A 57,671-nucleotide genomic window follows, 5' to 3' on the forward strand; every position below is an offset into this window, starting at 1 on the left:
CGATTTTCCCAGATAGTAGTGAAAGATACTTAAGTAAAAACATATATAGCGAGGGATAAATAATGAAGAAAAAGACGGCGTTAATACACGGGGGAATTAGTAGAGATGAAACAACTGGTGCAGTTAGTGTTCCAATTTATCAAACTAGTACGTATAAACAAGATGCTGTTGGCAAGCATAGAGGCTTTGAATATTCCAGAACAGGCAATCCGACACGACATGCTCTTGAAGAGTTAATGAAAGACATCGAGCACGGAGTTGCAGGATTTGCTTTCGCCTCAGGTATGGCGGCAATTCATACTGTTTTTAGTCTATTCAAAACGGGTGATCATATTGTAGTTGGCGATGATGTATATGGTGGTACTTACCGTTTACTGACTAGAGTATTATCAAATTTAGGCGTAACAGCTACATTTGTTGATACAAGTAATATCGCTTTAGTTGAAAATGTTATATCACCAAATACAAAAGCGATTTTTATTGAGTCACCTAGTAATCCATTATTAAAAATTACTGATATTAAAGCAATTGCTAAACTTGCGAATGAATATGAATTGATAACGATTGTAGATAATACGTTTGCTACTCCATACTGGCAACAACCACTTACATTAGGTGCTGATATTGTTGTTCATAGTGGTACTAAGTACCTTGGAGGACATAGTGACGTAGTAGCGGGTCTTGCTGTAACGAATAGAGAAGACCTTGCAGAAGAATTAGCATTTTACCAAAATTCAATTGGTGGAGTTTTAGGTCCAAACGATAGTTGGATCCTACAACGTGGTATTAAAACACTTGGAATCAGAATGGAAGAGCATGAAAGAAATACTGAAGTAATTGTCAATTTCTTAACGAATCATCCAAATGTAAATAAAGTTTTCTATCCTGGATTATCGACTCACCCAAATCATGAATTAGCAAAACAACAAAGCAGTGGTTTTGGTGGCATGTTATCTTTTGAATTAAAAGAAGGTCTAGATCCAGAAGAATTTGTAGGCAAGTTAAAGTGGTTCACTTTAGCAGAAAGTTTAGGAGCAGTTGAGAGTCTTGTAGGAATTCCTTCAAAAATGACGCATGCATCGATTCCAAGGGAAAAACGAATTGCTTCAGGAATTTCTGATGAATTAATTCGATTATCAATCGGTTTAGAAGATATTGAAGATTTAATTGAAGACCTAGAACAAGCATTAATATTTCAAACATCAAAGGTGAGATAAATGGGTAGAGAGTTTTTAGATGTTTTTACTGGTTGGGCAGATAGTTACGATTCTTTTGTTCAAGGCCATGACCCAGAATATAAAGAAGCATTTCGACGTTATGATGAAATACTAGGTGAAATTGTTAAAAGAAGTGGAAATAGTATTCTTGAATTTGGAATAGGAACAGGCAATTTAACAAAATTACTTTTTGATGCAGGAAAAACTGTATTTCCAATCGAACCATCTCCTGAAATGAGAATTATCGCTTCAAAAAAATTAGGAGAAACTATTACAATTCACGATGGAGATTTAATTGATTTTCCAAAACCACAAGTACAAATTGATACAATTGTTAGTTCATATGTATTTCATCATCTAACTGATCTTGAAAAATATGAAGCTATTAAAATATATAGCTCATTATTGAATTCGGGTGGGAAAATTGTATTTGCAGATACAATGTTTTTAACTGAAAACGAATATAAAAACGAAATTACAAAAGCAGAACAGGCAAATTTTATCAATTTAAGAGACGATTTAAAAAGAGAATACTATCCATTAATTCCAGTTGTTCGTTCTCATTTTGAAAAAAATGGGTTTGATGTGAAATTCGAACAATATAATGATTTTGTATGGATCGTTGAAGCTACAAAAAAATAGAGAGAAGAAATTTAGGAGGAAATAGATTATGCCATCAGTAGAAAGCTTTGAATTAGATCACACAAAAGTAGTAGCACCTTATATTAGACATTGTGGGACACATGCAGTTGGAACAGACGGAGTTGTAACAAAATATGATATTCGTTTTTGCCAACCGAATAAGCAAGCTCTGCAACCTGCTACAATCCACACTTTAGAGCACTTATTAGCATTAAACGTCCGAGAAGCAGTACCTGCTGGAGACCCTTTTAAAATTATCGATTTATCTCCTATGGGATGCCAAACTGGATTTTACTTAATTATTGCTGGTACACCAACAATTTCAGAAGTAATCACATTATTACGTAAAACAGCTGAACTAGGATTACAAGTCGAAGAAGTACCAGCTGCAAACGAACTTCAATGCGGCCAAGCGAAACTTCACGACCTTGAAGGCGCAAAAAAATGGTTGAAATATTGGAGCGAGCAATCTGACGAAACATTAGAGAGTGTATTTGCTTAATATGAAAAACGTCATCTAAATTGATGACGTTTTTTTACGTTTGATAAAAGATTGTTATGCCAACAGCCGAACTGTGGATAAAAATGGAAGAACTGCAAATAAAAAAGCCGAGCTGCAAATAAAAATGGTAGAAATGCAAATAAAATGACGGAAACTGCAAATAAAAAAGCCAAATCTGCAAATATATTTTGATAAACTGCAAATAAGCCAATGAATCATTAATAAATGCGAGCTAAACTTACAATAATGAAATGAAATGACAGTGAAATCGATTGAAAATTGATCATAAAGCTTAAATCTATTAAAAATCATTAAAATGCTTTTGATTTTGGATTAAAAGTCCAATCATTTTGTCGGTATAGTTCACTTTACCCCGCAGGTGCGCTAAAGAAAGAGGTAATTAACCTCATAGAGCTTCATTTATCTTTAGAAACATCGCTGATTAATGTTCTTTTTTCAACAGCGAAAAAACGTCACCTAAATCGATAACGTTTCTTTTTTACTAATCTTTCGTTCTTATTGGATCTTGTTAGTTAATTAATCACAAGAAGTAATTTTTCTTTAGGGACAGTAAACTTGATTGATCCGATGTTTTCTTCAATATCTTCAATTGTTGGAATGTCATCAAAGCTTTGGATTGAGATTGCATCATCGAGGCAAAGTAATATGTATGGATAATTCGTTTCTGTAGAGTCATAGATTAATTTGTATGCTTTTGCAGGTTTATCTGATGTGAAAAAAACATCGCCTAATTTAAACGAACCGACTGAATTATATTTTATGGCAGGATTAAAGGAATAATTCATATAGTAAGCTCCTTTTTCATTTTTACTTATTATATTATTGACGGAATTTTAATAGATTAAACAGCAAACTAGTAATTTGCTTGAATTGTAATAGAAAGTTTATTTTTTTGTGTAACTAACGTTATTTCACCAATCCAATCTTCTATATCACCTAATGTTGGCATAATGTCATAATTTTGGACTAGTTTAGCATCTGATAGTGAAATAAGCACATATGGGAAGTCATCTTCATTTTCTTCAAAAACAAGCATGTAGATTGTTTCATGTTTTTTAGTAATCAGTACACTACCTGGCGTTATTATTTTTGAGCGATCAAATGCGGAAGGGTGTTTTAAAGTTAAATTCATTTCTATTACCTCATTTCTGCAAATCTAGTAAATTATATGATAGATTTTTGAAAATATGAGTAGAAGGTCAGTGGAATCGACTCAGATAAAATGCAGTAAAGTATTAGATTTTTGTTTTATTTTTTTGTTCGTTTCCTTTTAAAAGCTAATTCCTTTTCTTTTCTACTTGTTTTCAATTGTATAAATCTGTATGATGGTTGAAGAGGTGAAATGATCGAATGGAAAGATTACAGAAAGTTATTGCTAGGGCAGGAATTGCTTCTCGTCGTAAAGCAGAAGAGTTAATTAAAGAAGGTAAAGTAAAAGTAAATGGTCAGGTTGTTACTGAGTTAGGTGTAAAAGTGAGCGGTAATGATCGTGTTGAAGTGGAAGAGATTCCTATTGATAAAGAAGAGCCAGTTTACTTCCTTTTATATAAACCATCAGGCGTAATATCAAGTGTGTCAGATGATAAAGGTAGAAAAGTTGTAACAGACTTTTTTCCAATGATTAAGCAACGTATTTATCCAATTGGTAGATTGGATTTTGATACATCAGGTATTATTTTACTAACAAATGATGGAGAATTTTCAAATTTACTTCAACATCCAAAATATGAAATAGATAAAGAATATATTGCAAAAGTAAAGGGGATCCCTACTAAGGAGGGATTGCGTAAGTTAGAAAGAGGAATTATGCTTGAGGATGGGAAAACTGCTCCTGCTCAAGTTAAGATGATTTCGCTTGATAAAGGCAAAAATACTGCAATTATAAGACTAATCATTCATGAAGGCAGAAACCGTCAAGTTAAGAGAATGCTTGAAGCGATTGGATCACCAGTTATGAAATTAAAACGTGAGCGATATGCATTTTTAGATTTAACTGGATTAACTCCTGGTGATGCAAGAGAACTTTCACCTCATGAAGTAAAAAAAATAAGAGCAATGGCTTCAGCTAAGCCTCGCTAATGCCGAGTCAGACTGTTGATAACGCGTTCCTTTTCGAATGGCATCCCTTTTACAAGCTAACTGCTTATATGGCTGGCATTTTGACAAGACTGTGTTTATATCAGTCTGATATCATATATTTGGACTTATGTCTTCACACTGACTCGGTAAATACCGAGTTTTTTCTTTTCTTTAAAAATGATTAATATAGTATAAAAAATTGAAAATTTAGTCTTTTTTGAAACATATCAAAATTCTATTCAAGAATAGGAAATAATGATATTCTATCATATGGGGGGAACTGTATATATGAAGAAAAATAGGACGTTAATACGAACAATTATCTTATTAGTTTTGCTTTGTGCAATTGGGTATACTTTTTACATAAATTTCTTTAAGGATGATGAAGTAATTACAAAAGGAAGTAAAGCACCAAACTTTGCAATGACGGAGCTAAATACTGGAAAACAATATACTCTTTCAGGTGAAAAAGGAAAAGGTGTAATCGTTAATTTTTGGGGAACATGGTGCGAACCATGTAAGCGTGAAATGCCTTTTATGAACGAAATCTACTCAAAATACAAGGACAAAGGTATTGAATTACTTGCTATGAACGCAGATGAATCGAAATTTTCTGTAGAAAGATTTGTAAGCGATTATAAACTTAAGTTTCCAGTTGGAATTGATAAAGATCAAGAGGTTTTAAATATATATGGTGTGAATCCTTTACCAACATCATTTTTTGTAAGTCCTGATGGGACCATTAAACGAATCGTAACTGGACAAATGACGCCGAGTTCTTTTGAAAGTTATATTAAAGAAATATTGCCAAAATGATGAGTGAGCATTAGTTAGGGGAAATAATATGGAGACTTTTAAATGTGAATGTGGTCATCTTAATCATGTAGGTACTGTAATATGTGAATCGTGTGGTAAACCTCAAGATGAAGGTGCAACAGAATTACTTGATATGCGCTATGAAGGTACTGCTAGAAGGTCAATCGTTAATAATCAAACAATTATCGATAAAGTTTGGACTTTTTTCTCATCCGTAAAGGTAGCAGTCATCATAATAATTATAACTCTAGTAGCAGCAGCACTAGGTACTATTTTTCCACAACGAGATTTACTACCGCCAACTGCGAATCCAACAACGTTTTATCAAGACGAATATGGTATTTTTGGTAAGATTTACGATGCAATTGGATTAGATAATACTTTTAGCTCTTGGTGGTTTATGCTATTAGTCGCATCGATTGGGATCTCACTTGTAATTTGTAGTTTAGATCGAATTTTACCACTCTATAAAGCGCTCAACAAACAAACGGTTACTAGACACCCAAACTTTTTACAAAGACAAAAAATGTTTGGAATTAGTAGAGTTGATAATATTCCAGAAGAAATTGAAAAAGCTAAAGTTAAGTTGCAAAAAAGAGGATATAAAATCCGAGAAGAAAATGGCAATATTTTAGCTGAAAAAGGTCGCTTCTCTCGTTGGGGTCCATATGTAAACCACATTGGTTTAATTATCTTTTTGATAGCAGTTATGTTGAGATATGTTCCAGGAATGTACATGGACAAGGCTTTATGGGTTCAAGAAGGTGAATTAAAACCTGTAGTTGGTACAAATCAAAACTATTATATTAAATTAAAAGATTTTCATATGGAAACTTACGATAAAAATAAAGAAAGTAAAATCTATAAAAAAGCTATTGAGCGTTATGGAAATGACAAAATTCCAAAAAACTATCAGGCTGATGTTACGCTATATAAAAGACAAGGTAATTTAATACCTGGGGAAGACCCAAAACTTAAAAAAGTAAAAGATTATAGTATTAAAGTAAATGAGCCTCTAAAGTTTCAAAACTTTGCTCTATATCAAGTAGACTATCGAATTGGAGAGTTTAGTGCATTTTTATTTACATTACAAAATAAACAAACAGGAGAAAAATTAGGTCCAATTAAAGTGGATTTACAAAATCCAAAACAATTTTATGATTTGAAAAATGGATATAAAGTAGAACTTAAAAATTATTTTCCTGATTTTTATTTTAACTCTGATGGTCAACCTGATACGAAAACAAGAAAGCCAGACAACCCAGCATTTGTATTTAAAATGACAACACCAAAAACGCCAAAAGGTGAAGTAGCATTCGTTGCAATTAAGCAAAATATTGAACCAAATGGGGAAAATAAGTTTAAGATGTCATTTGCTGGTATTGAAACAAAAGATTCAACTGGATTAACTGTTCGAAAAGATTTAACACTATGGTTACTAGCACTTGGTGGAGCAATCTTTATGATTGGTGTTATACAAGGTATGTATTGGTACCATCGTCGTATTTGGATCCAAAATCAAGATGGGGAAATTTGGATAGCGGCATTTACGAATAAAAACTATTATGGATTAAAGCAAGAGTTGAAGAAAGTGTTGGGAGACACAAAGATTGAAGTTCCTATTGATCAACAAGCTGAGAAAAGCGTTTAATTAGGGGGAAAATATGTACGAGCTAAGTAGTAATTTTTTATTTACCGCGTTTATTTGTTATATTGTAGCTACTTTCTTTTTTGGCGGCTCGATGAAAACAAATGATAATGGTCCTAATAAATGGGGTACTATTGGTATTTCTGTAACGATTATTGGATTTTTATCACAACTTACTTATTTTGTTACTAGATGGATTGCAGCAGGACACGCACCTGTTAGTAATCTATTTGAATTTATTACATTCTTTGGGATGATGTTGATTTTTGCGTTTATTATGATTTATTTCATGTATCGCTTAAATATAATCGGACTTTTCGCATTACCATTGTCGATTATTATCATTGCTTATGCAACAGTATTTCCACACGAAGTTAAGCCATTAGTTCCTTCTTTAAAAAGTTATTGGTTATACATTCATGTAACGACTGCGGCATTAGGAGAAGCTATTTTAGCTATTAGTTTTATTACAGGTCTAATTTATTTAATTAAAAATATCAATCAAAAAGTTTCAAATAAGAAAACATTTTGGTTAGAAGCTGTTTTGTACTTCTTAGTAACAGTTGTTGGTTTTATCGTTATTTCAACGGCATTTACTGCATCAGGCTACGAAGCAAAGTATACTTGGATCAATAAAGATAAAGTTCAAGAAGATATGGTTTATAATCTTCCTTCACTAGTAGGACCTCATAAAGGTGAATTAAAAACAGAAGGTAAATTTGAAGCTCTTGCAGAAATGCCAGCTATGGTGAATGCTAAAAAATTGAACACAGTAATTTGGTCAATTTTTGCAGGTGCAGCATTATATGCAATTATTCGTTTAATCCTTAGAAAACGAATTGGAGCATTTTTACAGCCTTTTGTTCAGAAGGTAGATAGTGAATTATTAGATGAAATCGGATACCGTGCTGTTGCGATAGGTTTTCCAGTATTCACTCTTGGTGGACTAATCTTCGCCATGATTTGGGCTCAAATTGCTTGGACGAAATTATGGAGTTGGGATCCAAAGGAAGACTGGGCATTAATAACTTGGTTATTCTATGCAGTTTTCCTACATCTTCGTTTCAAACGAAACTGGCAAGGTGAAAAATCTGCATGGCTAGCTGTTATCGGATTTGCGATTATTATGTTTAATTTGATTGCAGTTAACTTAATCATTGCAGGTTTACACTCATACGCATAATTAAAAAGATGTACTAAAAACCCCCGTAAAGGAAATGAATTTTCCGTGTCGGGGGTTTTTCTACGTTAAGAAAAGAAAGATTTATAAACAATTTCCTAAGTTCTTCGCTGCTCGATTCTGGATTTTTTCACTAATTTATGGAAATAATAAATTCAAAGAATTATGTAAAAATGTTCACAAATTGTACTAGAATATACGATTTTTATTATGTAAAATTATGAAGAGGGGGTTATAAGCATGGAACAAAATATAAAAATATTAATAGCAGATGATGAAGATCGTATTAGACGATTATTAAAAATGTATTTGGAACGTGATGGATATAGTATTGATGAAGCTGATAATGGTGAAGATGCTTTAAATTTAGCATTAAAGAATGAATATTCATTGATTGTACTAGATTTAATGATGCCAAAAATTGATGGAGTTGAAGTTTGTAGGGAATTACGAAAAACTAAAACAACGCCAGTCATCATGCTAACGGCTAAAGGTGAAGAAACAAATCGTGTTCAAGGTTTTGAAGTTGGTACGGATGACTATATCGTTAAACCTTTTAGTCCACGTGAAGTAGTACTTCGAGTAAAGGCTCTATTAAGACGTGCTTCTCCAGTACCGGTATTTACTTCTGATAATACTTCTGCAAAAGACATAGTAGTGTTTCCGCATTTAACGATCGATAATGATGCTCATAAAGTAATTGTAGCTGGTGAAGATATAAGCTTAACGCCAAAAGAATATGAGTTATTATTATTTTTAGCGAAGTCACCTGAGAAAGTTTTTGATCGAGAAACATTGTTAAAATCTGTATGGCAGTACGATTTTTTTGGGGATTTACGAACAGTTGATACACATGTCAAACGACTTCGAGAAAAATTAAGTAAGAGCTCTGAAGATGCTGCAAAAATGATTGTCACAGTATGGGGCGTGGGTTACAAATTTGAAGTAGGTCAGGAGTAATGATTCTAAGAAGTTTAGTTGGAAAGCTTTGGCTTACAATTATATTATTAGTATCTCTTGTGTTATCCTTTCTGACATTTGTCTTAATAGGTTTTTTTGAAAAATTTTATATTGACCTTCAAGTACAAAATATGAAGGATGACGCTTCAAAAATTGCACAATTAATTGAAAATGGCCAACCAATTTCAAATATTGAATATTTATCAAATAATATTGTGAGTAGGTATTCAAGAGTAATTATTTCGATTGATGGTCAAAAACCGTGGTATTCAAACAATACATATGGAATACAAGATTTACCTTTTAAAGAAATACAAAATGATGATGTATTAGACCAAACACTAACTAAAGATAAAGAGGTTAGTAAAAGACTAGTCTACGGTGAAAATAGTGAAAGGGAAAAATTAGTTGTTGGTGTGCCGTTAAATGCTAATGCAAAAAATGGAGCTGTATTTGTTTACCAAACATTGCAACCTGTTAAAGTAATGATTCACCAAACAACTAATTTTGTTTTGCTCGCTGCATCAATTGGAATCGTATTAACAACATTTTTCTCTTTTTTCCTTTCATCAAAAATTACAGCACCGTTAAGAAAGATGAAAGAAGTTGTGGGTAGTATGACTTCGGGTAATTTTAATGTGAAAGTGCCAATTCATTCTAGTGATGAAATTGGAGAGCTAGCCTATTCATTTAATAAAATGAGTAAACAATTAAATTTTAATATGAATGCATTAAAGCAAGAGAAAGAAAAGGTTTCTAATATAATTACAAGTATGGTAGATGGCGTTATTTCAATCGATAATGAAGGACGAATTATAACAACAAATCCACCGGCAGAACGCTTTTTAAAAATGCTTAATGATGATTATTTTGAAGAAGAAACCTCGTCACTCGTTTTAACGAAGGAATTACTAGATTTATTTGAATTAGTTGTTGTAAGTGAGAAAAAGCAATTTATTGAATTAAATTTTGATCAAGGTAATTGGCAAGTTTTAATGTCACCACTTTATAATCAGACAAATATAAGAGGCGTTGTAGCTGTAATCCGAGACGTGACAGAACAAAGGCGTTTGGAGAAGATGAGAAAGGATTTTATAGCTCATGTCTCTCATGAGTTACGTACTCCTATTTCTTTACTACAGGGCTATAGCGAAGCGATTGTAGATGGTGTAGCAGAATCTAAAGAAGAAATGCAAGAGTTGTCACAAATTATTTATGATGAGTCACTTCGAATGGGTAGATTAGTAAATGATTTGTTAGATTTAGCAAGAATGGAAAATGGTTTTACTGAATTGAATCGAGATCATGTCCCATTGATTCAATTTGTAGATCGAATTTTACGTAAGTTCAAAGGGCTAGCAAAAGAAAAAAATATTAAGCTATTTGGTGAAATCGATAATGTTCCACATGTAGATGTATATATCGATGAAGATCGAATGGAGCAAGTTTTTACTAATTTAATTGATAATGCTATTAGACATACAAATGAAAATGGCAGAATAATTGTATCTGTAAGTCAAAATGAAACATCGACAATATTTAGTTTCATTGATTCGGGTGCAGGGATTTCAAGTGAAGATTTACCATTTGTGTTTGAACGTTTTTATAAGGCCGATAAAGCTCGTACTAGAGGTAGGAGCGGTACTGGGTTAGGGTTAGCAATTGTTAAAAATATTGTCAATGCTCATGGTGGATCAATCAAGGTTTCAAGTGAGATTGGACATGGAACGACATTTAAAGTGAAAATCCCTCATGATTTACGAATGAACGAAAAAGATGTAGAGTAATCTTGTTTCATATAAAACATTTTCCTGAGATTTTAGTTTCTAAACTTCAAGTTAAATAAAGTTATGTTTGGACTGTTCTCACCTGGATAAATAATTGAAATATAGTATTTTACACAACAAAATCTAAATAAAATAATTGAATTCTTACTCAATATATCTTACGATTGAATTAATGAAATATTGATGAGTTTAGTGCAAGTATTGCTTAAAAGGGAATCTGGTTACAATCCAGAACTGTCCCCGCAACTGTAATGTGGACGAAACGGCTATCCACTGTTCGAAAGAATGGGAAGGACGGAGTAGGTTGAAGCAAAGTCAGTAGACCTGCTAAAGTCATCCTTGTTCAATTCTTCGGGGAGTAAGAGTTTGAAGCAGCAGTTGCAAGACTTCTTGTATATGTATGTTGTTTCAGCCCCGTTCAAAATGAATGGGGTTTTTTTATGCTTTCCAAAATTTTAGGAGGATTCAAATGAAGAAGTTTTTAGCTAGTTTTATCATGATTTTATTGTGTTTAGGTTTATTTGGTTGTACTAATGATACGACACAAAAAAAATCGAATGTAGGTACAAATGAACAAGCAACTTTTCCAATGACTGTTAAAGATGCTACGAAAAAAGAAGTTACGTTAAAAGAAGCACCTAAAAGAATCGTTTCACTAATTCCAAGTAACACAGAAATCCTTTACTCTATTGGAGAAGGGAAAGAGGTCGTTGGAGTAACAGATTTTGATAATTATCCAAAGGAAGTAAAAAACATTGATAAAGTTGGCGGAAACAATGCTGACATGACTTACAATGTTGAAAAAATTATTTCTCTAAAACCTGATTTAGTATTAGCTCATGAATCAAGTTTAGGAATTTCTGCAGATGGCTTAGAGCAATTAAAACAAGCAGGAATCAATGTGTTTGTCGTTAAAAATGCTGCAACTATTAATGATGTATATGATACAATTTTACAAGTTGGAGAAATCACAGGTAAAACTAAGCAATCTAAAAAAGTAGTAAGTGGAATGAAAACAAAATTAGATGAAATTAGCAAAAAAACAGCTAAAGCAGGTAAAAATCCAAAGGTTTGGCTTGAAATATCAGGTCCACCAGAAATATATACAGCAGGCAAAGGTACTTTTCTAGATGAAATGATTTCGATGATTCATGCTAAAAATATAGCTGAAAATCAAAAAGGTTGGGTACAGTACAGTGAGGAATCAGCAATAAAAGCAAACCCTGACGTAATTTTGACTACTTATGGTGATTTTACTCCAAACCTAGAAAAAACGATTATAGCTAGAAAGAACTGGCAAACAGTAAGCGCAATCAAAAATAAACAAGTATATGATATTAATGCAGATACAACATCTAGACCAGGTCCAAGACTTGCAGAGGGAGTCGAAGCAATTGCAAAGGCGGTTTACCCAGAGCTTTTTAAATAATACATATTTAATCTTTATCTTTCCAATTATTTTATTAATTTTTCTATTTATTTTAGGGGTTTCGATTGGTTCTACATCGATTCCCTTTTCTTCTATCATTTCTAGCTTTTCTGATGCTATATTTAAAACTAATTATGTTCCAGCAGATATTCAAACAATTGTTATGAATATCCGTGTGCCAAGGGTTTTGTTGGCTGGATTAGTAGGAGCGTGTCTTTCATTAGCTGGAGTCGCGTTTCAAGGTATACTTAAAAATCCATTAGCCGATCCTTTTACATTAGGTGTTTCTTCGGGCGCATCTGTAGGGGCAGTGTTTGTTTTATTTTTTCAAATAAGTTTACCGATTGTTACTTACTTTACTTTACCAGTAGTTAGTATTTTATTTGGTTTTGGTACACTTTTAATCTTATTATTATTTGTAAGAAAATTAGATCGCTCTTTAAATGTCGAAACAATCATATTAGGTGGAATCATAATCAGTTCATTTTGTTCTGCATTGTTATCATTATTTATCACATTTTCGAATAATGAATTACGTGCAGTAATCGGCTGGTTAATGGGGAATATTGGAAGTAGAGGTATTCAGTATTCTTTAAGTTTACTACCATTTTTAATTGTTTCATTTTTGATTTTATTTAGTCAAAATAGACATCTAGATGCGATGACATTTGGTAGTACAAATGCAAAGCATATAGGTATTGATGTGAAAAAATCTACTTATCTAATTTTGCTAACAGGAAGTATTTTATCTGGTGCAGCTGTAGCGGTATCTGGAACAATTGGGTTTGTAGGGTTAGTTGTTCCGCATTTTACTAGACAGCTAGTTGGTCCACTACATAAAAAATTACTGCCATTATCAATGATAAATGGAGCCATATTTTTAATAGGTTCCGATATTTTATCGAGAGTAGTACTCGCGCCTCGAGAATTACCAATTGGAGTAATTACTTCCTTAATAGGTGCTCCAATGTTTGCGTTTATATTACTATCACTGAAAAGAAATAGAGGAAAAGTATGATTAAAAGTCAAGATATCTCATATTCATATGATGGAATTCATACAGATTTGGATGGACTCACCTATTCGATCAATCAAGGAGAATGGCTAGGGATTATTGGACCTAACGGAAGTGGGAAGTCTACATTTTTAAATATTCTATGTGGACTTTTTAAACCTTCTAAAGGAAATGTTAAGTTAGATGGAGAATTAGTTTCTAGTATGTCTAATAAACAAATAGCTAAAAAGATTGCTGTGTTGTCTCAACAAAATTCCTATACATTTTCATATGAGGTAAAAGAAACCGTGAAATTAGGGCGACTAGCCCACTCTTCTTCTTTTTTTCCTAGTTGGACAGATCATGACGAAACAGCCGTTAGAAGCGCAATGTCAATGACAGGTACTAATAAGATGGAGAAGAGCTTAATCAATGAAATTAGCGGTGGTGAAAGGCAAAGAGTATTTCTTGCCCAATGCTTTGCACAAGATACCCCATACATTTTTTTAGATGAACCAAGTAACCATTTAGACTTGATGCATACAATTAAAATCTTGGACATGTTAAAGGAATTACAAAAAAATGAGAATAAAACTGTTGTAACTGTCTTCCATGATTTAAATTTAGCAAGTCTTTATTGTGATCGACTATTAGGTTTAAAAGACGGCAAAATTTATATTGAGGGAAAAACAAACTCAGTTTTAACTGAAGACATATTAAAAGGCCTATATGATACTTCTTTTCAAATTTTAGATAACCCTGAAACAAATAAAAAAGTCATTATATATAAGAGTAATGTAATTTAACTTAAATTTATATTGAAAAAAGGAGAGGTTTTTCATGAAAATTTATACAAAAACTGGGGATAAAGGTCAAACGAGTTTAGTAGGTAAACGAGTTGATAAAGATGATTTAAGAGTTGAGTCTTACGGTACAATTGACGAAGTAAATACAATCGTTGGGTACGCAATGACTTATTTAGATCATGAAGATACAATAGATTTATACAATGCACTACAAAAAATACAACATGAATTATTTGATTGTGGTGGTGACTTAGCAGTCGTTAAGGACAGTATACCGTTTAAAACGACTGAGAAAATGGTTGAAGAACTTGAAACTTTAATCGATGAGTATATGGAAGCAACACCACCATTACAACGATTTATTTTACCTGGTGGATCAAAACCTGCTGCGATCATCCATCAAGCAAGAGCAGTTACTAGACGTGCAGAACGAACAGTCGTTACATTGATGAAACAAGAAAACATACACTTACCAGTATTTTTATATTTGAATCGACTATCTGACTACTTCTTTGCACTAGCTAGGTTAATAAATACACGTTTAACGATTAAGGATGTAGAATACGAACGTGGAGCAATTGTATTTCGAACAGATAAAAAATAAATAAAAAAGTAGCGATTGTTTAGTAGAATTTTTCAAAACAATCGCTACTTTTTTGTATAAATCGATTATTTCAATCATAGAATGATTTAGTGTATCTTTTAGCATTTCAATTTGCTAGTAATCTGAGTTTCTTATACATATAGAAGAGTTAAAGGGTATGAATGAAAGTTCATTTTAAATGTCAAAAAAAGAGGAACAGGCTATCCTAACACAAAATTTTCTTTATAAAGTTAAAAAAACTTTCTTGGTAATCGTCTACTAATGCACAGGGCTCGTCAGAAAACCAAATTTCATGGGTAGGAGGAAATAATACAATGGTTGATTTTCTTAGAAGGTGTTTTTTGATAGTTGTGTTTGTATTAACGATTGGTCTATTGTTTATTGGAGGAAATCGAGAGAAATTAAAGGAAGTAGTTTTAGATAAAAACTTTCACGAATTAAAAATGGTTTCAAATCCTTAAAGTTTAATAAGTTATTGATTGTTTTTAGAACTTCAAATATAAATGTAATTTGCTATTAAATTTGGTAAAGTACATTTATAATGTGAAGTTCTATTTTTATTGTTAAGGAGAAAGAAATGTCTAACATATGGGATCCGGCAATTGTAATGAATGAAGGATTAGTGAAAGAAATAGTAAAAGAGCAATTCCCTGGAATTACTATAAAAGAAATTAAAAAAATTGGAGAAGGATTTGATAATACTGTTTTTAGCTTAAACAATGAAATTTTACTTAGATTTCCACGTAGAAAAATTGCAGTAAAGATCTTAAACGTAGAAAAAAATCTACTACCGGTAATACATAATCAATTTGAAATGAATACAACCGTGCCAGTACTTGATGGTAAGCCTTCAAAACTATTTCCTTGGCCATTTTTAGGTTATAGCTATATTTTAGGAAAGCCTCCAATTCGATTGAATAGAGAAGAAAGAATAGCATTGATTGAACCACTCGCAATCTTCTTAAAACAGCTACACTCAATTGATCTAATTGAATTGGCGAAAATTAAACTACCGTACGATGAGCTGAGGAGATTAGATATTAACTTTCGAAAGCCGCAACTAGAAAAATATGTTCAACAAGCTATACGGAATAAATTAATTGTAGATGAACAGAAAATTAACCATTATATTGAAAATTTAGTTGAAATTCAGAGTGAGACATCATTGATACTAGTTCACGGGGACTTACATTTTAAAAATATTATCGTAAATGAACAAAACAAACTGAAAGGAATAATTGATTGGGGGGACGCTCATATCGGAAAATGTGAATTAGATTTATCAATTGTATATAGTCTAATTCCGTTTGATCAGAGAGAGTCTTTTTATGCAATTTATGGTAAAGTGTCTGAAGCTTCAAAGAAACTTGCGCAGTTTAAAGCGATTTTTACAACAATTGTACTTTTGGTATATGCACACGATCAAAACGATTACACATTGGTAAATTTTTGCCAAGAAAACCTACGAAATGCTCTAATTGAGTAGGTAGATTTTTTTATTTACAAACTGTATTTAATTTAGTAACATTAAAAATGTAAATTAATATACGATCTATCTTCGGGGCGGGGTGAGATTCCCCACCGGCGGTAATTAAGCATTGCTTATAAGCCCGCGAGCCTGATTTTTGGGCAGGATCTAGTGCGATTCTAGAGCCGACAGTATAGTCTGGATGGGAGAAGATGGAGGTTCGCAAGTTCAAAAAATTTATCTTTTTGAACGCTTATTTGGCGTGCTGAAAATTCTCCCCTATTTCTAAAAATAGGGGATTTTATTTTATTTGCATAATTTTAAATTAGTTTTCTTATTTTGATTTGAACTTATAAAGCTATTTGCAAATAGTACGCTACTTAAGCGAACCTTTCATTTTTCTTGATATGATCGGGAAAAAGGAGAGAGGTAAATGCAACAACGTAACAAAGTAAATATAATGGTGATCGTAGCAATGCTTAGTAGTATTTCATATCTACTAATGTTGATCGAATTCCCAATTCCGATTTTTCCAGATTGGCTTAAACTAGATTTTAGCGAGCTTCCCGCATTAATTGGAGCAATCGTTTTTGGTCCATTTGCTGGAATTGCTGTAGTTTTAATAAAAAACATCCTTCATATTGCAATTAAAGGTACTACGACAGTCGGACTTGGAGAGTTAGCTAACTTTATTGCAGGGGTAGTATATATTTTACCTGCTTCGTATTTCTTTCGTAAATATCGCACTATAAAGGGATTAACGATAGGATTAATTGTAGGCACGATCGCAATGACTGTAGTTTTAAGTATTTTGAATTATTTTGTGCTATTACCTGCATATGCACATTTCATGCATTATCCACTACCAAATAAAGTAATTGTTGTGTCAATTATGCCATTTAACTTGTTAAAAGGAATTTTAATTATGGTGATAACCTTAGTATTATACCCTAAATTAAAAGTTTGGTTAACTCAAAGAATGAACGTTCATAACGTATAAATATATTAAAGTGTCTACTAAATTTAGTAGACACTTTTTGTTTTTTAAACTTTATTCGGGCTAATATCTTGCTCGCGTCTTTCATTAAAGCATACAGTCCGAAGTCTTTGGATTTATACTTTATCATTAAATTGTTAAATAAAAAAAGCGACGAAATTAATTCGTCGCAGTTTTTACTATTCGAATTTTAAAGCGTCGCCATCGAAAGATTCGTCAGCAACTTTGATTGAATCTGTTGGGCAACCTTCGAATGCATCCATCATGTCATCAACTAAAACGTCTGGAATTTCAACGATTCCTTGGTTATCATCTAGAGTAACGTATGCGATCCCTTCATCATCATAGTCATAGATATCAGGTGCAGCTGCGCCACAAGCGCCACATGCGATACAAGTGTCTTTATCAACGATTGTATATTTTGCCATTGTATTGACCTCCCAAATTATTCCCTGTTTTTGTTACAGATACTTTTTTTTGTAATGTACCTGTAAACATTTTAAAACGGTTTCCAAAACTTTTCAATATAATTGTACAAGGTTTTGAAAAAAACGAGAAATGATGAAATCTCAAATAAAATAAATAATGATTTTTATACGTAAAAAATGGTTCGGTTGTTGATACATATGATAAGCTAGAATAAATAATAACTATTTAAAAAAAATGCACAAATATTTTTGTACTACTATTTATTATTTGAAAAAATATTCAAATATATTATTGTTAATAATTATATCCGTGAGGTATACAATGTCTAAACGATCAATATTGGAAGAAATCATACTTTTTTTAATTCATCGATATAATGGCGAGCGAACTGTACAAGGTATTTTGTATTTATTAAAAGGTAAACAAAGTGCTCAAATTATTCAAGATTCTCATTTTTACAATGTAACATCATTTTTCGGCCTATTCCCATTCCTTACTCAACAGACTATGCAAAACATAATAAATGGTTTAGAAAATATAGGGTATATAAAAGCATCTGAACATAAAAATACATATTTATTAAATAAAAATGGGCTAGCTTATATAGAAAATCAAAATTTACAGTTCAAAGAATTCATATTTATAAATGGACTAAGGTTTTCTAGTATTCAAAAAATTTTTTGGAAAAGATTTTCGTTGTTCTTTCAAACAATTTCAAACTTAAATATGAATCAAAAGTATTTTAGAGCTGTTAATCAAGATTATGATATCCAAGAATGGGTAAAAAATGTGATTCTAAATTTTGGTGGTAAAAAAACTGAATTAGTTAATTGTTTTTATGAAGACTTGCATAAGGTTTTAATGAATTTAAGTGATGATGATGCATTGCTATTTGTAAAGCGTTTATCTGGAGCTAATGCTTATGGAATGACACTAGAACAAATAGCATCTGAAAATAATGAAAGTGTCGAGACGATCTATATTAAATCAATCAACATATTACACCAAATTCTCACTAATTTAATTGAAAATAAACTTGATTACCCTTTTCTAAGTAAATTTGTTCAAGGTGAAAAAAGTACAAATATAACAAATACTTCGATTGAGACAAAGCGTCTATTTGCAGAAGGGAAAACAATTCAAGAAATAGCATCTATTCGTAATTTAAAGCTTAGTACAATTGAAGATCATATCGTAGAGTGTGTATTAAGTGACGAGTTATTTCCAATTGAACAATTTATTACGCCAATTCAATATAGTCTCATAAAAAATAAAATTATTGAGCTCAATACAAGGAAAATGAAAATGGTTAAAGAAGATTTATTAAATGAAGTATCCTATTTTCAAATTCGTATTACACTTGCAAGAATGGGTGATTTACATGGACCTAAATAAAGTTTTATTCGAAAAATTTGGTTATCAGTCCTTTAGGAATAATCAAAAAGAAATCGTAAAAGACTTATTAAACTCAAATGATGTATTAGCGATGCTTCCAACAGGTGGTGGAAAGTCATTGTTATATCAATTAACTGGGCTACTTTTACCTGGAATTGTTGTGGTCGTTTCACCATTACTTTCACTAATGGAAGACCAAGTCGAACAATTAAAGGCCTTTGGAGATAAGCGAGTCATTGCATTAAATAGTTTTAGAAGTTTTGAGCAAAAAAAATATTTATTAAATAATATAAGTAGCTATAAATTTATTTTTGTTTCTCCTGAAATGCTACAAAATCAATTTTTAATTCAAAAGCTCTCAGCACATAAAATATCATTATTTGTTATTGATGAGGCACATTGTATTTCTCAATGGGGGCACGATTTTAGACCGGAATATAAAACTTTAGGGGAAATAAAGAAGAAATTAAACAATCCGACAGTTTTAGCATTAACCGCAACTGCTAGTGAAAACGTCCGGGAAGAAATAATCGAAACATTAGATTTAAAACATGTACACAAGTATATTAACTCAGTTAATAGAGAAAATATTGCAATTCAAGTTGATCATGTAGACTCAGAAATTCAAAAAATCGATAAATTAACGGATTATCTTTCTAAATTAAAAGGTCCAGGGATTGTTTATTGCGGAACAAGATCTACATGCGAAAAAATTTCACATACCATAAGAGAAAAATTGAATTGTAAAGTTGCATATTACCATGGTGGGATGGAGCATGAACAAAGAATCTTAATCCAACAACAATTTATTCAAAATCAAATTGATATAATTGTATGTACAAGTGCTTTTGGAATGGGGATAAATAAACCGAATGTAAGATTCGTGATACATTATCAATATCCGACGAATATTGAAAATTATCTCCAAGAAATAGGGCGTGCTGGTCGTGATGGTGAGGCAAGTATAGCAATTTTACTTGTAGCTGAAGAAGACCACGAATTACCATTAAGACTAATTGATGACGAAATACTTTCAGTAAATCAAGTTGAGTCATTTATATCGTATTTAAGAAAATTAGAAGATAATCCGATAAAATTGAATGAGAATTTATTATTAAATTGGAAAACAGTTTTTCAATTTAGTGAAATTCAGTGGACAGTGTTCTATGCTGAAATGGTCAAAAATAATGTAATTGTAGACGAAAACTTGTATAAAGAACAATTAAATTATGAGTTTTATGAATCAATTCAAGAATTAATTAAAGAGAGGAAAAAAGTAAAATATTTCAAGCTGAAATCGATGATTGATTTTCTTTCTTCCACTACTTGTTATCGAGAAAAATATCTTTCTTTTTTTGATGAAATTTTAAATAATAAACCAGCTAACTGCTGTAATATTTGTGGTTTATCATTTGAAGATTATTGTTTAACTGATCGTGAGCAAATTGAAAATACAGGAGTACTTTCATGGGAACAGGAGTTAAGAAATAAATTGGGGCTGTGAGGAAACGATATGGAACGTGAATTAAATAATCAAGAAATTCCCGTTAACTATTTAAAGAAAAGTGTTTATAGTACGCAACTTGTCATTTTAGCAATATCGATAATTTGTATAGCGATTTTCATAGGTACTGGTAAATTTATTAATGATTTACATTTTTATAAAAATTATCAAACTTATTTATATGGCTTTGGAGCTGGGGTTGGACTAGTAATATTTAATATTTTACTAAATTTTGTGATTCCAGAACGTTTGCTAGATGATGGCGGCTTTAATAAAAGATTCTTTTCGTCGCTTTCGATTCCTGAAATGACAGTGCTTTGTATACTAATTGCATTATCAGAAGAATTACTTTTCAGAGGATTTATACAAGCTAAATTCGGTTTAATTATTGCTTCGGTTGTTTTCGCTTTAGTTCATTTTCGTTATGTAAAAAAGCCAATTTTACTAACTGTTGTATTGATCGAAAGCTTTTTCCTCGGATACTTATATTTGAGAACAAATAATATCATTATTGTATTTCTCGCTCATTTTATATTGGATTATGTATTAGGAATGTATATGAAACTAAGTTTGGAAAGTGAAGAAAAGGAATGAATAAAGAGCTTCAAAGTAATAGTATAGCTGACTTAAGTCGAAAGAATAAAAATAAGAAATTAAAAAATCAAAAAAGTAAAGATCCAGCCAAGTCAAGTGATCTATTAAATCTCCCACCTAGAAGTGAGACGATGAAAAGAAAAGAAGATGAACGAAGACCATGGTGGAAAATAAAATATCCATTGATTACAGCTTTAGTAATCATTTTTATTTTCCTACCGTTTGGCGTAGTTAAGTTCGTTCATAGTAAATATGATAAAATTTTTACTCCAAAAGGAAGTTTAATCGTTCCTTCAAATAAATTTGAAAAAGTTAGACTAGCTGCTACTGAAAAATTTAAAAGCCATAAAAATAAAAAGGAAAGCACTAAAAATGCTTCTATAAAAAGTGATGTAACAAATGAAGTAAAACCTCAACCTTCATCTAGTGAAACTGATTCAAATGGATCGGTTGGCGTAAAAGAAATAAATCATGAAGTAAAAAGAGGGGAAACATTATTTACTATATCGATGAAATATTATGGTAATCGAGATGGTGAAGAAATTATTCAAGATGCAAATAATCTACAAAGTATTGAAGTGAAACCTGGTCAAAGTTTAAAAATCCCATTAAATGTCGATGTGGATAAATAAGATTTGAGAAGTTCAAAATCTAGACAAATCCGTTTAAATTGAATGCTTCCTTTCTATGTTATAAATAGAGTGAAGGGAGTGTTATAGAATGTTAGCAAAACATCGAATGCTTCAAAATCATCAAGTCATTACGGTTCAATCAAACGATCCTGTAGATCGTGCAATGAATCTTTTATTAGAAAAACAGATTGATAGCGTACCTGTATTATCAGGAAATAAGTATGTTGGCATGATTTCACAAGCTGAGATTTTTAGAAGTTGCTTCTATAGTGAATTGTCAAAAGAAGAATACATTAGAAACATAAAAATAGGTGAAATAGCAACACATCAAACAATTTGTGTAAAAGCGGAAGAGCCATTTGAAGATACAATGCACTCATTAAAAAAGTATCCATCTATTGCGGTAGTTGATGATGAAAGAAATTTCGTTGGACTTGTTATAAGATATGACGTTATCGAGATTTTTCAAGAAGTACTTGGAAAGGATTGTCCAGGAATCAGGATTTCAATGACAAGTATGGAGCAAGAAGGTCAACTAGCGAGATTACTTGACTATCTTCATCATTTTAAGATCAACGTCATTTCACTTGTAACGTTTGATTCAAAAGATCAATTATTAAGAAGAATTGTCTTAAAAATAGAAGCTAATAAAAATATAGATAAAATTTTAAGTAAATTTGAAGAACTCGGCCTTAGAATAGTATCTGTTACGAATGAGTAATGTACTGTTTTTTTGTCTAATTTAAAACTTATGCACATTCAATACGAATGGACATAAGTTTTTTTTGCAGTTTAAAATTTTTCAATTTCTACTAGTTTTTGTATAATAAACAAAAGTGCTATGAACTGTACGTATAGAAATAAATTAAATTGCTTTTATATGAATGGCGTAAAAACAAGAGGAGCAACATGGTATTTACTTAAGGGGGAAATTAAAATAAAATTTTTAGTATTAATTGGATTAATAGTAGTACTGGCGATTATTCTGCTATTAAATCGAAAAAGTAAGTTAGAAATTATCAATAAAAAAATTAAAATTGAGCATTTAGATGATTCATTACAGTCCATTCAATTTATTTGGATACCAGATATAGGTGATATTCGTTCTAAGTTGAGTGAGATTGAAAGTATTTGCAATGAAAATACAATCATTCTCTTAAGTGGATATTCAAAAAGGCAAACAAAAAAATATAATGATGTAAACATACAATATTTATCTACTATGGCTCCTGTTTACTTTTTATGGAATGATCAGGACTATCGTGGCAATTATAGAGATTTAAATGCATTATTACTAGATTGTAAAGTTACAATTTTAGAAAATACAAGTGCTTCATTTGAGACTGAAAATGGTACGAAATTTACAATTATAGGTTTAGATGATGTGAAAACAAATAGAGATCAACTTTCGTTTGCACTTGAAGAGCTTTATGAAGACAGTTTGTGTATTTTATCAAGCTATACTGAAGTAATGGATAGTAATATTAGTAATTTTAAAAGTATTCAAGTTTATCTGTTTGAAAGAAGTCAATCAAATGTAAAACGAAATCAGAAAACGGTATATTTGGAGCTACATAACAATAAAGGAATTCGAAAACAAAACACACTAACTGTCATAAATTTTGAGGTTATGAAATAAGGGTTTTGTTTACATGCAGGAGGAAAGAAAATTGGCCCAAATAGGAAAATACAATATTAAAGCAATTTCTAACATTGTAGGGATATTACCAGGCACTTTAAGAGCTTGGGAAAGAAGATATAATATTATAAGTCCTGTACGAAATGATGCTGGCCATCGACTTTATACAGAAGAACATGTATACATCTTAAAATGGCTTGTTCAAAAAGTTAATGAAGGATTTACAATTGGACAAGCGATTAATTTATATGAAGCAAAAGAGCATAAATCATCTAATGATCAATCACTTTCCGAAAATCTACAATCTGATGCTTTAGTAAATCGTATTGTATCATCACTATTAACTTTTGAAGAAAATGAAGCACATAATTATGTGAATGAGGCATTTAGTCTTTTTTCAGTTGATAAAGTGTTATTTAAAATCATTTCTAAAGTTTTCATTTTAATAGGTGATAAATGTCGTAACGGAGAAATTACAAGTGCACATGAACACTTTGCGACCTCTTTCTTAAGAACAAGATTAGGGATGGTTTATCAAAACTTACCAAACAATAAACATTTGCCAAAGTTAGTTGCAGTTTGTGGTCCAGATGAAAAGCATGAATTAGGTTTATTAATATTTACTATTTATTTACGAAGAATTGGTTTTCAGGTAATTTATTTAGGAGCATCTATTGACTCTAATGACGTTGAACAAGTTATAAGCGAAGTGAATCCAGCTGGATTTATTATGTCATGTACTTCTAAAGATAATTTAAAGAAAACAATTGATCTAGCCATTACAATCAAAAAAATTAAGTCTGATATCATTATTGGAATTGGTGGTCACGCAGTTTCAACTTGTGACAGCCCTATAATGGATTCAATCCAGGAATTTTATATAGGGAATGGACAATCAAACTGGGATGAGTGGTTAAAGCAGAATTTTAATTATAAATGAATTTTGACTTTAGAATCACCAAAAGTATTTAAAAACATAAACTGTACTATGGTAAATGCAGCAAGGAGGCTAGTTCATGAGGTTGGAACGGTTGAACTACAATAAAATAAAAGTTTTTCTTACATCTGATGATTTATCTGAACGTGGTCTGACAAAAGAAGACTTATGGTATAATGCGCCAAAAGTTCAACAGCTTTTTCAAGATATGATGCATGAAGCTAGCGTAGAACTAGGTTTCGAAGTAGATGGTAAAGTATCCGTTGAAGTTTTCTCTCTTCAAGCTCAAGGGATGGTAGTAATCGTCACAAAATCCGATGATATTGAAGAAGAGGAAGATGAATTTCAAGATGATTTTATATCAATGGAAGTAATCCTTGATGAAAGTGAACATATATTGTACGAGTTTTCTACTTTGGATGATCTAATCCTACTTTCTGAAAAATTAGTTTCATGTGATGCTATTGGTGGAAGATTGTTCTCTTTTGAAAATACGTTTTATTTAAAGTTTGAGGAGAATGAAATAGGAAGACTAGATCGTGAAACATTTTATGCGATATTAGCTGAATATGGTAATCCTTCCACAAGAACAATTTATCGTATTATTGAGTACGGTAAAGAGCTTATTTCAGAAAATGCTATTGAACAACTGCATTTTTATTTCGTTAAAAATAAAAATAAAGCCTCTCAGTAATTTATTACGAGAGGTTTTACTTTCACATTTGAAAGTATAAATTTGCACCGGTGAAGTCAAATCGACGTAGTTTCCAATTCAAGATCTAACGTGCAGTGCAACTACGTCTCTGTCTTCGGCTAAAGGCTCGCCAATCGGCGAGTTTTCTTTATGTAAATTTTTTATGAATATATTGTATTTCTTCATATTCTTTCCTTTTCAAACTTTGTAAATAGGAGTATAATGACCTTAGAAAACGCTTACATTAAACAAATATTATATTTTGTTTTCTATGTGTTTATAACTTTCAAAATGGGATGGAAAGTTGTATACTAATTTCAGAATGAATGAAACTTTTCATAGTTCAAATTTCTAGGGGGTTTACAATGGTTGCCGAGAAATCTACAGAGAAAAATAGCAACACTGAAGAACAATTAGATGTACTAGCGCCTACACAAGTAGTAATCAAAGAAGCGTTAGAAAAATTAGGATATTCAAATGAAATGTATGAACTTTTAAAAGAACCAGTTCGTATGATGACTGTAAAAATTCCAGTTCGCATGGATGATGGACAAGTGAAAATTTTCACTGGTTACAGAGCACAACATAATGATGCAGTAGGACCAACTAAAGGTGGTATCCGTTTCCATCCGAATGTAACAGAAAATGAAGTGAAAGCACTTTCAATCTGGATGAGCTTGAAATGTGGAATTGTAGATTTACCATATGGCGGAGGTAAAGGTGGAATCGTTTGTGATCCACGTGATATGTCTTTTCGTGAGTTAGAAAGACTTAGCCGCGGTTATGTTCGTGCAATTAGCCAAATCGTAGGACCAACTAAAGATATTCCAGCTCCAGACGTATTTACGAACTCTCAAATTATGGCTTGGATGATGGATGAATATTCTAGAATAGATGAATTTAACTCTCCTGGTTTTATTACTGGTAAGCCATTAGTATTAGGTGGCTCTCACGGTCGTGAAACTGCTACTGCTAAAGGTGTTACAATTGTAATTCGTGAAGCAGCTAAGCGTAAAGGTATTAACTTAGAAGGTGCACGAGTTGTTATCCAAGGATTTGGTAATGCAGGTAGCTTCTTAGCTAAATTTATGCATGATGCTGGTGCAAAAGTTATTGGTATTTCTGATGCTTATGGTGCTCTTCATGATCCAAATGGCTTAGATATTGATTATTTATTAGATCGTAGAGATAGCTTTGGTACAATTACTAAACTATTTAATAATACAATTTCAAATAAAGAATTATTAGAATTAGATTGTGATATTTTAGTTCCTGCAGCGATTGAAAATCAAATTACAAAAGAAAATGCTCATAACATTAAAGCATCGATTGTAGTTGAAGCTGCTAATGGACCTACAACACTTGAAGCGACAAAAATTTTAACTGAACGTGGAATTCTACTAGTTCCAGACGTATTAGCTAGTGCTGGTGGCGTAACTGTTTCTTACTTTGAATGGGTACAAAATAACCAAGGTTATTACTGGACTGAAGAAGAAGTAGAAACAAGATTAGAAAAAGTTATGGTACGCTCATTTGATAATATTTATGAAACAAGTGTAAATAGAAAAGTAAATATGCGTCTTGCAGCTTACATGGTAGGAGCGCGTAAAATGGCTGAAGCTAGCCGATTCAGAGGTTGGGTATAAGCTTATATATGATAAAAAACAAGATGGGAATTTTTCCATCTTGTTTTTTTGTTTACCTATTATTAGACAAAATAAATTTTTTACGTAAAATAGATATAGTAAATATAACTAAGAATTAAGTTTAATGGAGATGTTTCAAATGGAAAAAGTTGAAGTTCTGATCATAGGTGGAGGACCTTGTGGTATTGCGGCTTATCTAGCTCTGAAAAATAAGGGGATATCTGCATTAATAATTGAAAAAGGAAATATAGTTCATACCCTTAGTCGATTCCCAACACATCAAACGTTTTTTAGTACGAGTGAAAAATTAGAAGTGGGAAATATTCCATTTATTATCGAAGGTAGAAAACCGAAGAAACATCAGGCACTAGCTTATTACCGTGATGTTGTAAAAAGAAATAATATAAAAATTAATGCTTTTGAAGAAGTAACGTCTGTTACAAAAAAAAGTAATTTTATGATTGAAACAGTTACGACAAACGGTGAAGAAAAAAAGTATGAAGCAAAAGCAGTCATAGTTGCTACAGGATACTACGATCAACCAAACTACTTATCAATTCCTGGTGAAAAGCTTGAAAAAGTTTCACATTACTTTTTTGAAGGACATAAGCATTTTAATCAAAAGGTTGCAATTATTGGTGGTAAAAACTCAAGTGTCGATGCAGCGCTAGAATTAGAAAAATGTTGTGCGGAAGTAACTGTCATCTATAGAGGTAGTTCGTATTCACCAAGTATTAAACCATGGGTTTTACCTGAGTTTGAAGGGCTTGTCCGTTCAGAATCTATCAAAATGGAATTTAACGCAAATATAGTAGAAATCAAAGAAGACTCGGTTGTTTATGAAAAAGAAGGGCAAATAATCGAGATTGAAAATGACTTTGTCTATGCAATGACAGGTTATCATCCGGATCATACTTTAATTAAAAGTATGGGAGTAAAGGTAGATGATCAGACGGGGCGACCACTATTTAATCCAGAAACGATGGAAACTAATGTAGAGGGTATTTATATTGCTGGAGTAATCGCTGCCGGTAACAATGCAAATGAAATTTTTATTGAAAATGGCCGTTTTCATGGAGATTTAATTGCCTCTCATATAACAAGTAGTTCAAAGTAAATGGGCAAAGTTTTTTTTGGATAATTTTTTAAAATTCTCAAGTTCTGCGAATTTATTGATAAGTTCATTTTTCAACAGTATATGAACATTGCATAGCTACGTTTCAGACGGATGAAAAATGAGCTTGTCGATCAGTGTCCATCATCATCAGTGTTAAGAAAAATCGGTCGTAGTGGACTTCTACTACGGCCTATTATGATTATGGAGTTTTCTTATTTTTGTATTTTTACATACTATTGAAGCTTTTATTAGTAAGTTTTTTTGATTAACTTGCTATTTTCTAACTCATGAATCTCACCCCATGGAGAGCGAGAATTCTGTAGTGGAAATTAATATCAGACTACTTCCTTTACATTGATAACTTCTTTTTTCAACAACATGAAACGTAGCATAGCTACGTTTTTTTTGTACAAAGAATTTATAACCTGTTTTTGTTTACTTGAATAATTTTTAAATGATATAATTTCATGTGAAATGAGGTGCTGTAATGAAAAAAGTAGTATTAATTACGACAGGTGGAACAATTGCTAGTAAACCAAATGCTGAATCAGGGAAGTTAGATTCAGGTGCATTATCGGGACAAGAAATTGCAGAAATGCTTGATTTACCAAAAGATATAAATGTTATTGTTGATTCTTTTTTTCAAGTTCCAAGTATGCACATCGGCTTTAATCATTGGATGATGTTAAAAAATAAAATTGAAGAATACTATCAAGATGAAACAATCGATGGGGTAGTCGTTACCCATGGAACTGATACTTTAGAAGAAACGGCTTATTTTTTAGATTTAACAATTGACGACGAACGTCCTATAGTTGTAACTGGCTCACAAAGATCACCAAGTGAACTAGGTACTGATGCTTTTATTAATTTAAGACATGCAATCTATACTGCAGCTGATGACTCTTCAAGAAATATTGGAACTGTTGTTGTCTTTAATGAACGTATTTTTACTGCAAAATATGTTAAAAAAGAACATGCATCCAATATTCAAGGATTTAACGTTTTCGGTTTCGGGTACTTAGGGATTATTGATAATGACAAAGTACATATTTACCAAAAACCAGTAATAAAAGATAAATACAAAATTACGGGTGAACTACCGCAAGTCGATATCATTAAATGTTATATCGAAGCAAAAGGATATTTCATAAAAGCAGCTGTTGAAAATGGTGCAAAAGGTATTATCCTAGAAGGTGTTGGAAGAGGACAAGTATCACCATTTATGACTGAAGAAATTGAAAAAGCAGTTAAAGATGGGGTTAAAGTAATTATCACAACAAGTTCTGAAGAGGGCGAAGTATATCCGACCTACGATTATTTCGGAAGTGCTTATGATTTAGTTAACAAAGGTGTAATTTTAGGTAAAGATTACGACAGTAAAAAGGCAAGAATTAAATTAACTGTCATGTTAGCATCTGAAGTTGAGGATATTCTTGAAGGTTTTACTAAATAAAATTCAAATCTTATTTATTTTAAAACGTGCTTAGCACGTTTTTTATTTTGTATATCAGAATTGTGTTAGATTTCGAATTTAAGTTAAAGTAATTTTATATTAATTTCGAAATTGTGTATAAAATTAATTGAATTTATTCATAATGGTAATAAAAAAGGGTATGAAAAAAATGAAAAGAATCGAACGAATACTTTTTAAGTTAATCATGATTCAATTAGTTTGTTTAGTTGTAAGCCAGTACATTTTGTCTTTTCCAAGTCTTTCAGTTTATTTAACAAAAATTGAATTATATGAAGGAGTAACGCAAAAAGCAAAAGATGTAACAAGAGAAGTATATAATCATATAGGTAAATAGATGAATTCATCGGAATCATATGGTAATATTAAATAAAGCAGGCTAGCCTGCTTTATTTTTATTTGTTTTTGTCTTTTTAGGACATGATAAGATTAAAGGTTGCTATTCATTTAGCAATTTTTTTATGTAGGAGGACTTATGAGTAAAAAAATTAGTATAGCGATAGATGGTCCGGCAGCTGCTGGTAAAAGTACCGTTGCAAAGATCGTTTCAAAAAAATTAGGTTATGTATATATCGACACAGGTGCTATGTATCGTGCTCTAACTTTTAAAGCAATCCAAGAAAATATTGATGTTAATAATGAAATGGATTTAAGCAATTTACTTTCTAATATAACAATAAAATTAGTTCCTGTAGAGGACACTCAAAAAGTGTTTATTGACGATGTAGACGTTTCAGAGCCAATCAGAACTCCAGAAGTGACTAGAAACGTATCATTTGTTGCAAAACACAGCTTAGTTCGTGAAAAAATGGTCGAATTACAACGACAATATGCTGTGAATGGTGGAGTTGTAATGGATGGGAGAGATATTGGTACTCATGTATTAGTTGATGCAGAAGTTAAAATATTCATGATTGCTTCAGTAGACGAAAGAGCTCAAAGAAGACATATTGAAAATGTTAAAAATGGTTTCGAAAGTGACCTAGAGCAATTAAAAATAGAAATCTCAACAAGAGACCGAATCGACTCAGAAAGAGAAGTTTCACCACTGAAAAAAGCTGATGATGCAATATCTTTAGATACTACTTCGAAAAACATTGATGACGTTGTAAATGATATATTAACAATTGTAGATAAAAAGGTAAAAAATATTTAGAAGAATTAGTCATCAGATTTCTTGACTTTTCTGCTTATTTATTAGATGGTAAAAGAGGATAATACATAATTGGTCTATCCATTTTTAAAACACAAGGAGGAATATAGCATGGTTGAAAAAGTAATGCCAGAGGTTGGGGAAATTATCTCATGTGTAATTGAACAAATTGAAGATAAACAAGCAATTGTAGGGTTCGGTGGAAAAACAGATGGTATTCTTCCAATAAAAGAAATTTCAAACGTACATATTGAAAACGTTAGTGACGCGTTAACTGTTGGACAGGAAATTGAATTAAAGGTTATTAAAGTTGAAGAAGATTCAGTAGTTTTTTCTAAACGTGCTGTAGATTCTGTTAAAGCTTGGGATCAATTAGTAACTAAATTAGAAAGTAAAGAAGTATTCGAAGTAATCGTTACTGAGCAAGTTAACGGTGGATTAATCGCTGACGTAGGAGTACGTGGTTTTATTCCGGCTTCTTTAGTTTCAAAAAAATTCGTAGAAGATTTAGGAAGCTATGTTGGTCAATCGATTGAAGTAGTAATCGAAGAACTTGATCGTGAAAAAAATCGTGTAATCCTATCACATAAAGCTGTAGAGCAGTTAAACGAAATTGAAAATCGTCGTCAAGCATATTCAACAATTAAAGTTGGTCAAATTGTTCAAGGTAAAGTAGAAAGATTAACTAATTTCGGTGCTTTTGTTAATATCGGTGGAGTTGATGGATTAGTACACGTTTCTCAAATGTCTCATAATCGAGTTACAAAACCTGAAGAGATTGTATCTGTAGGAGATACTGTAAAGGTTCAAGTTCTTTCAATTGATACAGATACAAACCGTATCGCTTTATCAATGAAAGCAATTCAGCCAGGCCCATGGGATCAATTAGATACAAGTATTAAAGCTGATGCTGTTGTAGAAGGAACTGTAAGACGCCTAACAAACTTTGGTGCATTTGTAGAAGTTCAAAAAGGTATTGAAGGATTAGTTCATGTTTCTCAAATTGCTGATAAACATATTAAAAATCCAAATGAAGTCTTAGCGGTAGGTCAAGATGTAAAGGTTAAAATTTTAGAAATTAACCCTACTGAAAAACGCTTATCATTAAGCATCAAAGAAGCTGGTGAAGCTGAACTTCAAGAAGATATTGCTAAATACGTACAACCAAGCGAAAGTGGTTTCCAATTAAGTGAGCTTCTTGGTGAAAAATTAAGTAAATTTAAAAAATAAGATAAAAATCCTTCAGTTGAGAAGCTGAAGGATTTTTATTTGTTTAATTAGTTATGTTGATTTTCTGCTCTTGCTTCCTCAGGAGTGTCTAAACGTGTAGCACCTTTGTAATGGATGCTCTGATCACGATCAGATTCAACTCTTCTAGATTGCTTAAGCTTCTTTTCTTGTCGATCTTTTCCCACTCGTTTCACCTCCAAAAAATTCTCTTTTATAGATTCGTAATAAAATCAATTTCTTATACCCATTCTTTTCTGTTAGCTTTTTACTTTTAAAAGTATATTTTTTATCCAGTTAATAATTGGATCAGTAAAATTTAGTATAAAAATATTCAAAATTATAGTCATTTCTATAATATTTCTTACAATTAAATTTATAAGAAATCAGTCTTTCTAAATTGATTATTTTTGGTAGGAATTGTTACATACTAGAACTATTAGGAGGTTTTCATGTGCAAGGGAGTTTTTTTATAATTGCTTCTTGGGTTCTCGTATTTGTTTTGATGTTTTTAAGAGAAAGAACGAAATTGAGCTTTCTCTATTTATCAGGGATCCTGATCTTAATTATCTGTTCAGCTTATACAATCGATGTATTTTCCATTGAAATAAATATTTCATATATCATCATGATTTTTTACATAAGTTACAAAATTAGCTTATTAAGTTTACGTGAACAAATAATCCATTTCGTTAAAGGATTGATTATTGGGATGACATATAGCGTTGTAACATTGCTTTCTATATATGATCCTGCAAGTTTTTTTATCAATGAGATGATTATTAAATCATTTTTTATAATCGTGCTTTGTTTATTTTTAAGTAAATCTTATTATGATAAGTTACGATACATAACGATTGGTCTAGTTCAAGGAGAACTATTTAATTATATTACATTTGAATCGATTGATTTTAACTATGTAATCGGAGACTTAAACTGGTTTGATACTTTATTTTTTACAATCTTACTATTGTCAGGGATTCAATATTTAACAAAATATTATTCAAAATTGAGCCTTAAAAATAGAAAATTACTAAAAATCTAATGTATATTGGTCTTTTTTCATATTTTTTGTTAAAATAGATAAGTTATTTAAATAAATCAATTTATAATCAAAACTAAAACACATTTACATGAATTAAATGGTACATAGTTATGCTAGGAAGGATGAATTAAATGTCTAAACCGACAGTTGCAATAGTTGGACGACCGAATGTAGGTAAATCAACTATTTTTAATAGGATCGTGGGAGAAAGAATCTCAATTGTAGAAGATATTCCAGGAGTTACTCGTGACCGTATATATAGCTCAGGAGAGTGGCTAAATCAAGAATTTAGTTTAATTGATACAGGTGGAATTGATATAGGTGATGAGCCGTTTTTAGAGCAAATTCGTCAACAAGCAGAAATCGCTATTGATGAAGCGGATGTAATTATTTTTCTAACAAATGGCCGTGAAGGTGTAACAGCAGCAGATGAAGAAGTTGCTAAAATCCTTTATAAAACAAAAAAGCCAGTTGTTTTAGCAGTTAATAAAGTAGATAATCCTGAAATGAGAAGCGATATTTACGACTTTTATGCATTAGGCTTCGGTGAAGTATTTCCAATCTCAGGCTCACATGGTTTAGGAATTGGAGATTTACTAGATGAGGTTGTTAAGCATTTCCCTGAAAAAGAAGAAGAAAATTATGATGAGGAGACAATTAAATTCAGTTTAATTGGACGTCCAAATGTAGGGAAATCATCTTTAGTAAATGCATTATTAGGTCAAGAGCGTGTAATCGTTAGTAATGTTGCCGGTACAACACGTGATGCTGTAGATACGCCATACTCAAAAGATGGTCAAGATTATGTCATTATTGATACAGCTGGTATGAGGAAAAAAGGTAAAGTTTATGAAAGTACAGAAAAATATAGTGTTTTACGTGCTTTAAGAGCAATTGAAAGATCGGATGTCGTCTTAGTTGTATTAGATGGTGAAGAAGGAATTATCGAACAAGACAAAAAAATCGCTGGTTATGCACATCAAGCAGGAAGATCAATTGTTATTGTCGTTAATAAATGGGATGCTGTAGAAAAAGATGAAAAAACAATGAATGACTTCATTGAAAATATTCGTGCACATTTCCAATTCCTGGACTACGCACCGATTGTATTCCTTTCAGCTAAAACGAAGAAAAGAACTCAAACTTTGTTACCGATGATTAATAAAGCATGTGAGAGCCATAGCTTACGTGTTCCTACGAATGTACTTAATGATGTAATTATGGATGCAATTGCAGTGAATCCTACTCCAACACATAATGGACAAAGATTAAGAGTGTATTATGCAACTCAAGTCGCGATTAAACCACCAACATTCGTTGTGTTTGTAAACGATCCAGAATTACTTCACTTTAGTTACGAACGATTCTTAGAAAATCGTATTAGAGATGCATTTGACTTTGAAGGATCTCCAATTAGGATTATTGGTCGAGCTCGAGCTTAATTCATTGTAAAATTTGGATTCTTTTTGAAAGGGAGTGTGGTTATGGAAAAAATCTCAGTTTTAGGTGCAGGTAGTTGGGGAACAGCTTTAGCCATGGTGTTATCAGATAATGGACATTCAGTTACGTTATGGGGAAATAATGCCAATCAAATTAATGAAATAAATGATGATCATACAAATAAAAAATATTTGCCAGAAATTGAATTACCACAATCTTTAAAAGCAACAGTAAATTTAAACGAAGCGATTAATGGAGCTAAATATATTTTACTTGTAGTACCTACAAAAGCAATTAGAGAGGTATGTCAAAAATTAAATAATGAGCTAACTGAAGAGGTTACGATTATTCATGCAAGTAAAGGGATTGAACCAGATACTTCAAAACGTGTTTCAGAAATGATTTCAGAAGAAATTAATCCAAAGCTCTTAAAATCAGTTGTTGTATTATCAGGGCCAAGTCATGCTGAAGAGGTTGCATTAAGACATCCTACGACTGTAACATCTGCTTCTGAAAATATGGACGAAGCAGAATATGTACAAGACTTATTTTCTAATGGCTACTTCCGTGTCTACACAAATGAAGATGTAATAGGTGTGGAAATTGGAGGGGCTCTAAAAAATATTATTGCGCTTGCTGCAGGGATTACTGACGGACTTGGCTATGGAGACAATGCAAAGGCGGCTTTAATGACTCGTGGACTTGCTGAAATTATTCGCTTAGGTAAAACAATGGGTGCTAATACTCAAACTTTTGCAGGTTTAACAGGAATGGGCGATTTAATCGTAACTTGTACAAGTGTACATAGCCGTAACTGGAGAGCGGGTAATTTATTAGGAAAAGGCCAATCACTAGAAGAAGTTTTAGATAATATGGGTATGATTGTAGAAGGCGTTCGTACGACAAAAGCCGCTTACCAATTGGCAAAACAAGCAAATGTTGAAATGCCAATTGTTAATGAGTTATATGCAGTATTATTTGAAAATAAAAATCCAAAATTAGCAGTCGATGCGCTAATGTCTCGTGTAAAAAGACATGAAGGCGAGAGCACTTTGAATTTTATAAGTGATCTTACTGAGTAATCAATTAGATTACTTATAAGAATATGTGTACTCTAATTAATGCTAAAGAGTGTAGAGAAAAATTTCTCTACACTCTTTTTTATATTTTGTACACCGTACAGGCAAGTAGAAGTGGCTCACATCCCTCTTTTTAATAAATAGAATAATGCATACATAAATCCTTTAAAGGAAAGCTGTAGATTTTTTTATTTTATACTTTTCCTTAATGGACTAAAATAGGCGTTTCACCATTTCTCTTTTTTTGCATAGCATATGTTGTATAGAAAAAGGGAGGTTTGAATGGTGACTAATAATAATCCAAATGGTTTCTTTGATAAGATTGAAAAGAAAGCAAATGTAAGTAAATCAGATATTTTTAAAGTTGCTGATTCAGTGAAAGATGCAAACTTTAAAGATGAAGCTACTGTTAGAAAACTAGTGCGCCAAATTGCGTTAATGACTGGTCGTCAAGTTACAAAGGAAAAAGAAGACAAAATCGTTCAAGCAATTGTTACAAATAATATGCCACTAGATTTTCAATCATTAACAAATATGTTTAAACAAAAATAATTGGGCTTATTCTTCAGCGATGTATTTAGTGCATAATCATACATTTTCGCATAGTATAGAATGACTTATACCGGATGAATTCTGGTGGGTGTTAGTCGATAAAATTTAAAGAAGCAATTGCCCCAGTTTGCTTCAAAGAAAGAAGGAGTATTTATTTACTTCTTCTTTCTTTTTTTATTTACAAATATGTGAATTCTCCTATGTATAACCTTTATTTGCTTTATTTGGAATGATTTGAGGGACAATCGATGTGCTCGGATTAATTAAAAATAGAGAATTTTATCTAAAATAATCGATTATAAAAAGATTGAAAAATAGTATTGAACAAGTATAGGTAGGGACTGAATTAGTCGATAATGACTTAATAGGAATAAAAATATTTTATTTCAAATCGGGTCATTATTTTGATACTATAATAATGTTAGCAATTACATAGGGGGAACAAGATGAACGCGGCACATATTAATGAAATTATTTCTTTTGTTGGGATTGGATTAATGCTTTTTTCATTATTTTTAATTTTCTTGAGTAGACACAAAATAAAAATTAAATTTTTAAAAATGATAACGGCATTTATTGCATATATGTCTTTAATTATATCTGGAATTTTAATTACATATATCGTATTAAGCTGGCCTAGTTAATGATAAAAAAGGGGACTAACATGAAAAAGCTATTTCTTACCATTTTAATGTGCTTTGTAATAAGTGTATTAAGTGGCTGTTTATATCCACAAGATAATCTTGCACAAAATCAAGTACCATATGACGATCAAATAGAAAGTGTTCAAAAAGCAGTAAATAAATTTAAAGAAGATAATTCTGGAATCTTACCAATAAAAACGAAGGATATGAGTACACCAATTTACATTAAATATCCAATTGATTTTACGAAACTGATTCCCGGTTATTTAAGTGATTCACCTGGTAATTCATATGAAAATGGTGGAATCTTTCAATATGTCTTAATTGATGCAGAAAAAAATCCAACGGTCAAATTAGTTGATCTTAGAACTGCAGAAAAATTAAGAGATGTTAATTTGCAAGTACAAGTTTATAAAGATAAACATACTTATCCACCAATTAAGAAAACCCTTGCTAACGGTGTATTCCTATTAAACTATAAAAAGATGGGTTTTAAAGAGGAGCCTTACGTTGTAAGTCCTTATAGTAATAATCATTTACCAATCGTAATGGGCAATGACGGTGAATTCTATGTGGATTATTCAACTGACTTATATGCAAAAATAAAAGAAGCGAAAAATTTTAAGTTCGGTGAAGATATACGATCTATTTTAGTAAAAGACTCACCAATAGTGCCTGCATACTCACTTCCATACACTGTCAAAGATGGACAACCGGTATTTTTAGAACAAAAATAAATAATATAAATCATAATCCTTTGATAAAAGAATACATTTTATCGAAGGATTATTTTATTTTTATCCGAAGTTAATAAGTAGAAAAAATAAAAAATCTTGTCATAACTTACTAGGACAACATCATAGAATGATATTGTCATAGGCATACTACTTCAAGTCAATTATTCCCATGTATTGATAAATCGGGAGGGGAACACATGGAAAAGATAGATATTTTTAAAGACATTGCCGAGCGCACGGGAGGAGATATCTACTTAGGTGTTGTAGGCGCTGTGCGTACTGGTAAATCAACATTTATAAAACGCTTTATGGAAGCAGTTGTTATCCCAAATATTCAAAATGAAGCTGATCGTGCGAGAGCACATGATGAATTACCTCAAAGTGCAGCAGGTAAAACAATAATGACGACAGAACCTAAATTCGTTCCAAATCAAGGTGTGAAAATTCATGTAGCGGATGGGTTAGATGTAAATATTCGATTAGTAGATTGCGTTGGTTATAGTGTACCAGGAGCTAAAGGATATGAAGATGAAAACGGCCCTAGAATGATTAGCACACCTTGGTATGAAGAACCAATACCTTTCAATGAAGCAGCAGAAATCGGTACAAGAAAAGTTATCCAAGAGCATTCTACAATTGGAGTTGTTGTAACAACTGATGGCACAATTGGAGAAATCGCTAGATACGATTACATCGAAGCAGAAGAACGAGTAGTTGCTGAATTAAAAGAAGTTGGTAAGCCTTTCATTATGGTTGTTAACTCGTCTCAGCCATATCACCCTAATACAGAAGCACTTAGACAGGAATTAAGCGAAAAGTATGACATTCCTGTTATCGCTTTAAGTGTTGAAGCAATGCGTGAAGGTGATGTATTAAACGTACTTCGTGAAGCTCTATACGAGTTCCCAGTCCTTGAAGTGAATGTAAATCTACCAAGCTGGGTATTAGTATTAAAAGAAAATCACTGGTTACGCCAAAGCTACCAAGAAGCAATTCAAGAAACAGTAAAAGACATAAAACGATTAAGAGATGTAGACTTTGTAGTTGGTCAATTTAGTGATTATGAGTTTATTGAACATGCACAACTTGCTGGAATAGACATGGGGCAAGGGGTGGCAGAAATCGATTTATCTGCTCCAGATGAGTTATATGACCAAGTTTTAAAAGAAGTAGTTGGAGTAGAAATTCGAGGTAAAGATCATCTATTAGAATTAATGCAAGACTTTGCTCATGCAAAACAAGAATATGATCAAGTTGCCGATGCATTAAAAATGGTGAAACAAACTGGATACGGAATTGCTGCACCATCTCTTTTAGATATGAGTTTAGATGAACCGGAGATTATCCGCCACGGATCTAGATTCGGTGTGAAACTAAAAGCGGTTGCCCCATCTATTCATATGATTAAAGTAGATGTAGAGTCAACATTTGAACCAATTATTGGAACAGAAAAACAAAGCGAAGAGCTTGTTAAATACTTAATGCAGGATTTTGAAGATAATCCACTGTCAATCTGGAATTCAGATATATTTGGACGCTCATTAAGTTCAATCGTTCGTGAAGGAATCCAAGCAAAACTTTCTCTAATGCCTGAAAATGCAAGATATAAATTGAAGGAAACATTAGAACGAATTATCAACGAAGGAAGTGGCGGCTTAATTGCAATCATCCTTTAATAGAATGAATCAATATAATTAATCAGATGGTATTAAACCATCTGATTTTTTTTGCATTTTCATAAATTCGAAAAGATTTTTAAGAGAATTTGGTATTTTTTTGAGACGAAAATTGCTTTTAGTAGTAAATTAAAAAAACTGCAAAAAAGATTAGATTCGACAAGTTTCTACAAAGAAATTTTGATCGGAATTAGAAAAAAAAAATTACGGAATTGCCTATTAATTCAGTAATCATCGTATATTCAACAAGAAATTATAAAAAATTAGTGGTAGAAAAATGAATTTTTCAGAAAAATCGCTTCACATTTTCGAGTAATTCCAACATTTTCTTGTAAAACATATTGAAAAAAGCCGTAGAATCGTATAATATAAGGCATGACAAAGAAATTAATTGGAATTTGTTGTATAAAATTTAAAATTTTGGTCACAAATGAAATTAAGAATTATTTTAATTTTTTGGGAGGAGGTGAAAGACATGAACAAAACTGATTTAATCAATGCAGTTGCTGAAGCTGGTGAATTAACTAAAAAACAAGCTACTTTAGCAGTAGACGCTGTATTCGAATCAATTCTTGGTGCGTTACAAAACGGGGATAAAGTACAATTAATCGGATTTGGTAACTTTGAAGTTCGTGAGCGTGCAGCTCGTAAAGGACGTAATCCACAAACTGGCGAGGAAATCGAAATCGCAGCTAGTAAAGTTCCAGCTTTCAAACCTGGTAAAGCGCTTAAGGATGCTGTAAAATAATTACATAATTTAAGCGGAAAAGAAGGATGCTAATTAAAGCATCCTTCTTTTTTTGCTGGAAAGCCCTAAAAAGATGTTTTTCAAACTTCTTAAAAGCGGTCATCATTACGTATTGCAAAGTCTTTTGTAAAGCGAAGTTACTTATTAGTAACAAGGCTGCAAATAGACAAAGTAAAGAATCGTGCGCTTCTAGTAGTCACTAAGAAGGATGATAATTAAAGGCATCCTTCTTTTTTTTGCCTATAAAAAAAGAATTATGTTAAAATAAAACGAATCTGATAGTGAATATTAGAATTTTTTTAGCATGGGGGATCAATTAATGAATGAAGTAAATTTAGAAAAAATTGAACAAGCGGTTCGTCTAATTCTCGAAGCTATCGGTGATGATCCAAATCGAGAAGGAATTTACGAAACGCCAAAACGAGTTGCGAAAATGTATGCTGAAGTATTCTCTGGCATGCGCCAAGATGAAAAAGCTCATTTACATAAAGTATTTGGTGAAGATCATGAAGAATTAGTTCTAGTAAAAGATATACCATTCCATTCAATGTGTGAACATCATCTATTACCATTTTACGGCGTTGCACATGTAGCTTATATTCCAAGGAATGGTAGAGTAACTGGATTAAGTAAATTGGCACGTACAGTTGAAACTGTTGCAAAAAGACCACAGCTACAAGAACGTATTACTGCTTCGGTAGTTGATGCGATTATGGAAGTACTTCAACCACATGGTGCAATGGTAGTCGTTGAAGCAGAACATATGTGTATGTCAATGCGCGGAGTAAGAAAACCTGGTTCAAAAACAGTTACTACAGCGGTTCGTGGATCATTAAAAGAGGATGCTCAAGGAAGAAATGAAATTCTTGCAATGATTCATTCAACAAGATAGTTTTATCAATCAAAAAAACAGGTGCGCCGTCATTAAGGTGCCGACAATGTATTATAGGTTCAACGTTTTGAGAAGTTTTTTAGACTGATCGTAAACGCTCGTCTTATAGAGGGGCGTTTATCATTCGTCTGAATAAAGGTAAACCTGCTTTTTTTGAAAATATTCATTATAAATAATGCAAGTTGATTGAGTAATCAACTTATACCATCTAAAATACTTATGGTATAATGATTAAATCAGTAATAAATGGAATGGATGGAAATAATGAATAGTATTCACGAGATAAAAAATGAAGTAATCACTCAAATTTTACATACAATTAAACATCCTTATTTAAATCAGCATCTTTCAATACCAACAATTGATGATGTAAAGGTTACTTTATTAATAAATTTATTAAAAGATAATGATTTTACGAGTGATAAAATTGTGCATTACTGTAAAGCCTTGATGATTCATCAAATTGCATTAGATACACATGAAAAAGTATCAACATATGAAAGTACGCCAATGGATCGTGAGAAGAAACAGTTAACCGTATTGGAAGGAGACTTATATAGTGGACTATATTACAATGCTCTTTCTAAAACTGGTGAAATTGGATTAATTAAGGAACTTTCATATGCGGTAAAAGAAATGAATGAAGAAAAAATTAATTTAGTTCACGAAAAATTTAAATCTTTAGATGAGCTTTTCAAATGTATCACAGTTATTGAATCAACTATAATTGTTCATTTTGCAAAATTTATTGCATCGGAAGAATCAATTCACCATATTGAGCAAGCTTGTTTAATAGCTAGACTGAAAAAAGAATACGAAATCTCTTCAGTTGATCATTGTTCTGATTTTATTAAGCAATTTCAGAATATAATAGGTATGAATGATATGGGTAAAATAAAAGAAGAAATATCAAAAATAATGATACAATTACAAAAATAATCTACATAGAAGTAATCGTAATTAGTTTAGTGGGGGTTTATATGACTCAATCAAAAGAAGAACGCGTTCATGACGTGTTTGAAAAGATTTATAATAAATATGATACAATGAATGGTATTATTAGTTTTAGAAGACATATTGCTTGGCGCAAACAAACTATGAAAATAATGAATGTCCAAAAAGGTATGAAAGCGCTTGATGTATGCTGTGGTACTGGTGAATGGACGATTGCATTAGCAAATGCAGTTGGAAAAGATGGAGAAGTAGTAGGATTAGACTTTAGTAAGAACATGCTTTCAATTGGAGAGCAAAAAGTTAAAAGTATGCATTTAGACCAGGTTAAATTAATCCATGGTAATGCAATGGAATTACCGTTTGAGGACAACTATTTTGATACAGTTACAATCGGATTCGGATTAAGAAATGTTCCAGATTATTATCAAGTGTTGAAAGAAATGACTAGAGTTGTAAAACCTGGTGGGATTGTAGTATGTTTAGAAACTTCACAACCAACGGCATTTGGTGTTAGACATGTATATAAAGCTTATTTTAAATACATCATGCCGATCTTTGGTAAATTATTCGCTAAAAGCTTTAAAGAATATTCTTGGTTACAAGAAAGCGCAAGTACTTTTCCAGGGATGAATGAGCTTGCAAAGCTTTTCGAAAAAGCAGGATTAGAGAAAATTAGAATCAAACCTTATACTTTTGGGGTAGCGGCGATGCATTTAGGTGTTAAACCAAAGAGCTAGTTACAAAAAAGCAAGAAATTGGGATGAATAGTAAGGTGAACGGAATGAAGGTTAAATGGAAGTATTCTTATTTAAAAAAAGACATTAATGAGATTGAAAATACACTACATCAAGTAGTCGATTCAACGCAGCCAATTTTGAAAAATGCATCTGTACAACTACTTCAATCTGGTGGAAAAAGAATTAGACCAGTATTTGTATTGCTTAGTGCTAAATTTGGACAATATAACCTTCAATCTATAAAAAATGTAGCAGCTACATTGGAAATCATACATATGGCATCATTAGTACATGATGATGTAATTGACGAAGCTAGTTTACGAAGAGGTAAACCGACAATTAATTCAACATATAATAACCGAGTTGCTATGTATGCAGGGGATTTTTTATTTGCGAAAGCATTGGAATGTATGTCAGAAATTGAAATCCCATTGGCCCATCAAAAATTATCTGAAACAATTTTAGAGATTTGTTTAGGTGAGATTGAACAAATAAAAGATAAATATAATTTTGACCAAAATTTAAAATGTTATTTAAGACGAATTAAACGAAAAACAGCACTTTTAATATCTGCAAGTTGCGAAATAGGTGCAATAGCATCAGGAGCTTCTAAAGCTTTTCAAAAGTGTTTAAAAGATTATGGATACTATTTAGGTATGTCTTATCAAATTATGGATGATATTCTAGATTTTACGGCTTCTGAGAAGGAATTAGGAAAACCATCAGGAAGCGACTTAATTCAAGGGAATATTACATTACCTGTTTTGTTTGCAATGAATGATTTAGCATTTAAAGAGAAAATTGTTTCAGTTCATGAAGGAATAGATCCAGAGACTGTTAAACCACTTATTAATCAAATTCGAAAAAGTACATACATAAGAGCTGCTAAAAAGGTAAGTGAAGCTTATTTACAAAAGTCACTAAACAGTATCGCAAGCCTACCAAATAGCGAAGCAAAGGAAATGTTAATTTTAATTGCTAAAAATATTGGAAATCGAAAAAACTAGAGGCGGTAAAAATGCAAAAGCATTTCGAACTGCCTCTTTTGGCTTTTTTTATAGGATTGTTATGGCAATAAATTAGTTAGTTTGATAAAAATTAACCGAAAATCTGTAAGCGATTGCAATTTTTACAAAATATCAAGATTTTAAACTATTGATAATTTTATAAATAGATGATACTATTCTAACTGTGTTGTTTATACATAATTGAAATCAAGTGAGGTAGAGCATAATGGAAAGAACTTATTTAATGGTAAAACCTGATGGTGTACAACGTAACTTAATTGGTGAAATCGTTTCACGTTTTGAAAAAAAAGGTTTCCAATTAGTTGGAGCTAAATTAATGCAAGTGAGCAAAGAACAAGCTGAAACTCACTATGCTGAGCACAAAGAGCGTCCTTTCTTTGGTGAATTAGTAGACTTCATCACTTCAAGCCCAGTATTTGCTATGGTTTGGGAAGGCGAAAATGTAATCGCTACCGCGCGTCAAATGATGGGAGCAACTAACCCTAAAGATTCAGCTCCAGGAACAATCCGTGGTGAGTATGCTGCAACTGTAGGCAAAAACATTATTCACGGTTCAGATTCACCTGTAAGCGCTGAGCGTGAAATCGGTATTTTCTTCAATCAAAACGAATTAGTTGAATACTCTAAGCTTATTACAGAGTGGGTATACTAATCTTTAATATTGAAATAAAGAAGCTAGCCCCGTGCTAGCTTTTTTTATTTGTCATAAAATTTAGTTTAAGAAATTGAACAAAAATTCTGTACAGAAAAACCATTTTTACATCAAAAGAAACAAATTTTTACAAAAAATCAAAAAAAGTGCCATTTTATCGTCCTTTTTTTATGTTAAATTCCAAATAGGTTGTGGTATAGTAGTAACTAATAATTTTAAACTTACATAAAGAGAAGGTGTTGACATGCGTTATTTAACAGCTGGTGAATCTCATGGTCCACAATTAACAACTATTATTGAAGGCGTTCCAGCAGGATTACCAATTTTAGCAGAAGAAATTAATAGTGAACTTCGTAGACGTCAAGGTGGATATGGAAGAGGGCGAAGAATGCAAATTGAGAAGGATACTGCTCAAATTACTAGCGGTGTTCGACATGGTTATACACTTGGCTCTCCAATCGCTTTAGTTGTTGAAAATAACGACTTTAAACATTGGACGAATATTATGGGTGCTGAACCTTTAGAAGATCTTGAATATGAAGGAAAAAGAAGCATTACAAAACCAAGACCTGGTCACGCAGATTTAAATGGTGCAATTAAATACGGCTTTAGAGATGTTCGAAATGTATTGGAGCGTTCTTCGGCTCGTGAAACTACTGTACGTGTTGCAGCTGGGGCAGTCGCAAAAAAATTGTTAAGTGAACTAGGGATCACAATTGCAAGCCATGTAATTGAAATTGGTGGAGTTAAAGCGAAAAACATAGAATATAAAAATGTTGAAGACTTACATAATCGTGCTGAAAACTCTGAAGTTAGATGTATAGACTCAGAAGCAACAGAAAATATGAAAGCATTAATTGATGATGCTAAGCAAAATGGTGATTCAGTAGGTGGAATCGTTGAAGTAGTCGTTGAGGGTATGCCAGCTGGTGTTGGTAGTTACGTACATTATGACCGAAAACTAGATTCAAAAATTGCAGGTGCTATTGTAAGTATTAACGCCTTTAAAGGGGTAGAGTTTGGTATTGGTTTTCAAGCCGGTTCAATACCTGGAAGTGAAGTACATGATGAAATAGCATATTCTGAGGAAAAAGGCTATTATCGATTATCGAACCGTGCAGGAGGTTTTGAGGGCGGTATGACAACTGGCATGCCAATTGTCGTTCGAGCTGTAATGAAGCCTATTCCAACGCTTTATAAGCCATTACAGAGCGTTGATATCGAAACAAAAGAAGTATATGAAGCAAGTATCGAACGATCAGATAGCTGTGCGGTTCCAGCAGCGTCAGTAGTTGCTGAGCATATCGTAGCATGGGAAGTTGCAAAAGCGATTATCGAACAATTTGAATCAGATCAACTTGAGCGATTAAAACGCAATATTGAAGATTTCCGTGAGTATGCGAGGAAGTTTTAATGAATGTGATCACTGTAAAAACAAGCTCTAAACAATACGATGTATGTATTGGGTACGGGGTATTAAGTCATTTACAGTCGAAGCTTGAAAGCCTTGTACCTAAAGTTTCAAAAATATTGATTATTACTGATGATCAAGTTGCACCGTATTATTTGGAGGAAGTAAAACAAAATTGTCTTCATGTTAATACTGTAGAACAGTATGTCATCCCTCATGGTGAAAAAAGTAAAAGCTTTGCCATTTATGAAGATTGTTTAACCTATTGCTTTGATATTCAGTTAGATCGTAATAGTTTAATTTTAGCATTAGGTGGGGGAGTAGTTGGTGATTTAGCAGGGTTCGTAGCGGCTACATATATGCGAGGTATTCGATTTATTCAAATGCCTACAACATTATTAGCTCACGATAGTGCGATTGGTGGTAAAGTTGCCATAAACCTTCCGAAAGCTAAAAATATCGTTGGTGCGTTTTATCAGCCAGAACTAGTATTGTATGAATTGAATTTTTTAACTACATTGCCAATTGAGGAATGGAGATCAGGTTTTGCTGAAGTTAGTAAAGAGGCTATGATTTCTTCTATCGAAAATTTGAATTGGTTAATGGAGTATATCCATTCTCTTGAAAATTTAGATGCTGAATTAATTGAAAAGTGTGTGACGATGGGAATAAGTGTGAAAAACGAAATTGTATCTAAGGATGAAAGAGAAAATGGAGAAAGAGCATTTTTAAACTTAGGCCATACACTTGGACACGCTATTGAAGCTTATTTAGGCTACGCAAAAACTACTCATGGTGAAGCAATTGCGTTTGGGACCTTATTTTCAATATATTTAAGTGAACAATATTTTAAAATCGATTTAAAATATGATGAGATTTTAAGATGGTATAAACAATTAGAATATCCTGTATATTCAAATCTAGAAATAGAATTGATTGTTAATCTAATGAAACAAGATAAGAAAAATATAGATTTGAAAATAAAATATATATTATTAAAGAACTATGGAAATCCAGTAACTTGTGAATTAGAGGAAGAGTTTATTAAAGAGAATTTAGATTGTTTTTTAAAGCAAATACTTTCATAATCCTTACATGAAAATGGTGTTTTGATCATTTATAAATCAAAATATCATTTTCTTTTTCTAAATTAGAATGAAAAACATGGGACAATTCGTCGAATAGAATTTAGGAGAAAAAAAAGGTTTGATTTAATAAAAAATGGAATGTAATTACATATAGAAAGGTTAGAAAAGGTGGCTACGATGAGAAATTCTCAATTAGAAAAAATCCGTTTAGTTGGTGATGTGATAATTCCGGGAGATAAATCAATATCTCATAGGGCAATTATGTTTGGTTCATTAGCGAAAGGGACGACAAAAATAACTAACTTTCTATTAGGTGAAGATTGTTTAAGTACGATTGCTTGTTTTAGAAAATTAGGTGTACAAATCGAAGTAACAGAAGATGAAGTAATTGTTTATGGCAAAGGAATTGAAGCATTAAAAGAGCCAAATGCAGTACTTGATGTAGGTAACTCGGGGACAACAGCACGATTAATGATGGGAATATTAAGTGGTTTACCATTCCATTCAGTTATTATTGGTGATGAATCAATTGGGAAAAGACCAATGAAACGGGTTACAAAACCTTTAAAAATGATGGGAACTTCTATAGATGGACGTGAGGATGCTACATATACACCTATTTCTATAAGAGGTGGTTCACTAAATAGTATTTCATATGATTCTCCTGTTTCAAGTGCACAAGTTAAATCTTCAATTTTACTAGCGGGGTTATTTGCAAACGGAACAACTGTTGTAACTGAACCAGAAAAGTCTCGTGACCATACTGAAAGAATGTTAAAGGCATTTGGCTGTGAATTAGTTGTAGACGGAAATGCCGTTTCAATTGACGGTAATCAAGAATTAATTGCAACAGATGTTACTGTACCTGGTGATATCTCATCTGCAGCATTTTTCTTAGTAGCAGGGTCGATCATTCCAAATAGCGAGATCTTATTAAAGAATGTCGGCGTAAATCCAACTAGAATTGGCATTTTAACCGTTTTAGAAAGAATGGGAGCTAATATTACCCTAGAGGATGAAAAAGTAGTAAACGGAGAACCAATCGCTAATATAAGAGTGAAATCATCCGATTTAAAATCTACTATCATCGGTGGTGCTGAAATCCCAACATGTATCGATGAGTTACCTATTTTAGCATTAGCAGCGGCATTAGCAGACGGTGAGACAATTATTAAGGATGCTGAAGAATTACGAGTTAAGGAAACTGATCGTATCCAAACAGTTGTAACAGAACTTACAAATCTTGGTGTAAGCATTGAAGCAACAAAAGATGGTATGATTATACAAGGAAATAGTTCTTTAATAGGTGCAAATGTAAATTCACATGGAGACCATCGAATGGGAATGATGCTTTCAATCGCTGCACTACTTGCAAAAGGTGATACAATAATCGAAAACACGGAGTGTATAGCGGTATCTTTTCCGAATTTTAAAGAGCAATTAAATGAATTAATAAAGTAGTCATACGAGGTGTAAGAATGAGTTTATATGAATCTGTTCAATTAATTGAGAACGGTCATACCGAAAAAGGATTAGAATTATTAAAAAAGAGTATAAAAACGGCAACTGACGAAGAAAAATACGAAGCTGCTCTAGTCTTTCAATCTTTAGGGTTAATTGAAGATGCGAAAAGTATTATCGAAGATTTAGTTTATCTATATGATGACGACGATGAGCTTAAAATAATGTACGCAGAAATTTTATTGGACCTTGATTTAGAAGATGAAGCTTTAGAAACCTTACTAGCAATTAAAGAAGATAGTGAGTGTTACGTTCAATCGCTATTATTAATGGCAGACCTGTATCAAGTTCAAGGTCTTGATGAAGTAGCAGAGCAAAAATTATTTGAAGCAAAAAGAATTTTACCGAATGAACCTGTAGTAGATTTTGCATTAGGTGAGTATTATTTTAGTAAATACGATTATAAAAAGGCAATACCGTATTATGAAAGATTAGCTAACGAAGAAATTGAAGTAAGTGGCGTGAATAAAGATTTAAGACTTGCTGAATGTTTAAGTGCAGAAGGAGAATGGGAAGAAGCAATCTCATTCTATGAAAAAGGAATTGAGAAAACAAAAGATTTCCATACATTATTAGGTTATGGAATTACTTTATTCCAAGCAGAACGCTACTCAGCAAGTATCCCAGTGTTTGAAGAGGCCATATTCTTTGATCCTGAGTATTTAGTTGCACACTTATGGTTAAGTAAAGCCCATGACCTAGAAGGACAAATCCAGGAAGGTTATGACATATTACAGAAGGCATTACTAGTTGATGAAACGAATGTAGAATGTCTTTTATCAGCAGCGAAATTAGCTCGTAAATTAAAGAATTTAGAAGCAAGTAAAAAGCATTTACAGGAAGCATTAATATATGACCCTTCCCTAATCGAGGCTGTTCAGTTATTAGTCGGAATCCATTTTGAAGAAGATGATTTCGATGAAATAATTGGTACAATTGAACTAGCAATTGAGCATGGAGCTTCAGATCCTCACTTTAATTGGGATTTAGGGAAAGCATATTATGGAAATGAAAATTATGAATTGGCATTAAAACAATATCGTCTAGCATATAATGACTTTAACCAGGAAATTTCCTTCTTAAAGGAATACGGAGACCTATTGTTTGAAGAAGGTTTACTACAAGAAGCAAGAGAAGTTTACAGTAAACTTGTAGATGATGAATATCTACAAGAAGAAGTAAGAGAGCGTCTTGAAAGAATAAATGAAATTCTGTAGTTTTCTTTATTCAGAAAAGGGGACAAATTTAAAGGACAGAGGAGGGATTTAATAATGGCAACCCCTGTATCTGTGAATGAGAAGAAAGATTTTGTAAAATGGTTTCTAAGTAATTTTCAGTTGAAGCAAAGAGAGTGTGTTTGGATTTTAAATTACCTAATGAGCCATGATTATTTAATGAAAAAGGTTCATTTCGTAGAACAGTCTAAATATTGTCCACGTGGTTTAGTGATGTCGACAAACTGTGTTAAAGAAGTTCCATTTCATTTTTATAAACAAAATGTGATGACGACGGATGCAGAGAAATCATTTCATGATATTCGACTTAATAGGGATGAGGATATTTATATCCAGCTCAATTTTAAATCTTCTTTTCAATACCCGATGTTTGTTTCAGTTTTAGAAGAGAATCCACACATACCAAAAAATTTAAATAGTAACGAAAAAGATCGCGTTATTGCTGAAAAACTATTGTCAGATTCAATTATTAACTTTCAAAAAGACAGATTAATGAGAATGATCGATGACGCGCTTGATCAACAAGACAAAAAGCTATTCCAAGAATTAACAAAGCAACTAAATTCATTAACTTAATGTAAAATCGAAAAAGTCCTCAATTTTGGGGGCTTTTTAATTGTTTCAGAATACAGGAAAGCATTTTTAAATAAAGAAGGAATGGTAAAGAATAGGGATAACATCACAGAACATGATTTAACCATCCGTCTAGACACTTACTTCCTTATCACTGCCTCTTACTACAAGTTCCAGGGAAAGAAATGAACAGTATATACAAATATAGATGGATTAATTGGTTTAATCTTTGTCAGAGTGAATATAAAATGATGCTAATTGATTGAAGAACAAATTCAATGTTTAGTTTATAAGCGACGATTTATAGCAATTGGTAAAGATCATTAAGGTTCTTCATTACATGCTTTTTTATTTTGTAGAAGTTATTTGAACGAATATTGCTCGACTCCTATGGGAAAGTGAAGGCTAAAGACCCACAGGCGCGCAAAGGAGGACGATTCTTACCCCATTGAAGCGAGAATCCATTAGTGCAATTCAACCTCATATAGCTTCCATTGACTTGAAATAAATTACTAAATTATAGACATGTTCTTTTTTCAACTCCCTGGAAAAAGACCTCATTTTTGAGGGCTTTTTTTCTTTCTTAAAATAGTAATGTATGGTTAAATGGAAAATAGATATTTGTTCACAAAAATTTCACAATTATAATTAAATTATTTTAATAGAAAGAGGTAATTTTGATGAAATGGACAACGAATGAATTAAATCAAGTTTTAGAAAATTTGGAGTACATCGATACGATCATTATTCCACTTTGTCCCGTTTCTCTGAAAAAAGAAAATATTTCTCTAGCGGAACAACGAGAGGACATAATAATCCTTACTTCTGAGATTGAACGTACATATAAAGGTAGAGTTGTGATTTCCCCAGAATTTACTTATTTGCCTGAAGAATCTAATAAAATAGACCGATTAAAGGCTTGGTATGAAGGGTTTAAAGGTGAAGGCATTAAGCATGTTTTCTATTTGACATGTGATTTTGATTGGAAACAATTTGAATCTGAAATGGATGAATCGTTAATATGGTTACCAACTTTAAACATAAATAGTTTAGATGAATCATCACAAAGAGTAATAGTAGATAAACAATTATCACATATTAATGCATTAATTTCTAAAAGATGGGGATAAAAATAAAAACAACATTATTACTATGATTATTATTAGGATATTATTGACCTTCTAAATTTGTTATTATATTATGAAAGTGTCCTAGTTTTATTATTATAGCTGTTGTCCGTACAGGAGTACTTGTGATAGAGGGGGGAATTTTCATGAGTGAAAAGGTTTCAAGACGCCAGTTTTTAAACTACACTTTAACAGGTGTAGGCGGTTTCATGGCAGCAGGAATGCTTATGCCATTGGCTCGTTTTGCCATTGACCCAGTCTTACAAAAAGAAGCAGCTGGAGAAATGGTGCAAGTTGGTCTAGTAAAAGATTTAACAACTGACCCAAAACGCTTTGACTTTAAAGTAAAGCAGGTTGATGGTTGGGTTAAATCTGATGCTACTCACATTGCATGGGTTTACAAAAATTCAACTGGAGGAATTGTTGCATTATCACCTACATGTAAGCATTTGGGCTGTACAGTTGGTTGGAATGACAACAAAGATTTTCCAAACGAGTTTGTTTGTCCATGTCATGGGGGACGTTACATTAAAGATGGTAAAAACATCAAAGGTACACCACCGCTTGGTCCACTAGACAACTACGCGGTAAAAGTGAAAGGTGATTCTTTCTATCTTGGTAAATTAGAACCAAATACAGGGGGTAAATAATCGTGCTTAACAAAATTTACGACTGGGTAGATGAGCGATTAGAAATTACGCCTCTTTGGAGAGATATCGCTGATCACGAAGTACCAGAACACGTTAATCCAGCACATCATTTTTCAGCATTCGTATATTGCTTCGGTGGATTAACATTTTTCGTTACAGTAATTCAAATTTTATCTGGAATGTTTTTAACAATGTATTATGTACCAGATATAAAAAATGCATGGGAATCAGTATATTACTTACAAAACAACGTTGCATACGGACAAATTGTTCGTGGTATGCATCACTGGGGTGCAAGTTTAGTAATCGTTATGATGTTCTTACATACTTTACGTGTATTCTTCCAAGGCGCATATAAAAAACCTCGTGAACTTAACTGGGTTGTAGGGGTACTAATTTTCTTCGTAATGCTTGGTTTAGGTTTTACAGGATATTTATTACCTTGGGATATGAAAGCGTTATTTGCGACGAAAGTAGGTCTGCAAATTGCTGAACAAACACCATTTATTGGTAAGCAAGTAAAAACGTTAATTGCAGGTAATCCGGAGATCATCGGTGCACAAACATTAACTCGTTTCTTCGCAATTCATGTATTCTTCTTACCTGGTGCGTTACTTGCTCTTATGGGTGCCCATTTCTTGATCATTCGTAAGCAAGGTATTTCAGGTCCACTATAAGATTCAGTGCATGGGGCTTTAGTAAAAAATGACTAAAGTGTGTCGAAATAAAGGAGGGAGAACATGCATCGCGGTAAAGGAATGAAATTTGTAGGTGACTCACGTGTACCTGCAATGGAAGGTCGTAAACCCAATGTTCCAAAAGATTATTCTGAATATCCAGGTAAAACAGAGGCATTCTGGCCAAACTTCTTATTAAAAGAATGGATGGTAGGAGCAGTTTTCTTAATTGGATATTTAACATTAACAATTGCACATCCATCTCCACTTGAGAGGGTTGCAGACCCAACTGATACTGGCTATACGCCATTACCAGACTGGTATTTCTTGTTCTTATATCAATTCTTAAAATATAGCTATGCATCTGGTGACTATAACGTAATTGGTGCATTCGTAATTCCTGGTATTGCTTTTGGTGGCTTATTATTAGCTCCGTTCTTAGATCGTAGTCCACATAGAAAGCCAATAAAACGTCCATTAGCAACTGGTTTTATGTTATTAGCTTTATCTGGTGTAATTTATTTAACATGGGAAGCAGCAGCTCACCATGACTGGAAAAAACAAAAAGAACAAGGTAAGATTCGTACTTTTGTTGAATTAAATAAAGAAGATCCAGGATATAAACTATTGCAAAAAAATACTTGTGTATCTTGCCACGGAGATAATCTTCAAGGTGGTGCAGCAGCTCCAAGTCTTCAAAATACTGGCTTAACACCTGATCAAATTGCACATATCGCAAGAAACGGTGGTCAAAATATGCCTAAAGGCGTATTTAAAGGAACTGATGCAGAACTTAAGGTTTTAGCTGAATTCGTTGCAAAAGCAGGTAAATCAGAATAATGAAAAGAGAGTCGAATTTTCGACTCTTTTTTTATGTTGAATTGTATATTGAAATAATAACATGTTAAAATCGTGTTGATACATATAAATTGTGAACTTTGTGTGTTATAAATTTGTGGATTAACCAAAATGAAAGTGAAGTGAAATGAAATAGTGAATTTATATAGTCTGCTACGGCTAAAACCAAACATGGTTGCCCTATTCATTATAAATGTATTAGGTACGGCCTATGGATATTATTGGTATATACCTCAGCTTGCCTATACTCCTAGTTGGTTAAAAATATTTGTTCCAGATAGTCCAACTGCCTCGTTATTTTTTTGCGTTGTATTGCTGCTATTCATCTTAAATAAGCAAAATGGGTTAATTGAGGCACTTGCATATGTAAGCTTGCTAAAATACGGCATTTGGGCTGTTATAATGAATGGTATGGTTCTCTACGTTAAGGGCGGTCTTGATACGATTGCATACTTATTAATTTTTTCGCATGGAGCTATGGCTGTACAAGCTCTTTTATATTCACAGACATTTAGAGTTAAAAAGTGGCAGTTGGTAGTTGCAAGTATTTGGATTTTACAAGATCTGATTTTTGACTATGTTTTTGGTACAATGCCTGAATACTTTATGCTATCTGATTTTAGAATTTGGATTGCATTAATAACATTTTGGTTAACGATATTAGTGATCTTTTTGGCTTATTATCAATTAATTTTTAAAAAAAGAGCTCGTATGTGAAGGGTTCTAATCTTGTCCTTTCTCTCATAATTATTAGTAGTTATGAGGGAGGGGTTTGATGAAAAAATTAATTGCAGGGATAAGCGTTTTTTTTATTTTCTTTTCATTTAATACCGTAAAAGGCTACGCTAAAATAGATCAAGAAACTTCACTTATTGAACAATCGCTTTCTTTAGTACAAGATGGTGATTACGTTCATGGAGCTAATCTATTGGAGCAACTAGAGTCAAAATATATGGCGTCAGTTAAAAAAAATAAAGATTTCACTCCTAAAGAGTTAGAAACAATTGCAGTTACATTTCAAAATGCGCTAGTATCTTTAAAAAACGATGGATCAGACCCTCAAGAAAAGGTTGCTGATGTATTAGGACTAAGATTATTGATTGATGCTTCTGAAACGACAATGCAACCAATGTGGAAAGAAATGAAAAAGTCAGTAATGACACCATTAGAAAATATGGATTCAGCTTATAAGCGTGGGAATACTGAAGCATATGAAACGCAATTAAACCAGTTTTTGAATCAATTTGAAATAATCTATCCTAGTCTTATAATGGATTTGCCTTATGATGAAGTGAAAAAAATTAACTCCCTTGTTTCTTTTTTAGATGACTATCGAATTAATCAAAAATCATTACCTGCTTTTCAACAAAAATTAGATGAGACCCAAAGTGAATTATTATTCATTTTTGAACAAGGGAATTCAATTATTCCACCAGTTTCGATTTGGACAATTTTTACAACAGGGGTAATTATTGTAGGGACATTAAGTTACGTTGGATGGAGAAAATATATAGGTGATCGAAATAAGAATAAAAAACGAAGAGAACATAATGATTGACAAATTTCTCTAAAAGTATATACAATATCGTAAAATCTCACTCCTTGGAGGAATTACAATGAGTTACTTAATTTACTTTTTAATTTTGTTGATTGTGCCGTTATATGCTCAAATGAGAGTTAAATCGACATTTAAAAAGTATTCGCAAGTTGGTTCTACATCACATTTAACAGGTGCAGAAGTAGCTAGAAAAATTTTAAATGAAAACGGACTTTACAATGTTGCAGTTGAAGAAACTCGTGGATATTTATCCGATCATTATGATCCGCGTGCTAAAGTAGTTAGATTATCATCTGAAAATTATCATGGCTATTCAGTTGCAGGTACGGCTGTCGCTGCTCATGAAGTAGGACATGCAATTCAAGATGCAAATGATTATAGTTTTTTAAGATTCCGTCATTCATTAGTACCTGTTGCGAATTTCAGTTCCAATTTTTCATATGTATTTATATTAATTGGTATGTTTTCTCGTCTATCAGGTGCACTATTAATAGGTATCGTTTTATTAGCACTAGGTGTACTATTCCAAATTGTTACACTACCTGTTGAATTTGATGCCTCAAGTAGAGCTTTAAAACAGGTTACAACATTGGGGATCATTAATTCGAATGAGCATGTTTATGCAAAACGTGTTTTAAATGCAGCCGCATTGACATATGTTGCAGCAGCTGCTGTAGCAGTCGCAGAATTATTAAGATTAATTTTGATTTATACTGGTATGACACGTAGTGATGATTAAAAGCATAAAAATAAAAAGAGGTTCTGGCGCTAAGCCTGAACCTCTTTTTGATTGAATTAATAATTACGGATGTAATGGAACTTTATTTTCATCTAATGTAAATCCTTCACCAAGTACATCGTGAACTTCAGTTACAGCCACAAAAGCATGAGGATCAATATCTTGAATGATATTTTTTAAATGAACTAATTCATTTTTTGGTACTACACAAAATAGAACGTCTTTACTTTCTCCAGTAAATGTTCCTGTTGCTTTTAAATAAGTTGCTCCACGTTCCATTTCCTTCATAATTCGGGCAGCAATTAAATCATTTTTCTCAGAAATAATATTTGCTCCACGTGCAGCGTATGCACCTTCTTGCATAAAGTCGATAATTCTTGCTCCGACAAAAACTGCAACTAAAGTATACATTGCTTCATATGCTTTTAAATAAGTTAAAAGAGAAAGTGTAATAACTACAAAGTCAAATATAAACATCGTTTTACCCATGTTTATACCTTTGTATTTATAGACTAATCGAGCAATGATATCAACTCCACCAGTAGTACCACCAAATCTAAAGATAATTCCTAATCCGATCCCAATAAATACACCTGCAAATAATGAAGCTAACATTAAATCGCCGTGAACATCTATATTGAAAGTAAATTTCTCAAATAGTTTTAAGAAAAATGATACTGCAACTGTTCCAATAATTGTATAAAGCATCGTTACTGTACCAAGTAATCTCCATCCAATAAAAAATAATGGAATATTTAAGGCCAGATTTGAAATCCAAACTGGGATATTTAATTCAGCTAAAAGAATTAAATTTATTCCCGTAAAGCCCCCTTCAGCTAGATTGTTTGGAATATTAATATTCATAATTCCAAAAGAAAAAATTGCAGAACCTAAAATAATAAAAAAGATATTGCGTAACTTTAATTTAAAAAACATATACTTCCTCCATACTGTTAAAATCACCCTAAACTCTTATTTTTATCATATCTTGTATTTTTTTCAAGTAAAATAATATATAATTTGTCAAAAAGTGGTCATTTCGATAAGATTTAATTGAGGAGTTGATAATAGTATGCACGAAAAAACGATGAAAGAAATGCAAAAAGAAGTAGATACATACATAGGCCAATTTAAGGAAGGATATTTTAGTCCTTTAGCAATGATGGCTAGGTTAACTGAGGAAATGGGAGAACTAGCTAGAGAAATAAATCATACATATGGTGAAAAGCCAAAGAAGAGCACTGAAAAAGAAAAACTAATTGAAGAAGAGCTAGGTGATGTATTATTTGTTATGATTTGTTTAGCAAATAGTTTAAATATTGATTTAGTAGACGCGCATGATATTGTTATGAAAAAATTTAATACAAGAGATAAAGATCGTTGGACGAGAAAGGAAGAATAAAATGGAGAAATTAATTAGAGTGGTATTAGCTGGACCGAGAGGGAAAATGGGAACTGAAGCATTACAATTAATTGATCGAACTGAGCATTTTCACCTGGTTGCAGCAGTTGATTATAAATTAGGTGGAGAACAAATTCAAAAGATTAACCCAGGGTTTAAAGGTGAAGCTAAAATATATGAAACCTTAGAGGAATGTATCGAAAATGAAAGTTTTGATGTACTTGTCGATTTAACTACACCTGAAATCGGTAAAAAGCATGCATTTTTAGCTTTGAAAAATGGAATTCGACCTGTAATCGGTACAACTGGATTTACAAAAGAAGAACTAGAAGATTTAAAAGAATTAGCTTCTAATAAAGAGCTAGGTTGTATTATCGCGCCTAATTTTGCGATTGGTGCAATCTTAATGATGAAGTTTTCAGCAATGGCAGCTAAATATTTCAAAGATATCGAAATTATTGAGCTACATCATGACCAAAAATTAGATGCTCCTTCAGGTACAGCTTTAAAAACAGTTCAAATGATTGAAGAAGTTCGAGAGGCTAAAGTACAAGGCCATCCTAATGAAGTTGAAACAGAGACTGGCGCTAGAGGTGCCGAAATGAATGGTATGAGAGTACATAGTGTTAGATTGCCTGGTCTTGTTGCACATCAACAAGTATTATTTGGTGGCGATGGCCAACTATTAACAATCCGTCATGATTCAATGAATCGAGCTTCCTTTATGTCTGGAGTAAAGGTAGCGGTTGAAGAGGTAATGAAACTTTCAGAACTAGTATACGGCTTAGAAAATATCATGGACTAAAGAGATGATAGTGGCAACGGGACTTTCGTAAAATGAATAAACAATCACATGAACTCGAATGTAAATTGTATTTATTATTTATGTGAAATATTCATGTCCCGGTTGCTACGCATATTCAAACTGCTAAGGCAGTCATAAAATTTTTAGTTAGTTTGAAAGAGAGTGAGAAATGTGGAATATTTTGATGTACTAGCATTTGGAGCACATCCCGACGATGTTGAGATCGGAATGGCAGGTACGATTGCTAAATTT

63 protein-coding genes and 2 riboswitches (2 of these 65 only partly in view) are annotated in these 57,671 nt (G+C 32.2%); of the genes, 58 read left to right on the forward strand and 5 right to left on the reverse strand.

The features are described 5' to 3' along the window. The 4 genes in view from CN692_RS20635 to CN692_RS20650 are tightly spaced (at most 28 nt apart) and all read left to right on the forward strand, a layout consistent with a single transcriptional unit that may run on beyond the window. Positions 1–59: the end of a PLP-dependent cysteine synthase family protein gene (locus CN692_RS20635; protein WP_098120999.1), read on the forward strand. Its footprint begins 862 nt before the window's first position; only the last 59 of its 921 coding nucleotides appear in the window; its start codon lies off the left edge, out of view; it ends in the stop codon at positions 57–59. A 3-nt stretch (positions 60–62) separates the two neighbouring features. After that, complete coding sequence (locus CN692_RS20640; RefSeq protein ID WP_098121000.1) at positions 63–1,217, forward strand: bifunctional cystathionine gamma-lyase/homocysteine desulfhydrase; 1,155 nt, start codon at positions 63–65, stop codon at positions 1,215–1,217. After that, positions 1,218–1,859, forward strand: coding sequence for a class I SAM-dependent DNA methyltransferase (locus CN692_RS20645; RefSeq protein WP_098121001.1), 642 nt, complete (start codon positions 1,218–1,220; stop codon positions 1,857–1,859). A 28-nt stretch (positions 1,860–1,887) separates the two neighbouring features. Then, entirely contained in the window at positions 1,888–2,361 is a 474-nt protein-coding gene (locus CN692_RS20650; RefSeq protein WP_098121002.1) for an S-ribosylhomocysteine lyase, read from the forward strand. 533 nt (positions 2,362–2,894) lie between these two features. On the opposite strand, the gene CN692_RS20655 is transcribed toward CN692_RS20650, so the two are convergent. Then, positions 2,895–3,167 carry a hypothetical protein gene (locus tag CN692_RS20655; RefSeq protein ID WP_098121003.1) on the reverse strand — a complete coding sequence of 91 codons (273 nt, stop codon included), beginning with the start codon at positions 3,165–3,167 and terminating at the stop codon, positions 2,895–2,897. A 68-nt stretch (positions 3,168–3,235) separates the two neighbouring features. Further along, positions 3,236–3,514 carry a hypothetical protein gene (locus CN692_RS20660; RefSeq protein WP_098121004.1) on the reverse strand — a complete coding sequence of 93 codons (279 nt, stop codon included), beginning with the start codon at positions 3,512–3,514 and terminating at the stop codon, positions 3,236–3,238. Between the two features lie 218 nt (positions 3,515–3,732). Between CN692_RS20660 and rluB the strand changes: the two genes are divergently transcribed. The 12 genes from rluB to CN692_RS20720 all read left to right on the forward strand — a co-directional run bounded on the left by rluB (position 3,733) and on the right by CN692_RS20720 (position 17,153). Then, entirely contained in the window at positions 3,733–4,461 is a 729-nt protein-coding gene (gene rluB, locus CN692_RS20665; protein ID WP_098121005.1) for a 23S rRNA pseudouridine(2605) synthase RluB, read from the forward strand. Between the two features lie 288 nt (positions 4,462–4,749). Beyond that, complete coding sequence (gene resA, locus CN692_RS20670; RefSeq protein ID WP_098121006.1) at positions 4,750–5,277, forward strand: thiol-disulfide oxidoreductase ResA; 528 nt, start codon at positions 4,750–4,752, stop codon at positions 5,275–5,277. A gap of 28 nt (positions 5,278–5,305) precedes the next feature. Beyond that, positions 5,306–6,928, forward strand: a complete 1,623-nt coding sequence (gene resB / locus CN692_RS20675) for a cytochrome c biogenesis protein ResB (protein ID WP_098121007.1) — start codon at positions 5,306–5,308, stop codon at positions 6,926–6,928. Between the two features lie 13 nt (positions 6,929–6,941). After that, the gene (gene ccsB / locus CN692_RS20680; protein WP_098121008.1) at positions 6,942–8,108 is read left to right on the forward strand and encodes a c-type cytochrome biogenesis protein CcsB; all 1,167 of its coding nucleotides are present in this window, start codon (positions 6,942–6,944) and stop codon (positions 8,106–8,108) included. A 237-nt stretch (positions 8,109–8,345) separates the two neighbouring features. Beyond that, the gene (locus tag CN692_RS20685; protein ID WP_098121009.1) at positions 8,346–9,065 is read left to right on the forward strand and encodes a response regulator transcription factor; all 720 of its coding nucleotides are present in this window, start codon (positions 8,346–8,348) and stop codon (positions 9,063–9,065) included. Continuing rightward, positions 9,065–10,852 carry an ATP-binding protein gene (locus tag CN692_RS20690; RefSeq protein WP_098121010.1) on the forward strand — a complete coding sequence of 596 codons (1,788 nt, stop codon included), beginning with the start codon at positions 9,065–9,067 and terminating at the stop codon, positions 10,850–10,852. Before CN692_RS20685 ends, CN692_RS20690 begins: the two co-directional genes overlap by 1 nt. 173 nt (positions 10,853–11,025) lie before the next feature. Then, a riboswitch (cobalamin riboswitch) is annotated at positions 11,026–11,198 on the forward strand. Positions 11,199–11,321: 123 nt separating this feature from the next. Further along, complete coding sequence (locus CN692_RS20695; RefSeq protein ID WP_098121011.1) at positions 11,322–12,281, forward strand: ABC transporter substrate-binding protein; 960 nt, start codon at positions 11,322–11,324, stop codon at positions 12,279–12,281. Next, the gene (locus tag CN692_RS20700; RefSeq protein ID WP_098121012.1) at positions 12,247–13,299 is read left to right on the forward strand and encodes a FecCD family ABC transporter permease; all 1,053 of its coding nucleotides are present in this window, start codon (positions 12,247–12,249) and stop codon (positions 13,297–13,299) included. The genes CN692_RS20695 and CN692_RS20700 overlap by 35 nt, the downstream gene beginning before the upstream one ends. Continuing rightward, on the forward strand, positions 13,296–14,081 hold the full coding sequence (locus CN692_RS20705) for an ABC transporter ATP-binding protein (protein ID WP_098121013.1): 786 nt from the start codon (positions 13,296–13,298) through the stop codon (positions 14,079–14,081). The genes CN692_RS20700 and CN692_RS20705 overlap by 4 nt, the downstream gene beginning before the upstream one ends. Positions 14,082–14,115: 34 nt before the next feature. Then, positions 14,116–14,685: a cob(I)yrinic acid a,c-diamide adenosyltransferase gene (locus CN692_RS20710; protein WP_098121014.1), complete on the forward strand. Its 570-nt coding sequence runs from the start codon at positions 14,116–14,118 to the stop codon at positions 14,683–14,685. 577 nt (positions 14,686–15,262) lie between these two features. Then, positions 15,263–16,171 carry a phosphotransferase gene (locus tag CN692_RS20715; RefSeq protein WP_098121015.1) on the forward strand — a complete coding sequence of 303 codons (909 nt, stop codon included), beginning with the start codon at positions 15,263–15,265 and terminating at the stop codon, positions 16,169–16,171. A 64-nt stretch (positions 16,172–16,235) separates the two neighbouring features. Next, a riboswitch (FMN riboswitch) is annotated at positions 16,236–16,371 on the forward strand. A 215-nt stretch (positions 16,372–16,586) separates the two neighbouring features. Then, complete coding sequence (locus CN692_RS20720; RefSeq protein ID WP_098121016.1) at positions 16,587–17,153, forward strand: ECF transporter S component; 567 nt, start codon at positions 16,587–16,589, stop codon at positions 17,151–17,153. A gap of 176 nt (positions 17,154–17,329) precedes the next feature. Here the strand turns inward: CN692_RS20720 and CN692_RS20725 are convergent, their stop codons facing one another. Continuing rightward, positions 17,330–17,578, reverse strand: coding sequence for a ferredoxin (locus CN692_RS20725; protein WP_056466764.1), 249 nt, complete (start codon positions 17,576–17,578; stop codon positions 17,330–17,332). A 322-nt stretch (positions 17,579–17,900) separates the two neighbouring features. Here CN692_RS20725 and CN692_RS20730 point away from each other — a divergent pair, with 322 nt between their 5' ends. The 14 genes from CN692_RS20730 to rpsA all read left to right on the forward strand — a co-directional run bounded on the left by CN692_RS20730 (position 17,901) and on the right by rpsA (position 31,594). Beyond that, positions 17,901–18,974 carry a helix-turn-helix domain-containing protein gene (locus CN692_RS20730; protein WP_179874502.1) on the forward strand — a complete coding sequence of 358 codons (1,074 nt, stop codon included), beginning with the start codon at positions 17,901–17,903 and terminating at the stop codon, positions 18,972–18,974. Next, positions 18,961–20,478 carry a RecQ family ATP-dependent DNA helicase gene (locus CN692_RS20735; protein ID WP_179874503.1) on the forward strand — a complete coding sequence of 506 codons (1,518 nt, stop codon included), beginning with the start codon at positions 18,961–18,963 and terminating at the stop codon, positions 20,476–20,478. Before CN692_RS20730 ends, CN692_RS20735 begins: the two co-directional genes overlap by 14 nt. Before the next feature lie 9 nt (positions 20,479–20,487). Then, complete coding sequence (locus CN692_RS20740) at positions 20,488–21,072, forward strand: CPBP family intramembrane glutamic endopeptidase (protein WP_098121019.1); 585 nt, start codon at positions 20,488–20,490, stop codon at positions 21,070–21,072. After that, positions 21,069–21,704: a LysM peptidoglycan-binding domain-containing protein gene (locus CN692_RS20745; protein ID WP_098121020.1), complete on the forward strand. Its 636-nt coding sequence runs from the start codon at positions 21,069–21,071 to the stop codon at positions 21,702–21,704. Before CN692_RS20740 ends, CN692_RS20745 begins: the two co-directional genes overlap by 4 nt. Before the next feature lie 88 nt (positions 21,705–21,792). Beyond that, a complete protein-coding gene (locus CN692_RS20750) occupies positions 21,793–22,425 on the forward strand; it encodes a CBS domain-containing protein (protein WP_098121021.1) in 633 nt (210 codons plus the stop codon). Between the two features lie 159 nt (positions 22,426–22,584). Continuing rightward, on the forward strand, positions 22,585–23,343 hold the full coding sequence (locus CN692_RS20755) for a hypothetical protein (RefSeq protein ID WP_098121022.1): 759 nt from the start codon (positions 22,585–22,587) through the stop codon (positions 23,341–23,343). Positions 23,344–23,374: 31 nt separating this feature from the next. Further along, on the forward strand, positions 23,375–24,283 hold the full coding sequence (locus CN692_RS20760; RefSeq protein WP_257131665.1) for a MerR family transcriptional regulator: 909 nt from the start codon (positions 23,375–23,377) through the stop codon (positions 24,281–24,283). Positions 24,284–24,359: 76 nt separating this feature from the next. Further along, a complete protein-coding gene (locus tag CN692_RS20765; RefSeq protein ID WP_098121024.1) occupies positions 24,360–24,974 on the forward strand; it encodes a genetic competence negative regulator in 615 nt (204 codons plus the stop codon). A 365-nt stretch (positions 24,975–25,339) separates the two neighbouring features. Next, positions 25,340–26,620, forward strand: coding sequence for a Glu/Leu/Phe/Val family dehydrogenase (locus CN692_RS20770; RefSeq protein ID WP_098121025.1), 1,281 nt, complete (start codon positions 25,340–25,342; stop codon positions 26,618–26,620). A gap of 139 nt (positions 26,621–26,759) precedes the next feature. Continuing rightward, positions 26,760–27,737 (forward strand): YpdA family putative bacillithiol disulfide reductase, encoded by a 978-nt coding sequence (locus CN692_RS20775; RefSeq protein ID WP_098121026.1) that lies wholly within the window; start codon positions 26,760–26,762, stop codon positions 27,735–27,737. 487 nt (positions 27,738–28,224) lie between these two features. Beyond that, positions 28,225–29,193: an asparaginase gene (locus tag CN692_RS20780; protein ID WP_098121027.1), complete on the forward strand. Its 969-nt coding sequence runs from the start codon at positions 28,225–28,227 to the stop codon at positions 29,191–29,193. A 169-nt stretch (positions 29,194–29,362) separates the two neighbouring features. Then, positions 29,363–29,548, forward strand: coding sequence for a DUF5359 family protein (locus tag CN692_RS20785; protein ID WP_098121028.1), 186 nt, complete (start codon positions 29,363–29,365; stop codon positions 29,546–29,548). 138 nt (positions 29,549–29,686) lie between these two features. Next, positions 29,687–30,367, forward strand: a complete 681-nt coding sequence (gene cmk / locus CN692_RS20790) for a (d)CMP kinase (RefSeq protein ID WP_098121029.1) — start codon at positions 29,687–29,689, stop codon at positions 30,365–30,367. A gap of 108 nt (positions 30,368–30,475) precedes the next feature. Next, positions 30,476–31,594, forward strand: coding sequence for a 30S ribosomal protein S1 (gene rpsA, locus CN692_RS20795; protein WP_098121030.1), 1,119 nt, complete (start codon positions 30,476–30,478; stop codon positions 31,592–31,594). Between the two features lie 47 nt (positions 31,595–31,641). Here rpsA and CN692_RS20800 read toward each other — a convergent pair whose 3' ends face one another. Beyond that, complete coding sequence (locus CN692_RS20800; RefSeq protein ID WP_082459340.1) at positions 31,642–31,779, reverse strand: YpzI family protein; 138 nt, start codon at positions 31,777–31,779, stop codon at positions 31,642–31,644. 266 nt (positions 31,780–32,045) lie between these two features. Between CN692_RS20800 and CN692_RS20805 the strand changes: the two genes are divergently transcribed. From CN692_RS20805 to CN692_RS20925, 25 genes are all read left to right on the forward strand, one after another. Further along, positions 32,046–32,636 (forward strand): YphA family membrane protein, encoded by a 591-nt coding sequence (locus tag CN692_RS20805; RefSeq protein WP_098121031.1) that lies wholly within the window; start codon positions 32,046–32,048, stop codon positions 32,634–32,636. Positions 32,637–32,767: 131 nt separating this feature from the next. Next, positions 32,768–34,078 (forward strand): ribosome biogenesis GTPase Der, encoded by a 1,311-nt coding sequence (der, locus tag CN692_RS20810; protein ID WP_098121032.1) that lies wholly within the window; start codon positions 32,768–32,770, stop codon positions 34,076–34,078. 42 nt (positions 34,079–34,120) lie between these two features. Continuing rightward, complete coding sequence (locus tag CN692_RS20815) at positions 34,121–35,158, forward strand: NAD(P)H-dependent glycerol-3-phosphate dehydrogenase (protein ID WP_098121033.1); 1,038 nt, start codon at positions 34,121–34,123, stop codon at positions 35,156–35,158. Between the two features lie 282 nt (positions 35,159–35,440). Then, positions 35,441–35,707, forward strand: coding sequence for a stage VI sporulation protein F (locus CN692_RS20820; protein ID WP_257144087.1), 267 nt, complete (start codon positions 35,441–35,443; stop codon positions 35,705–35,707). A 446-nt stretch (positions 35,708–36,153) separates the two neighbouring features. Beyond that, positions 36,154–36,351 carry a DUF2768 domain-containing protein gene (locus CN692_RS20825; protein WP_098121035.1) on the forward strand — a complete coding sequence of 66 codons (198 nt, stop codon included), beginning with the start codon at positions 36,154–36,156 and terminating at the stop codon, positions 36,349–36,351. A 20-nt stretch (positions 36,352–36,371) separates the two neighbouring features. Beyond that, positions 36,372–37,088 (forward strand): hypothetical protein, encoded by a 717-nt coding sequence (locus CN692_RS20830; RefSeq protein ID WP_098121036.1) that lies wholly within the window; start codon positions 36,372–36,374, stop codon positions 37,086–37,088. Positions 37,089–37,285: 197 nt separating this feature from the next. Next, positions 37,286–38,764 carry a stage IV sporulation protein A gene (gene spoIVA / locus CN692_RS20835; protein WP_098121037.1) on the forward strand — a complete coding sequence of 493 codons (1,479 nt, stop codon included), beginning with the start codon at positions 37,286–37,288 and terminating at the stop codon, positions 38,762–38,764. Positions 38,765–39,239: 475 nt separating this feature from the next. Beyond that, complete coding sequence (locus CN692_RS20840; protein ID WP_056466694.1) at positions 39,240–39,512, forward strand: HU family DNA-binding protein; 273 nt, start codon at positions 39,240–39,242, stop codon at positions 39,510–39,512. Positions 39,513–39,831: 319 nt separating this feature from the next. Further along, entirely contained in the window at positions 39,832–40,404 is a 573-nt protein-coding gene (gene folE, locus CN692_RS20845) for a GTP cyclohydrolase I FolE (protein WP_098121039.1), read from the forward strand. Positions 40,405–40,668: 264 nt separating this feature from the next. After that, positions 40,669–41,343, forward strand: a complete 675-nt coding sequence (locus CN692_RS20850; RefSeq protein ID WP_179865508.1) for a heptaprenyl diphosphate synthase component 1 — start codon at positions 40,669–40,671, stop codon at positions 41,341–41,343. A 41-nt stretch (positions 41,344–41,384) separates the two neighbouring features. Further along, positions 41,385–42,095, forward strand: coding sequence for a demethylmenaquinone methyltransferase (locus CN692_RS20855; protein WP_098121041.1), 711 nt, complete (start codon positions 41,385–41,387; stop codon positions 42,093–42,095). A 44-nt stretch (positions 42,096–42,139) separates the two neighbouring features. After that, entirely contained in the window at positions 42,140–43,102 is a 963-nt protein-coding gene (hepT, locus tag CN692_RS20860) for a heptaprenyl diphosphate synthase component II (RefSeq protein ID WP_098121042.1), read from the forward strand. Between the two features lie 226 nt (positions 43,103–43,328). Continuing rightward, positions 43,329–43,775, forward strand: coding sequence for a nucleoside-diphosphate kinase (gene ndk / locus CN692_RS20865; protein WP_098121043.1), 447 nt, complete (start codon positions 43,329–43,331; stop codon positions 43,773–43,775). A gap of 244 nt (positions 43,776–44,019) precedes the next feature. After that, positions 44,020–45,189: a chorismate synthase gene (gene aroC, locus CN692_RS20870; protein ID WP_098121044.1), complete on the forward strand. Its 1,170-nt coding sequence runs from the start codon at positions 44,020–44,022 to the stop codon at positions 45,187–45,189. Then, positions 45,189–46,274: a 3-dehydroquinate synthase gene (aroB, locus tag CN692_RS20875; protein ID WP_098121045.1), complete on the forward strand. Its 1,086-nt coding sequence runs from the start codon at positions 45,189–45,191 to the stop codon at positions 46,272–46,274. Before aroC ends, aroB begins: the two co-directional genes overlap by 1 nt. Before the next feature lie 177 nt (positions 46,275–46,451). Continuing rightward, the gene (gene aroA, locus CN692_RS20880; protein WP_098121046.1) at positions 46,452–47,735 is read left to right on the forward strand and encodes a 3-phosphoshikimate 1-carboxyvinyltransferase; all 1,284 of its coding nucleotides are present in this window, start codon (positions 46,452–46,454) and stop codon (positions 47,733–47,735) included. Positions 47,736–47,752: 17 nt separating this feature from the next. Next, on the forward strand, positions 47,753–49,012 hold the full coding sequence (locus CN692_RS20885; RefSeq protein ID WP_098121047.1) for a tetratricopeptide repeat protein: 1,260 nt from the start codon (positions 47,753–47,755) through the stop codon (positions 49,010–49,012). Positions 49,013–49,066: 54 nt separating this feature from the next. Beyond that, a complete protein-coding gene (locus CN692_RS20890; protein ID WP_098121048.1) occupies positions 49,067–49,606 on the forward strand; it encodes a ReoY family proteolytic degradation factor in 540 nt (179 codons plus the stop codon). 677 nt (positions 49,607–50,283) lie between these two features. Then, positions 50,284–50,733 carry a DUF2487 family protein gene (locus tag CN692_RS20895; protein ID WP_098121049.1) on the forward strand — a complete coding sequence of 150 codons (450 nt, stop codon included), beginning with the start codon at positions 50,284–50,286 and terminating at the stop codon, positions 50,731–50,733. A 143-nt stretch (positions 50,734–50,876) separates the two neighbouring features. Further along, complete coding sequence (locus CN692_RS20900) at positions 50,877–51,380, forward strand: ubiquinol-cytochrome c reductase iron-sulfur subunit (RefSeq protein ID WP_098121050.1); 504 nt, start codon at positions 50,877–50,879, stop codon at positions 51,378–51,380. Between the two features lie 2 nt (positions 51,381–51,382). Further along, a complete protein-coding gene (qcrB, locus tag CN692_RS20905) occupies positions 51,383–52,057 on the forward strand; it encodes a menaquinol-cytochrome c reductase cytochrome b subunit (RefSeq protein ID WP_056466653.1) in 675 nt (224 codons plus the stop codon). Between the two features lie 63 nt (positions 52,058–52,120). Continuing rightward, positions 52,121–52,897, forward strand: a complete 777-nt coding sequence (locus CN692_RS20910) for a menaquinol-cytochrome c reductase cytochrome b/c subunit (protein WP_098121051.1) — start codon at positions 52,121–52,123, stop codon at positions 52,895–52,897. A 189-nt stretch (positions 52,898–53,086) separates the two neighbouring features. Then, a complete protein-coding gene (locus tag CN692_RS20915) occupies positions 53,087–53,632 on the forward strand; it encodes a DUF1405 domain-containing protein (protein WP_098121117.1) in 546 nt (181 codons plus the stop codon). 58 nt (positions 53,633–53,690) lie between these two features. Continuing rightward, a complete protein-coding gene (locus tag CN692_RS20920) occupies positions 53,691–54,473 on the forward strand; it encodes a sporulation protein YpjB (RefSeq protein ID WP_098121052.1) in 783 nt (260 codons plus the stop codon). 58 nt (positions 54,474–54,531) lie between these two features. Beyond that, positions 54,532–55,212 carry a zinc metallopeptidase gene (locus CN692_RS20925; RefSeq protein WP_098121053.1) on the forward strand — a complete coding sequence of 227 codons (681 nt, stop codon included), beginning with the start codon at positions 54,532–54,534 and terminating at the stop codon, positions 55,210–55,212. A 63-nt stretch (positions 55,213–55,275) separates the two neighbouring features. Here CN692_RS20925 and CN692_RS20930 read toward each other — a convergent pair whose 3' ends face one another. Then, the gene (locus CN692_RS20930) at positions 55,276–56,148 is read right to left on the reverse strand and encodes a YitT family protein (protein WP_098121054.1); all 873 of its coding nucleotides are present in this window, start codon (positions 56,146–56,148) and stop codon (positions 55,276–55,278) included. A 136-nt stretch (positions 56,149–56,284) separates the two neighbouring features. On the opposite strand from CN692_RS20930, the gene CN692_RS20935 reads away from it, so the two are divergent. The 3 genes from CN692_RS20935 to bshB1 all read left to right on the forward strand — a co-directional run. Next, positions 56,285–56,614: a nucleotide pyrophosphohydrolase gene (locus CN692_RS20935; protein WP_098121055.1), complete on the forward strand. Its 330-nt coding sequence runs from the start codon at positions 56,285–56,287 to the stop codon at positions 56,612–56,614. 1 nt (position 56,615) lies between these two features. Continuing rightward, positions 56,616–57,419, forward strand: a complete 804-nt coding sequence (gene dapB, locus CN692_RS20940; protein ID WP_098121056.1) for a 4-hydroxy-tetrahydrodipicolinate reductase — start codon at positions 56,616–56,618, stop codon at positions 57,417–57,419. A gap of 171 nt (positions 57,420–57,590) precedes the next feature. Further along, a protein-coding gene (gene bshB1 / locus CN692_RS20945; RefSeq protein ID WP_142317560.1) for a bacillithiol biosynthesis deacetylase BshB1 crosses the window boundary here: on the forward strand, positions 57,591–57,671 show its 5' portion. Its footprint extends 621 nt past the window's final position; the window shows 81 of its 702 coding nt (coding positions 1–81); it begins with the start codon at positions 57,591–57,593; the stop codon falls past the right edge of the window.

Origin of the sequence: Bacillus sp. AFS002410, assembly GCF_002556365.1 — a bacterium.
Lineage (GTDB): Bacteria > Bacillota > Bacilli > Bacillales > Bacillaceae_G > Gottfriedia.

Bases quoted from the DNA above. Each gene is read 5' to 3' on its own strand.
- CN692_RS20755 (WP_098121022.1), top strand. From the start codon at position 22,585: ATGAATGGCGTAAAAACAAGAGGAGCAACATGGTATTTACTTAAGGGG.
- CN692_RS20855 (WP_098121041.1), top strand. From the start codon at position 41,385: ATGACTCAATCAAAAGAAGAACGCGTTCATGACGTGTTTGAAAAGATT.
- CN692_RS20925 (WP_098121053.1), top strand. From the start codon at position 54,532: ATGAGTTACTTAATTTACTTTTTAATTTTGTTGATTGTGCCGTTATAT.
- CN692_RS20785 (WP_098121028.1), top strand. From the start codon at position 29,363: ATGAAAAGAATCGAACGAATACTTTTTAAGTTAATCATGATTCAATTA.
- CN692_RS20690 (WP_098121010.1), top strand. From the start codon at position 9,065: ATGATTCTAAGAAGTTTAGTTGGAAAGCTTTGGCTTACAATTATATTA.
- CN692_RS20660 (WP_098121004.1), bottom strand. From the start codon at position 3,514: ATGAATTTAACTTTAAAACACCCTTCCGCATTTGATCGCTCAAAAATA.
- CN692_RS20770 (WP_098121025.1), top strand. From the start codon at position 25,340: ATGGTTGCCGAGAAATCTACAGAGAAAAATAGCAACACTGAAGAACAA.
- rluB (WP_098121005.1), top strand. From the start codon at position 3,733: ATGGAAAGATTACAGAAAGTTATTGCTAGGGCAGGAATTGCTTCTCGT.
- aroA (WP_098121046.1), top strand. From the start codon at position 46,452: ATGAGAAATTCTCAATTAGAAAAAATCCGTTTAGTTGGTGATGTGATA.
- CN692_RS20715 (WP_098121015.1), top strand. From the start codon at position 15,263: ATGTCTAACATATGGGATCCGGCAATTGTAATGAATGAAGGATTAGTG.
- CN692_RS20775 (WP_098121026.1), top strand. From the start codon at position 26,760: ATGGAAAAAGTTGAAGTTCTGATCATAGGTGGAGGACCTTGTGGTATT.
- CN692_RS20750 (WP_098121021.1), top strand. From the start codon at position 21,793: ATGTTAGCAAAACATCGAATGCTTCAAAATCATCAAGTCATTACGGTT.
- CN692_RS20650 (WP_098121002.1), top strand. From the start codon at position 1,888: ATGCCATCAGTAGAAAGCTTTGAATTAGATCACACAAAAGTAGTAGCA.
- CN692_RS20890 (WP_098121048.1), top strand. From the start codon at position 49,067: ATGGCAACCCCTGTATCTGTGAATGAGAAGAAAGATTTTGTAAAATGG.
- CN692_RS20710 (WP_098121014.1), top strand. From the start codon at position 14,116: ATGAAAATTTATACAAAAACTGGGGATAAAGGTCAAACGAGTTTAGTA.
- CN692_RS20915 (WP_098121117.1), top strand. From the start codon at position 53,087: ATGGTTGCCCTATTCATTATAAATGTATTAGGTACGGCCTATGGATAT.
- CN692_RS20850 (WP_179865508.1), top strand. From the start codon at position 40,669: ATGAATAGTATTCACGAGATAAAAAATGAAGTAATCACTCAAATTTTA.
- CN692_RS20735 (WP_179874503.1), top strand. From the start codon at position 18,961: ATGGACCTAAATAAAGTTTTATTCGAAAAATTTGGTTATCAGTCCTTT.
- CN692_RS20825 (WP_098121035.1), top strand. From the start codon at position 36,154: ATGAACGCGGCACATATTAATGAAATTATTTCTTTTGTTGGGATTGGA.
- CN692_RS20910 (WP_098121051.1), top strand. From the start codon at position 52,121: ATGCATCGCGGTAAAGGAATGAAATTTGTAGGTGACTCACGTGTACCT.
- cmk (WP_098121029.1), top strand. From the start codon at position 29,687: ATGAGTAAAAAAATTAGTATAGCGATAGATGGTCCGGCAGCTGCTGGT.
- spoIVA (WP_098121037.1), top strand. From the start codon at position 37,286: ATGGAAAAGATAGATATTTTTAAAGACATTGCCGAGCGCACGGGAGGA.
- dapB (WP_098121056.1), top strand. From the start codon at position 56,616: ATGGAGAAATTAATTAGAGTGGTATTAGCTGGACCGAGAGGGAAAATG.
- resA (WP_098121006.1), top strand. From the start codon at position 4,750: ATGAAGAAAAATAGGACGTTAATACGAACAATTATCTTATTAGTTTTG.
- CN692_RS20895 (WP_098121049.1), top strand. From the start codon at position 50,284: ATGAAATGGACAACGAATGAATTAAATCAAGTTTTAGAAAATTTGGAG.
- CN692_RS20695 (WP_098121011.1), top strand. From the start codon at position 11,322: ATGAAGAAGTTTTTAGCTAGTTTTATCATGATTTTATTGTGTTTAGGT.
- CN692_RS20930 (WP_098121054.1), bottom strand. From the start codon at position 56,148: ATGTTTTTTAAATTAAAGTTACGCAATATCTTTTTTATTATTTTAGGT.
- CN692_RS20815 (WP_098121033.1), top strand. From the start codon at position 34,121: ATGGAAAAAATCTCAGTTTTAGGTGCAGGTAGTTGGGGAACAGCTTTA.
- CN692_RS20780 (WP_098121027.1), top strand. From the start codon at position 28,225: ATGAAAAAAGTAGTATTAATTACGACAGGTGGAACAATTGCTAGTAAA.
- CN692_RS20830 (WP_098121036.1), top strand. From the start codon at position 36,372: ATGAAAAAGCTATTTCTTACCATTTTAATGTGCTTTGTAATAAGTGTA.
- CN692_RS20730 (WP_179874502.1), top strand. From the start codon at position 17,901: ATGTCTAAACGATCAATATTGGAAGAAATCATACTTTTTTTAATTCAT.
- CN692_RS20705 (WP_098121013.1), top strand. From the start codon at position 13,296: ATGATTAAAAGTCAAGATATCTCATATTCATATGATGGAATTCATACA.
- ccsB (WP_098121008.1), top strand. From the start codon at position 6,942: ATGTACGAGCTAAGTAGTAATTTTTTATTTACCGCGTTTATTTGTTAT.
- resB (WP_098121007.1), top strand. From the start codon at position 5,306: ATGGAGACTTTTAAATGTGAATGTGGTCATCTTAATCATGTAGGTACT.
- aroB (WP_098121045.1), top strand. From the start codon at position 45,189: ATGAATGTGATCACTGTAAAAACAAGCTCTAAACAATACGATGTATGT.
- CN692_RS20920 (WP_098121052.1), top strand. From the start codon at position 53,691: ATGAAAAAATTAATTGCAGGGATAAGCGTTTTTTTTATTTTCTTTTCA.
- CN692_RS20840 (WP_056466694.1), top strand. From the start codon at position 39,240: ATGAACAAAACTGATTTAATCAATGCAGTTGCTGAAGCTGGTGAATTA.
- ndk (WP_098121043.1), top strand. From the start codon at position 43,329: ATGGAAAGAACTTATTTAATGGTAAAACCTGATGGTGTACAACGTAAC.
- CN692_RS20720 (WP_098121016.1), top strand. From the start codon at position 16,587: ATGCAACAACGTAACAAAGTAAATATAATGGTGATCGTAGCAATGCTT.
- CN692_RS20745 (WP_098121020.1), top strand. From the start codon at position 21,069: ATGAATAAAGAGCTTCAAAGTAATAGTATAGCTGACTTAAGTCGAAAG.
- folE (WP_098121039.1), top strand. From the start codon at position 39,832: ATGAATGAAGTAAATTTAGAAAAAATTGAACAAGCGGTTCGTCTAATT.
- aroC (WP_098121044.1), top strand. From the start codon at position 44,020: ATGCGTTATTTAACAGCTGGTGAATCTCATGGTCCACAATTAACAACT.
- der (WP_098121032.1), top strand. From the start codon at position 32,768: ATGTCTAAACCGACAGTTGCAATAGTTGGACGACCGAATGTAGGTAAA.
- CN692_RS20655 (WP_098121003.1), bottom strand. From the start codon at position 3,167: ATGAATTATTCCTTTAATCCTGCCATAAAATATAATTCAGTCGGTTCG.
- CN692_RS20740 (WP_098121019.1), top strand. From the start codon at position 20,488: ATGGAACGTGAATTAAATAATCAAGAAATTCCCGTTAACTATTTAAAG.
- CN692_RS20685 (WP_098121009.1), top strand. From the start codon at position 8,346: ATGGAACAAAATATAAAAATATTAATAGCAGATGATGAAGATCGTATT.
- CN692_RS20765 (WP_098121024.1), top strand. From the start codon at position 24,360: ATGAGGTTGGAACGGTTGAACTACAATAAAATAAAAGTTTTTCTTACA.
- CN692_RS20645 (WP_098121001.1), top strand. From the start codon at position 1,218: ATGGGTAGAGAGTTTTTAGATGTTTTTACTGGTTGGGCAGATAGTTAC.
- CN692_RS20900 (WP_098121050.1), top strand. From the start codon at position 50,877: ATGAGTGAAAAGGTTTCAAGACGCCAGTTTTTAAACTACACTTTAACA.
- rpsA (WP_098121030.1), top strand. From the start codon at position 30,476: ATGGTTGAAAAAGTAATGCCAGAGGTTGGGGAAATTATCTCATGTGTA.
- CN692_RS20885 (WP_098121047.1), top strand. From the start codon at position 47,753: ATGAGTTTATATGAATCTGTTCAATTAATTGAGAACGGTCATACCGAA.
- CN692_RS20640 (WP_098121000.1), top strand. From the start codon at position 63: ATGAAGAAAAAGACGGCGTTAATACACGGGGGAATTAGTAGAGATGAA.
- hepT (WP_098121042.1), top strand. From the start codon at position 42,140: ATGAAGGTTAAATGGAAGTATTCTTATTTAAAAAAAGACATTAATGAG.
- CN692_RS20725 (WP_056466764.1), bottom strand. From the start codon at position 17,578: ATGGCAAAATATACAATCGTTGATAAAGACACTTGTATCGCATGTGGC.
- CN692_RS20935 (WP_098121055.1), top strand. From the start codon at position 56,285: ATGCACGAAAAAACGATGAAAGAAATGCAAAAAGAAGTAGATACATAC.